At 73.7% G+C, this 57,010-nt stretch carries 47 protein-coding genes, 1 tRNA gene and 1 pseudogene (2 of these 49 running past the window's edge); 20 read left to right on the forward strand and 29 right to left on the reverse strand.

The genetic code is table 11. The features are described 5' to 3' along the window. The 4 genes from ABEE00_RS04795 to ABEE00_RS04810 form a co-directional block, all read right to left on the reverse strand. A protein-coding gene (locus tag ABEE00_RS04795; protein ID WP_345743954.1) for a glycosyltransferase family 2 protein crosses the window boundary here: on the reverse strand, window positions 1-659 show its 5' portion. The gene continues 223 nt to the left of window position 1, outside the view; the window shows 659 of its 882 coding nt (coding positions 1-659); its start codon is at window positions 657-659; its stop codon lies off the left edge, out of view. Window positions 660-823: 164 nt separating this feature from the next. Then, window positions 824-1,702 (reverse strand): HTD2 family dehydratase, encoded by an 879-nt coding sequence (locus ABEE00_RS04800; RefSeq protein WP_345743955.1) that lies wholly within the window; start codon window positions 1,700-1,702, stop codon window positions 824-826. A 54-nt stretch (window positions 1,703-1,756) separates the two neighbouring features. Then, window positions 1,757-2,560, reverse strand: a complete 804-nt coding sequence (locus ABEE00_RS04805; RefSeq protein WP_345743956.1) for an alpha/beta fold hydrolase — start codon at window positions 2,558-2,560, stop codon at window positions 1,757-1,759. Window positions 2,561-2,669: 109 nt separating this feature from the next. Further along, a complete protein-coding gene (locus tag ABEE00_RS04810; RefSeq protein WP_345743957.1) occupies window positions 2,670-3,692 on the reverse strand; it encodes a LysR family transcriptional regulator in 1,023 nt (340 codons plus the stop codon). Window positions 3,693-3,912: 220 nt separating this feature from the next. Between ABEE00_RS04810 and ABEE00_RS04815 the strand changes: the two genes are divergently transcribed. Together ABEE00_RS04815 and ABEE00_RS04820 are read left to right on the forward strand one after the other, a co-directional pair. Beyond that, window positions 3,913-5,109, forward strand: a complete 1,197-nt coding sequence (locus ABEE00_RS04815) for a CaiB/BaiF CoA transferase family protein (RefSeq protein WP_345743958.1) — start codon at window positions 3,913-3,915, stop codon at window positions 5,107-5,109. Further along, entirely contained in the window at window positions 5,106-6,272 is a 1,167-nt protein-coding gene (locus ABEE00_RS04820) for an acyl-CoA dehydrogenase family protein (RefSeq protein WP_345743959.1), read from the forward strand. The genes ABEE00_RS04815 and ABEE00_RS04820 overlap by 4 nt, the downstream gene beginning before the upstream one ends. 78 nt (window positions 6,273-6,350) lie before the next feature. On the opposite strand, the gene ABEE00_RS04825 is transcribed toward ABEE00_RS04820, so the two are convergent. The 4 genes from ABEE00_RS04825 to ABEE00_RS04840 all read right to left on the reverse strand — a co-directional run bounded on the left by ABEE00_RS04825 (window position 6,351) and on the right by ABEE00_RS04840 (window position 11,324). Then, a complete protein-coding gene (locus ABEE00_RS04825; RefSeq protein ID WP_345743960.1) occupies window positions 6,351-7,883 on the reverse strand; it encodes an AMP-binding protein in 1,533 nt (510 codons plus the stop codon). Window positions 7,884-8,212: 329 nt separating this feature from the next. Continuing rightward, window positions 8,213-9,187, reverse strand: a complete 975-nt coding sequence (locus ABEE00_RS04830; RefSeq protein ID WP_345743961.1) for an SDR family NAD(P)-dependent oxidoreductase — start codon at window positions 9,185-9,187, stop codon at window positions 8,213-8,215. A 147-nt stretch (window positions 9,188-9,334) separates the two neighbouring features. Further along, window positions 9,335-9,955 carry a LysE family translocator gene (locus ABEE00_RS04835; protein ID WP_345743962.1) on the reverse strand — a complete coding sequence of 207 codons (621 nt, stop codon included), beginning with the start codon at window positions 9,953-9,955 and terminating at the stop codon, window positions 9,335-9,337. A gap of 151 nt (window positions 9,956-10,106) precedes the next feature. Beyond that, window positions 10,107-11,324: a pyridoxal-phosphate dependent enzyme gene (locus ABEE00_RS04840; protein ID WP_345743963.1), complete on the reverse strand. Its 1,218-nt coding sequence runs from the start codon at window positions 11,322-11,324 to the stop codon at window positions 10,107-10,109. A gap of 154 nt (window positions 11,325-11,478) precedes the next feature. On the opposite strand from ABEE00_RS04840, the gene ABEE00_RS04845 reads away from it, so the two are divergent. Continuing rightward, complete coding sequence (locus ABEE00_RS04845) at window positions 11,479-12,399, forward strand: LysR family transcriptional regulator (RefSeq protein ID WP_345743964.1); 921 nt, start codon at window positions 11,479-11,481, stop codon at window positions 12,397-12,399. Between the two features lie 75 nt (window positions 12,400-12,474). Then, window positions 12,475-13,419, forward strand: coding sequence for a quinone oxidoreductase family protein (locus tag ABEE00_RS04850; RefSeq protein ID WP_345743965.1), 945 nt, complete (start codon window positions 12,475-12,477; stop codon window positions 13,417-13,419). Between the two features lie 6 nt (window positions 13,420-13,425). Here the strand turns inward: ABEE00_RS04850 and ABEE00_RS04855 are convergent, their stop codons facing one another. After that, a complete protein-coding gene (locus tag ABEE00_RS04855) occupies window positions 13,426-14,400 on the reverse strand; it encodes a LysR family transcriptional regulator (RefSeq protein WP_345743966.1) in 975 nt (324 codons plus the stop codon). A gap of 71 nt (window positions 14,401-14,471) precedes the next feature. Here ABEE00_RS04855 and ABEE00_RS04860 point away from each other — a divergent pair, with 71 nt between their 5' ends. Then, window positions 14,472-15,368: a dihydrodipicolinate synthase family protein gene (locus ABEE00_RS04860; protein WP_345743967.1), complete on the forward strand. Its 897-nt coding sequence runs from the start codon at window positions 14,472-14,474 to the stop codon at window positions 15,366-15,368. Between the two features lie 120 nt (window positions 15,369-15,488). On the opposite strand, the gene ABEE00_RS04865 is transcribed toward ABEE00_RS04860, so the two are convergent. The 3 genes from ABEE00_RS04865 to ABEE00_RS04875 all read right to left on the reverse strand — a co-directional run bounded on the left by ABEE00_RS04865 (window position 15,489) and on the right by ABEE00_RS04875 (window position 19,282). Then, entirely contained in the window at window positions 15,489-16,757 is a 1,269-nt protein-coding gene (locus ABEE00_RS04865; protein ID WP_345743968.1) for an NAD(P)/FAD-dependent oxidoreductase, read from the reverse strand. Beyond that, window positions 16,754-18,340 carry an NAD(P)/FAD-dependent oxidoreductase gene (locus tag ABEE00_RS04870; RefSeq protein WP_345743969.1) on the reverse strand — a complete coding sequence of 529 codons (1,587 nt, stop codon included), beginning with the start codon at window positions 18,338-18,340 and terminating at the stop codon, window positions 16,754-16,756. Before ABEE00_RS04870 ends, ABEE00_RS04865 begins: the two co-directional genes overlap by 4 nt. Before the next feature lie 180 nt (window positions 18,341-18,520). Beyond that, window positions 18,521-19,282, reverse strand: coding sequence for a DeoR/GlpR family DNA-binding transcription regulator (locus tag ABEE00_RS04875; protein ID WP_345743970.1), 762 nt, complete (start codon window positions 19,280-19,282; stop codon window positions 18,521-18,523). 230 nt (window positions 19,283-19,512) lie between these two features. Here ABEE00_RS04875 and ABEE00_RS04880 point away from each other — a divergent pair, with 230 nt between their 5' ends. Continuing rightward, window positions 19,513-20,091: a cupin domain-containing protein gene (locus ABEE00_RS04880; RefSeq protein WP_345743971.1), complete on the forward strand. Its 579-nt coding sequence runs from the start codon at window positions 19,513-19,515 to the stop codon at window positions 20,089-20,091. 28 nt (window positions 20,092-20,119) lie between these two features. On the opposite strand, the gene ABEE00_RS04885 is transcribed toward ABEE00_RS04880, so the two are convergent. After that, a complete protein-coding gene (locus tag ABEE00_RS04885) occupies window positions 20,120-20,500 on the reverse strand; it encodes a 5-carboxymethyl-2-hydroxymuconate Delta-isomerase (RefSeq protein ID WP_345743972.1) in 381 nt (126 codons plus the stop codon). 233 nt (window positions 20,501-20,733) lie between these two features. Here ABEE00_RS04885 and ABEE00_RS04895 point away from each other — a divergent pair, with 233 nt between their 5' ends. Further along, on the forward strand, window positions 20,734-22,044 hold the full coding sequence (locus tag ABEE00_RS04895; protein ID WP_345743973.1) for a hypothetical protein: 1,311 nt from the start codon (window positions 20,734-20,736) through the stop codon (window positions 22,042-22,044). Window positions 22,045-22,151: 107 nt separating this feature from the next. Here ABEE00_RS04895 and ABEE00_RS04900 read toward each other — a convergent pair whose 3' ends face one another. The 4 genes from ABEE00_RS04900 to ABEE00_RS04915 all read right to left on the reverse strand — a co-directional run bounded on the left by ABEE00_RS04900 (window position 22,152) and on the right by ABEE00_RS04915 (window position 27,478). Next, entirely contained in the window at window positions 22,152-23,678 is a 1,527-nt protein-coding gene (locus ABEE00_RS04900) for an amidohydrolase family protein (RefSeq protein WP_345743974.1), read from the reverse strand. 82 nt (window positions 23,679-23,760) lie between these two features. Next, entirely contained in the window at window positions 23,761-24,708 is a 948-nt protein-coding gene (locus tag ABEE00_RS04905) for an Lrp/AsnC family transcriptional regulator (protein WP_345743975.1), read from the reverse strand. A gap of 143 nt (window positions 24,709-24,851) precedes the next feature. Continuing rightward, on the reverse strand, window positions 24,852-26,120 hold the full coding sequence (locus ABEE00_RS04910; protein WP_345743976.1) for an amidohydrolase: 1,269 nt from the start codon (window positions 26,118-26,120) through the stop codon (window positions 24,852-24,854). 56 nt (window positions 26,121-26,176) lie between these two features. After that, complete coding sequence (locus tag ABEE00_RS04915) at window positions 26,177-27,478, reverse strand: MFS transporter (protein WP_345743977.1); 1,302 nt, start codon at window positions 27,476-27,478, stop codon at window positions 26,177-26,179. Between the two features lie 195 nt (window positions 27,479-27,673). Here ABEE00_RS04915 and ABEE00_RS35755 point away from each other — a divergent pair. Then, a pseudogene (locus tag ABEE00_RS35755) lies at window positions 27,674-28,546 on the forward strand (AsnC family transcriptional regulator); the annotation flags it as partial. A gap of 163 nt (window positions 28,547-28,709) precedes the next feature. Here the strand turns inward: ABEE00_RS35755 and ABEE00_RS35760 are convergent. The 4 genes from ABEE00_RS35760 to ppk2 all read right to left on the reverse strand — a co-directional run bounded on the left by ABEE00_RS35760 (window position 28,710) and on the right by ppk2 (window position 33,673). Further along, on the reverse strand, window positions 28,710-29,963 hold the full coding sequence (locus tag ABEE00_RS35760) for a PAS domain-containing protein (RefSeq protein ID WP_451918492.1): 1,254 nt from the start codon (window positions 29,961-29,963) through the stop codon (window positions 28,710-28,712). Between the two features lie 112 nt (window positions 29,964-30,075). Then, a complete protein-coding gene (locus tag ABEE00_RS04930; protein ID WP_345744066.1) occupies window positions 30,076-31,008 on the reverse strand; it encodes a DMT family transporter in 933 nt (310 codons plus the stop codon). A 241-nt stretch (window positions 31,009-31,249) separates the two neighbouring features. Continuing rightward, window positions 31,250-32,680 carry an MFS transporter gene (locus ABEE00_RS04935; RefSeq protein ID WP_345743979.1) on the reverse strand — a complete coding sequence of 477 codons (1,431 nt, stop codon included), beginning with the start codon at window positions 32,678-32,680 and terminating at the stop codon, window positions 31,250-31,252. Window positions 32,681-32,812: 132 nt separating this feature from the next. Further along, window positions 32,813-33,673 (reverse strand): polyphosphate kinase 2, encoded by an 861-nt coding sequence (gene ppk2, locus ABEE00_RS04940; protein ID WP_345744067.1) that lies wholly within the window; start codon window positions 33,671-33,673, stop codon window positions 32,813-32,815. Window positions 33,674-33,852: 179 nt separating this feature from the next. Here ppk2 and tuf point away from each other — a divergent pair, with 179 nt between their 5' ends. From tuf to ABEE00_RS04955, 3 genes are all read left to right on the forward strand, one after another. Further along, window positions 33,853-35,046, forward strand: coding sequence for an elongation factor Tu (tuf, locus tag ABEE00_RS04945; RefSeq protein WP_345743980.1), 1,194 nt, complete (start codon window positions 33,853-33,855; stop codon window positions 35,044-35,046). Between the two features lie 136 nt (window positions 35,047-35,182). After that, window positions 35,183-36,091, forward strand: coding sequence for an RNA polymerase sigma-70 factor (locus ABEE00_RS04950; RefSeq protein ID WP_345743981.1), 909 nt, complete (start codon window positions 35,183-35,185; stop codon window positions 36,089-36,091). Beyond that, on the forward strand, window positions 36,079-36,549 hold the full coding sequence (locus tag ABEE00_RS04955) for an SRPBCC family protein (protein ID WP_345743982.1): 471 nt from the start codon (window positions 36,079-36,081) through the stop codon (window positions 36,547-36,549). The genes ABEE00_RS04950 and ABEE00_RS04955 overlap by 13 nt, the downstream gene beginning before the upstream one ends. Window positions 36,550-36,629: 80 nt before the next feature. On the opposite strand, the gene ABEE00_RS04960 is transcribed toward ABEE00_RS04955, so the two are convergent. Further along, complete coding sequence (locus tag ABEE00_RS04960; protein WP_345743983.1) at window positions 36,630-37,625, reverse strand: alpha/beta hydrolase; 996 nt, start codon at window positions 37,623-37,625, stop codon at window positions 36,630-36,632. Window positions 37,626-37,801: 176 nt separating this feature from the next. Here ABEE00_RS04960 and ABEE00_RS04965 point away from each other — a divergent pair, with 176 nt between their 5' ends. After that, a complete protein-coding gene (locus ABEE00_RS04965; RefSeq protein WP_345743984.1) occupies window positions 37,802-40,738 on the forward strand; it encodes an AfsR/SARP family transcriptional regulator in 2,937 nt (978 codons plus the stop codon). Between the two features lie 25 nt (window positions 40,739-40,763). On the opposite strand, the gene ABEE00_RS04970 is transcribed toward ABEE00_RS04965, so the two are convergent. Then, window positions 40,764-42,791: a mannosyltransferase YkcB-related protein gene (locus ABEE00_RS04970; protein WP_345743985.1), complete on the reverse strand. Its 2,028-nt coding sequence runs from the start codon at window positions 42,789-42,791 to the stop codon at window positions 40,764-40,766. 195 nt (window positions 42,792-42,986) lie between these two features. Here ABEE00_RS04970 and ABEE00_RS04975 point away from each other — a divergent pair. After that, a tRNA-Pro gene (locus ABEE00_RS04975) sits at window positions 42,987-43,060 on the forward strand. 34 nt (window positions 43,061-43,094) lie between these two features. On the opposite strand, the gene ABEE00_RS04980 is transcribed toward ABEE00_RS04975, so the two are convergent. After that, a complete protein-coding gene (locus tag ABEE00_RS04980; RefSeq protein ID WP_345743986.1) occupies window positions 43,095-43,985 on the reverse strand; it encodes an alpha/beta fold hydrolase in 891 nt (296 codons plus the stop codon). Between the two features lie 132 nt (window positions 43,986-44,117). On the opposite strand from ABEE00_RS04980, the gene ABEE00_RS04985 reads away from it, so the two are divergent. Beyond that, window positions 44,118-45,002: an AraC family transcriptional regulator gene (locus tag ABEE00_RS04985; protein ID WP_345743987.1), complete on the forward strand. Its 885-nt coding sequence runs from the start codon at window positions 44,118-44,120 to the stop codon at window positions 45,000-45,002. 191 nt (window positions 45,003-45,193) lie between these two features. On the opposite strand, the gene ABEE00_RS04990 is transcribed toward ABEE00_RS04985, so the two are convergent. From ABEE00_RS04990 to ABEE00_RS05010, 5 genes are all read right to left on the reverse strand, one after another. Further along, entirely contained in the window at window positions 45,194-46,033 is an 840-nt protein-coding gene (locus ABEE00_RS04990) for a peptidoglycan recognition protein family protein (RefSeq protein ID WP_345743988.1), read from the reverse strand. Window positions 46,034-46,169: 136 nt separating this feature from the next. Next, window positions 46,170-47,078 (reverse strand): dioxygenase family protein, encoded by a 909-nt coding sequence (locus ABEE00_RS04995; protein ID WP_345743989.1) that lies wholly within the window; start codon window positions 47,076-47,078, stop codon window positions 46,170-46,172. A 98-nt stretch (window positions 47,079-47,176) separates the two neighbouring features. Beyond that, complete coding sequence (locus ABEE00_RS05000; RefSeq protein WP_345743990.1) at window positions 47,177-47,704, reverse strand: GNAT family N-acetyltransferase; 528 nt, start codon at window positions 47,702-47,704, stop codon at window positions 47,177-47,179. 65 nt (window positions 47,705-47,769) lie between these two features. Beyond that, window positions 47,770-48,906, reverse strand: coding sequence for an NAD(P)/FAD-dependent oxidoreductase (locus ABEE00_RS05005; protein ID WP_345743991.1), 1,137 nt, complete (start codon window positions 48,904-48,906; stop codon window positions 47,770-47,772). 143 nt (window positions 48,907-49,049) lie between these two features. Then, a complete protein-coding gene (locus tag ABEE00_RS05010) occupies window positions 49,050-50,015 on the reverse strand; it encodes a TauD/TfdA dioxygenase family protein (protein WP_345743992.1) in 966 nt (321 codons plus the stop codon). A gap of 405 nt (window positions 50,016-50,420) precedes the next feature. Between ABEE00_RS05010 and ABEE00_RS05015 the strand changes: the two genes are divergently transcribed. The 6 genes from ABEE00_RS05015 to ABEE00_RS05040 all read left to right on the forward strand — a co-directional run. Further along, on the forward strand, window positions 50,421-51,695 hold the full coding sequence (locus ABEE00_RS05015; protein WP_345743993.1) for an ROK family transcriptional regulator: 1,275 nt from the start codon (window positions 50,421-50,423) through the stop codon (window positions 51,693-51,695). A 60-nt stretch (window positions 51,696-51,755) separates the two neighbouring features. Beyond that, window positions 51,756-51,842, forward strand: a complete 87-nt coding sequence (locus tag ABEE00_RS05020) for a putative leader peptide (RefSeq protein ID WP_345744068.1) — start codon at window positions 51,756-51,758, stop codon at window positions 51,840-51,842. Window positions 51,843-52,025: 183 nt separating this feature from the next. Beyond that, a complete protein-coding gene (locus ABEE00_RS05025) occupies window positions 52,026-53,627 on the forward strand; it encodes an ABC transporter substrate-binding protein (RefSeq protein WP_345743994.1) in 1,602 nt (533 codons plus the stop codon). A gap of 1 nt (window position 53,628) precedes the next feature. Then, window positions 53,629-54,573, forward strand: a complete 945-nt coding sequence (locus ABEE00_RS05030) for an ABC transporter permease (RefSeq protein WP_345743995.1) — start codon at window positions 53,629-53,631, stop codon at window positions 54,571-54,573. Between the two features lie 6 nt (window positions 54,574-54,579). After that, window positions 54,580-55,476 carry an ABC transporter permease gene (locus ABEE00_RS05035; protein WP_451918493.1) on the forward strand — a complete coding sequence of 299 codons (897 nt, stop codon included), beginning with the start codon at window positions 54,580-54,582 and terminating at the stop codon, window positions 55,474-55,476. Then, window positions 55,473-57,010, forward strand: the 5' portion of a protein-coding gene (locus tag ABEE00_RS05040) for an ABC transporter ATP-binding protein (protein ID WP_345743996.1). It continues 412 nt past the right edge of the window; the window shows 1,538 of its 1,950 coding nt (coding positions 1-1,538); it begins with the start codon at window positions 55,473-55,475; its stop codon lies off the right edge, out of view. Before ABEE00_RS05035 ends, ABEE00_RS05040 begins: the two co-directional genes overlap by 4 nt.

The following is a 57,010-nucleotide window of genomic DNA, read 5'->3' on the forward strand; positions in this document are numbered from 1 at the left end:
TTGCGGGCGGTGAAGCGGTAGTAGACCGCGTGCCGTGCGGGCGACGTCCTGGGGTGCTGGAGCACGAGCTCGGGCTCATACAGGATCTTCCAGCCGCCGTCGAGCGCACGCCAGGCGAGGTCGGACTCCTCGTGCCCGAAGAAGAACTCCCCGGCCCACAGCCCGGTCTCCCGCAGCATCGGCATCGAGAACGCGTGCCCGCCCCCGAGGAAGGCGGTCACCGGCCCGCGGCGCATCGGGTCGTCGGCGCGCAGCCGCGGCACCCAGCGCCGCTCGGTGTGCCCGTGCTCGTCGGCGACGCGGAAGCCGACGATCCCCAGCCGCGGGTCGGCCGCGAACAGCGCCCGCACCCTGCGGAACACGTCGTCGGCGATCAGCAGCCCGTCGTCGTCCAGCTCGACGACGACGTCGACCTCGCCGGACTCGCGCAGCATCTCCAGGCCCACGTTCCGGCCGCCCGGGCAGCCGAGGTTGTCCTCCAGCGGCACCTTGGTCACGTGCTCGGGGACCTCCGCCTCGGTGAGCGGCGTCCCGTTCCCGACCAGCACCACTCTCGTCGGGGGCACGTCCTGCTTCTCGATCGAGGCGAGCAGGGCCTCCAGCTCTCTCGGACGGTTGCCCATCGTCACCAGGACGACTCCGAGACGCGGCAAGGGCATGACGGCGAACTCCACGGGTCGGTCGGCGGAGGGGCCGATGCTATCTGCGAAGGACATAAAGGGGCGCTAATGATCCGCCCGGCCCATGCCGGCGGCGGCGTGTCCCGCGGCATGGGGTGGGTGTCAGGCAGGCATCGAGGCGGCGTCGGGTCGGCGTCCCGGCGTCAGGCGAAGGCGACCTCCGCCGTGGCGTGTCGGGGATCGCGGTGGCCGGCGACGTGGAGCCCGGCCGTCTCGCCGTCGGCGGAGGGCGTGCCGCAGGCCAGCAGGTGCTCGCCGGTGAAGAGCGGCGCGCGCAGCCGGTAGGAGAGGGAACGGACGCGGCGCCCGGGCGTGTTGCGGCGCGGCAGCTCCAGCATCAGGAGCGCCAGCAGCGGGCCGTGGACGACGAGGCCGGGGTAGCCCTCCTCGTTCCGCACATAGGGGTCGTCGTAATGGATGCGGTGGGCGTTCGCGGTGAGGGCGCTGAAGCGGAACAGCAGCGTCGGGTCCGGCCGGAGCGGGAGCTGCCACGGGGCGTCGGAGCGCGGTACGGCGTCCGCTTCCGGGGTGAGGTCGCCGTGCCGCGCCCCGGACCGGCCCGAGCGGTACACGTTGTCCTGCTCCTCGACCACACAGGTGCGCCCGCGCTGGCTGAACTCCCGCCGCACGGTGACGAACAGCATCTCCCCCGACCGGCCCCGCTTCGCGCGTACAGGACCGAGGCTGCTCACGCACTCCGCCGGCTCGCCGAGCACCAGCGGTTCGGCGATCTCGCAGCGGCCGCCGGCCCACATGCGCTGCCGGTCAGGGACGGGCGGCAGGAAGCGGCCGCCCGACGGGTGCCCGTCGGGGCCGAGTTCGCTCTGTGCGGGCCAGGAGAGGAAGTAGAGCCACTGCCACAGCGGAGGCAGCGGGTCGCCGGAAGCGGCGGCGGGTTCCGGCAGGTCCAGGCCGGCGGACAGGGCCGCGACCGGGGCGGGGGAGAGGTCGTCCGCGTCCCGGAGCGGCTCGGGATTCCAGGACTCCACGTACGAGGAGAGCGAGTCGGAGGTGGGATGCATGGCGCCTCCAAGGGGATGCGGGCTGCGCTGGCGGATCAGTGGGCCTCGGCAGGGTTACGGGGCCTCGTCGAGGAACGTGGTGACCAGGGCGCTCGCCTCCTCCCTGCACTCGTGGAAGTACGCGTGCCGCGCGCCGGGGAAGAGGTGGACCCGGGCGTCCGGGATGCGCGCGGCCAGCAGCTCCGCGTTGTCGCTCGGGTTGAGCCTGTCCTGGTCGCCGTGCAGGACCAGCGTCGGCGCCGCGATGGTGGGCAGCGCCTCCCACGCGTCGTGCCCGGCGCTCGCGCGCAGGTGGCCGCGGCGCGCGTGCGGCGGCATGTCCGGATCACCCAGGGTCGGATAGGGGCCGCGGTGCGCGGCGCGCCAGGCGGGCGTGTACATCAGGTCCGTCAGCGCCTCCCGGGCGGCCAGGGCGTCGGGTTGAGCCAGGGCCCGGCGTACGGAGGCGTCGCGCTCGACCGCGTACGGGCCGCCGGGCGAGGTGCAGCCCAGCACCAGGCGGCGCACCCTCCCGGGGTGCAGCGCCGCGAGCCACTGCGCGACGCGGCCGCCCATCGAGGTGCCGTACACATCGGCCCGCTCGATCCCGAGATGGTCGAGCACATCGACCACGTCCTGCGCGAACTCCCGCGTGGAGTAGCCCTCCTGGGGCTTGCCGCTCGCCCCCGTACCGCGGGCGTCGAGGGTGAGGGTGGAGCGGGCGGCGTGGAAGTCCTCGCGCACGGGGTCCCACCAGTGGTGGTCGTTGGCCTGCCCGGCGAGGAGGACGAGGGGCGGTCCCGAGCCCGCGTGCTGGTAGGCGAGGGCCGTGCCGTCCTGGGCGTGGGCGAGGGTGTGCGGTCCGGCGGCGTACGTCATCGGGTCCTCTCCGGTGCTGGGCTGTTCGGGGTGCGGGGCCGGTGCGGGGCCGGTGCGGGTCCGGTGTCGGCCGTGCCGGTCTCACGGAGCCGGTCTCACGGAGCCGGGCTCACGGGGCCGGATTCACGCTGCTCGGCTCCGGCGCTGGCTGCGGCTGCGGCCCAGGCTTCGGCTCCGGGTGCTGCTCCGGCGTCGTCGGCTCCTGGTCCGGCTGCTGGGCCGAGGGCCATCTGCCGTCCGCTATGGCCGCGTTGACCTGCCGGATCACCTCGTGGGCCACCACCTCCACCGCGGGCGGTGTGCGCGCGGCGCGCGGCGTGGCGAGGACGACCGAGCGCCACACCTCGGGCTCGCACAGCGGGGCCGCGCTGAGCGTGCCGTCGGTGAGGTCCTCGGTGATGCCGAGCCCCGGCAGGACCGTCCAGCCGTGCCCGGCGGCGACGAGCTGCTTCTGCAGGTGCAGCGCGTTGGTCTGCACGCTCACCCGCAGCCGCGCCCCGGCCCGTACGGCGGTGGAGTCGATCAGCGCGCGCAGCCCGTGTCCTGACGAGGGCATCACCAGCGGATGCGCTGCCGTCTCGGCGAAGGTGACGGGGCGTTCGGGCCGCAGCCCGGCCGCGGCGGGAGCGACCGCCCACAGGTGCTCGCGGGCGAGCGGGCGCGCGTTGAGCGAGGGCGTGCTGTCCAGGTCGTACAGCAGCGAGAGGTCCAGGTCGCCGTCGTCCAGCCACTTCTGGAGGTGTCCCGAATAGGCGGTCATGAGCCGCAGGTCGATGTCCGGGTGGTCGCGCGCGAGGGCCGAGACCAGGGGCTCGGCGAGCAGGTCCGTCGCGCTCTCCAGGAGTCCGATGGTGACGATGCCGCCGACCGTGCCCGGCGCCGGCTGCACCTCGGCGCGTGCGCGCTCCAGCTCGTTGAGCGCTCGCCTGGCGCGGTCGACCAGCACCGTTCCGGCCTCGGTGAGCTGCATGCCGTGCCGGGTGCGGTCGAAGAGCACGGCGCCCAGCTCCTGTTCGAGGGTGCGGATCTGCCGGGTGACGGCGGGCTGCACCACGTGCAGTACGGCGGCCGCGCGGGTGACGCTGCCGACCTCCGCGACCGTCACCAGGGCCTTGAGCTGCTTGACGTCCAACAGGGTCCCCTTTCCCCGTCGTCTTCCCGTTCCCCCGCGGCGGTCACTCGCGGGCACCCGGCGCGATCGGTCGTCCGCGCCCGGGCGTTCCTGGGCCGCTCCCACGTGATCACGCATCCACGCCGCGCATGGAGAAATCACGGATTGCTATTTCCCGCACGCGGTCATGAATGTTCATGATGCTACTCCCGCCGATCAGGCTCCTCACGGAGGTCGTCGCATGACCGAATCCGCCCGAGAACTGCCGCTTTCCGGCATCACCGTCGTCAGCGTCGAGCAGGCCGTCGCCGCCCCGTACGCCACCCGCCAGCTCGCCGATCTGGGCGCGCGCGTCATCAAGGTCGAGCGCCCGGGGGCCGGTGACTTCGCCCGCCGCTACGACACCACCGTGCACGGCGAGTCCAGCTATTTCGTATGGCTCAACCGCTCCAAGGAATCCCTCACCCTGGACCTCAAGGACGCGCGTGGCCGGGATGTGCTGGAGCAACTGCTGGGCCGCGCAGACGTGTTCGTGCAGAACCTCGCGCCGGGTGCCGCCGACCGCCTCGGCCTCGGCGCCGCTGCGCTCTCCGCGCGGCACCCGGACCTCATCCCGTGCACCGTCACCGGTTTCGGCTCCAGCGGTCCCTGGGCCCACCGCAAGGCGTACGACCTGCTCGTGCAGTGCCAGACGGGACTGGTCTCGCTGACCGGGAACGAGCACGGGGCCGCGCGCGCCGGGGTCTCGGTCGCCGACATCGCGGCCGGGATGTACGCGTACTCGGGCGTGCTCACGGCGCTGTTCACCCGCGCGACGACCGGGGTGGCGCGCGCGGTCGAGGTCTCGCTGTTCGAGGCGCTGGCCGAGTGGATGGGGCAGCCCGCCTACTACACGGCGCACTCCGGCACCCAGCCGCCGCGCATCGGGACCCAGCACGCCACGATCGCCCCGTACGGCGCGTATACCGCGGCCGACGGCAAGGACATCCTGTTCTCCATCCAGAACGAGCGCGAATGGGCGTCGCTGTGCGCGGAGTTCCTGGGCCGTCCGGAAGTGGCGGACGATCCTCGGTTCGCGACCGGTTCGGACCGGGTGGCGCACAGGGACGAGCTCAACGCGGTGCTCGCCGAACGCTTCGGCGAGCTGGACAGCGAGGAGGCGGCGCGGCTCCTGGGCGCGGCGGGCGTCGCCAACGCCGGGGTGAACGACGTACGGGAATTCCTCGACCACCCCGTGCTGGCCGCGCGCGGCCGCTGGCGCGACGTGGACATCCCCGGCGCCCGCGTCCCCGCGCTGCTGCCCCCGGTCGACCTGGCCGGAACGAGCCCGCGCATGGACCCCGTACCGGCGGTCGGCGAGCACACCGGGCGGATCCTGGCCGAACTGGGGCACGGCGCGGGCGAGATCGAAGAACTGCGGAAGGAGAAGGTCGTATGAGCACGCTGGACGCGCTGAGCGAGGAGGAGCGGTTCGCCGTCCGTACGGTGCGCGAGTTCGTCGACCGCGACGTGCGGCCCGTCGTGCGGGAACTGGAGCACGCCGACGCCTACCCCGAGGCGCAGATCGAGCAGATGAAGCGGCTCGGGATCTTCGGGCTCGCGGTGCCGGAGGAGTACGGCGGCACCCCGGTCTCCACGCCTTGCTACGTCCTGATCACCGAGGAGCTCGCGCGCGGCTGGATGAGCCTGGCCGGGGCGATGGGCGGGCACACCGTCGTGGCCAAGCTGCTGGTCCACTTCGGTACCGAGGAGCAGAGGCGCCACTACCTTCCCCGGATGGCCTCCGGCGCACTCCGCGCCACCATGGCCCTCACCGAGCCGGAAGGCGGCTCCGACCTGCAGGCCCTGCGTACGACGGCACGCCGCGAGGGCGAGGAGTACGTGGTCGACGGCGCGAAGACGTGGATCACCAACTCCCGGCGCTCCGGCCTGATCGCGCTGCTCTGCAAGACCGACCCGGACGCGGAGCCCGCGCACCGGGGCATCTCCGTCCTGCTGGTCGAGCACGGCCCCGGGCTGACCGTCTCCCGCGATCTGTCCAAGCTCGGCTACAAGGGCGTGGAGAGCTGCGAGCTGGCCTTCGAGGGGTACCGGGCGCCGGCCGAAGCGCTGCTCGGCGGTGCGGAGGGCAGGGGCTTCGGCCAGATGATGAAGGGGCTGGAGACCGGCCGGCTCCAGGTCGCGGCGCGCGCGTTGGGGGTCGGGCGCGCGGCGCTGGAGGACGCGCTCGCCTACGCCCAGGAGCGCGAGTCCTTCGGCAAGCCCATCTGGAAACACCAGTCGATCGGCAACTACCTCGCCGACATGGCCACCTCGCTCACCGCCGCGCGCCAGCTCACCCTGCACGCCGCGCGCGAGGCCGAGGCGGGCCGCCGGGTGGACATGGAGGCGGGAATGGCCAAGCTCTTCGCCTCCGAGACCGCGATGGAGATCGCCATGAACGCGGTCCGCATCCACGGGGGTTACGGCTACTCCACGGAGTACGACGTGGAGCGCTACTTCCGGGACGCGCCCCTGATGATCGTCGGCGAGGGCACGAACGAGATCCAGCGCAACGTGATCGCGCAGCAGCTCGTGAAGCGGGGAGGGCTGGAGGCGTGAACGGGCCGGGGCCGCGGGTTGCCCACACGGCGCCGCTCCGCCCGGGAACGGGCCCCGTGCTGATCCGCGAGGCGGGCCCTAGCCCAGCCTCGTACGCAGCAGCTCGGTATCCGGCTTGCCCGCTGATGTCAGGGGCAGTTCGGGGAGTACGTGGAGGGCGGTGGGGGCGTAGAGGGCGCCCTTGGTTTCGGTGACGAAGGCGCGCAGGTCGTCGAGGGCGGGGGTGTGGCCGGCGCGGGGGACGACGGCCGCGTGGACGTGTTCGGTCTCGTCGGCGTCGCGCACGCCGAAGACGGCGGCCTGGGCCACGGCGGGATGAGACAGCAGCAGTTCCTCCACCTCGGTGGGGTGCACGTGTCCGCCGACCACGATGATGACGTCGCTGCGGCGTCCGACGACGAACAGATAGCCGTCCGCGTCGAGATGGCCGAGGTCCCCGGTGTGCAGCCAGCCGTCGCGCAGCACCTCGGCGGTGAGGTCGGGCCGCTTCCAGTAGCCGGACATCACGAACGGCGCGCGCACCTGGATCTCGCCCTCCTCGCCGGGCGGCAGCGTCCTGCCCCGCGCGTCGCGGATGGCGACCTCGACCCCGGGGATGGGGCGCCCGACGGTCACGCGGCCGCCGTGCCCGGTGATGTGGTGCTCGTGCGGTGCGGCCTCGGCGATCGCGGGGACCTCGCTCTGCGCGTACCACCCGTACAGGATCGGCCCGAACACCTCGGCGGCCTGGCGCAGCCGCGCGGCCGAGGCCGGTGCGCCGCCGTACGTGATCCGGCCGAGGCTCGAGAAGTCGGTCGTGGACACCTCGGGATGGTCGAGGAGCCGGTGCAGGAGCGGCGGCAGCACCCACAGGTGCGTGATGCGCTCGCGCGCGAGGGCCGCGAGTACGGCGCCCGGATCGAAGGAGCGCTGGAGTACCACCGAACCGCCCCTGATCAGGGCCTTGTCCGTGAGGAAGCCGGAGAGGCGGGCGAGCGGGGTGCAGGCGAGGTAGCGCGGCGGGTCGCCGGTGTCGGCGATGGGGTAGTGCACGCCGCGGAGGTAGTTGCCGTGCGCGCTGGGGATTCCCTTCGGAATGCCGGTGGTTCCGCCCGTGTGCTGGATGGTGAGGGGGCTGTCCGGGCCGGCGGGTGAGGCGAAGGGGCGGGGCTCGCGCTGCTCGGAGGCGGTCAGCACGTCCTCGCCGTACGCGCCGGGGTCCAGCCCGAGGACGGCCGGGTCGCCGGGCAGCGGGAGCAGCTTTCCGGCCTCCGCGTACCGCGTCGCGTCGGTCAGTACGAGCGCGGTCTCCACGCTCTCCGCGATCCGCGCGAGCACGGAGGGCGCCATGCCCTCGTAGAGGTGGACGATCCGGGCGCCCGCGTGGTGCGCGGCGTAGCGGGCGACGAGGGCTTCGGGCGTGTTGCCGGTCAGCAGGGAGACGGTCGTGCCGGGACCGAAGCCGCGTTCGGCCAGCTCGGCCGCCAACCGGTAGATGGCGTCGCGCAGTTGACCCGCGTCGAGCCGCCGCCCGTCCTCGTCCGTGACGACCGGCCTGCCGGGATCGGCCGACAGCGCGTCGAGCAGCGCCGTGGTGTAGCTGACGAACGCGGGGGAGTGGCCGTCGGTCATGCGGTGCTCTCCAACTGTCCGGCGCGGGCGGGGCGTTGTGCGATGGTTCCCCGCCCGGGAGGTTTCCAGGACTCTCCAGGATGCCGGGTGGGGAGGCCCTGCGGGGCGCGCGTACGGGGGTTTCGGGCCGGCGGCCGTTGTTGGCGAGGTACGGCCTGTCGCCGGTGACCAGCCGGCCGACCCGCTCCGCAGGAAGTACGTGGCCGAGGCCGAGGACCCCAGGGCGGTCGCCGACGCGGTGGAGCCGTTGGTGACGTGGTGCGGCGGTCGCGTGGTGAGGCGGTCGGGCGGAGCCGGTGATGTGGTGAGCCGGTCATGTGGTGCGTCGGTTACGTGGGGACGCGCGGGCTCTCCGGTGAGTCCACGACCGCCAGCGCGCAGCTCGCCTCCCACAGCCGCGCAGCGATGCCGGGGTTGTCGCTGCTGCCGGTCCCGGCCCCGGTGAAGGGGGGCCAGGGCGGTTCGAGGCGGGGCTCGCCGCGGAGGCCGAAGACGCGCGGGCCCCACAACTGCCCTCCGCGTACGGCCGGATCGAGCACCGCGCGTACCGCCGGCCACGCGCCCGCGTGCTTGCCCTGGAGGAGAAGGGCGGCGGGCGCCGCTCCCCACCGCGCGCCGGCGGTCCGCACATGGACCGGCGGCCGCGACGGGGTGAGGGAGTCCAGCGCGCCGCCGGGGTGGACCACCACGCTCGACACGGTGCTGCCGGCGGCGCGCAGGCGGCGGTCGAGTTCGAAGCCGAAGTGCATCTGCGCCAGCTTGGAGCGCCCGTAGGCGCGCTTCGGCCGGTAGTCCTCGCGGGACTGGAGGTCGTCCAGGTCGAGCCGTTCCGACTTCGCCGCGAAGCTGCCCACGGTCACGACGCGGGCCGCCGGCGCCGCCGTGAGCAGCGGCATCAGCCACCGGGTCAGCGCGAAGTGCCCGAGGTGGTTCGTGCCGAACATGAGCTCGTGGCCGTCGCGCGTCTCCTCGCGCGGCGGATCGTCCCGCGCGACGCCGGCGTTGTGGACCACCGCGTCGAGGCGTTCCACGCCCATGTCCCGCACCGCGGCGGGGAGCGACGCGAGGTCGGCGAGGTCCAGCCGCACGGACCGTACGCGCGCACCGGCGACGCGCGCCCGTATCGACGCCGTGGCGGCCTCGGCCTTCGCGGGATCACGGCTGCCGAGGACGACGGTCGCCCCGCTCGCCGCAAGCTGCTCGGCGACGAAGTGGCCGATCCCGGCATTGCCGCCGGTGACGAGGAAGATCTGGCCCTCGGCGCGCGGCGGCCGGTGGACGTTCCAGGGTGGGGTGGACGGCATGTGACGGGACTCCCTCGGTGGAGACGGTTGCCGCTGCTCGCCGGGCAACTCCGCGCCCACCGTGCCAGCAGCCACCGACACCTCACCTATGGATCACCGACAGGGCCGGGGGAGCCTTGTGCGGGGTGGTGGCGAGGGACCGGCGCCTCACCCCGACGTCGTGGCCACGACCAGCCCGAAGCCGATCAGTACGACGCCGGTGACCCGCCCCAGCACGCGGCGCACCCCCGGCCTCTCCAGGAACCTCCGCGCCCGCGACAGCAGCAGCACATAACCGCCCAACCAGGCCATCGTCAGGGCGACATGGAGCAGTACCAGCATCGCCATGCCCCAGGCCGCGGGGACTCCGGCGGGAGCGAGCGTGGGCAGCAGGCCGGTGTAGAAGACCGCGATCTTCGGGTTGAGGAGGTTGCTGATCAGGCCCGTGCGCCAGGGGTTCCCGGTGACGGGCGGCTCCTCGGCGGGGGCGTCGGCGGCGCCCGTACGGCGGTTCTGCCAGAGCGCCTGCGCGCCCAGGAAGACCAGATAGGCGGCGCCGAGGTACTTCACCACCAGATGCGCGGCGGGCGAGGCCGCGAGCAGGGCGGCGAGCCCCGCCGCGGTGAGCCCGCCCCACACGAGCAGCCCGGCCGTGATGCCGCCGGCGGTGCGCAGCCCGTCGCCGGGGCCGGCGGCGACGGCACGGCGGGTGACCACGGCCATGTCGGGGCCGGGGATGACGGTGAGCAGACCGAGCACGGCGGTGGCGGCCACGAGAGAGGTCAGCATGCGGCCGCCCCGATCGCCGGGCGCGGGCGGGATATCGACAGGTGCAGCACGAGGATCTTTCGGGTTTCGCGTGGTGGTGGACGTAGGTGGTCGTACGTGGATGTACGTGGTCGGCGCGGGCGTACGAGGGGCGAGGGGTGCCCGTTCCTGGTCAGCGTTCGCCGGCGTGGTGGCCGGAGCCCACGTCGGCTCCGGGGCCGGCGCCCGGGTTGGCGTCCGCGCCCTCGGTGCTGAGGAGGACGGCGACCGACCCGGGGCCCAGGCCCAGTTGGCCGCGGCGTTCCCCGGCGCCGGGCCCGGTGAGCGCGGCGCGCAGTCCGGCCAGCGGCGCGGCGCCGCAGGGTCCCGGGGAGACGCCGAGCGCCGCGAGGTCACCGGCCGCGCGGGCCGCGGCCCCGTCGGTGACCGCGACCGCCGCGTCCAGCCCGCCGCGCAGGTGGGGCCAGGCCGTGGCGGATGGCGTGCCGCAGTTCAGCCCCGCCATGGCGGTCTCGCCCGTGGTGACGCTGACGCGCTCCCCGCGTACCAGGCTCTCCAGCACGCAGGCCGCTGACTCAGGCTCGACGGACAACAGGGCGGGGGCGGAATCCTTCGGCGCGGGCTCCGACGGTTCGCCGGGGTAGTGCGTGTCGCTGCGGTAGCGGGTCTCGCCGCGGTAGCGGGACGCGCTGCGGTAGTGCGTGACGACGGCCTGGGACAGCGAACCCACGCCCACCGGTACGGCCACCAGCCCGGGAGCGGAGGCCCCGGCCGCGGCGAGCTGTTCGTCGAGCTCGGCGCAGAGGGTGGAGTATCCCTCCACGATCCAGCCGGGGACCGTCTCGTACCCCGGCCACCCCGCGTCCTGGATCAGCAGCGCGTCCGGCGCCCCGGCCGCCTCGGCCGCGCGGGCCACCGCCTCGTCGTACGGGCCCGGCACCCTGCTGAGCTCCGCGCCCTCCGCCGCGATGGCCCGCACCGCCTCCTCCGGGACGCCCCGCGGAACGAAGACGTGCGCGCGCTGCCCCAGCAGCCGCGCCATCCGGGCCACCGCCCGCCCGTGGTTCCCGTCGGTGGCGCTGATCAGGGTGCACGGCCCCGTACGAGAGCCACGGTCCCGCTCGTCCAGCGCGCGGTGCACCGCCCAGGAGGCGCCCAGCGCCTTGAAGGCGGGCAGGCCCAGGCGCGCCGACTCGTCCTTCACGAAGACGCGGCCGAGCCCCAACTCCGTGGCCAGCGAGGGCAGTTCGGTGAGCGGGGTCGGCGCGTAGCCGGGCAGGGAGGCGTGGAAGCCGCGCACACCGGAGGAGTGCGGCGGGCAGCGCCAGGACCGCGCGGCGGGGCGCGCGTACCACGGGGGCGCTGCGGTGGAGGGGGCGTCGTCGTGCACCCCTCCAGACTGCTGTCACCACCTCCGATCGGTCCAGCGAATCTTTTCGACCTATATTCATCAGCGGAACCGAAGGATGCACTGACGCGATCCACCCGCCGCGATCCGTGACCCGTGACCCGTGACCCGTGGCCGACCGAAGCGAGCCCGCCCGATGTACGACCTGCACCGCCTCCGCCTCCTGCGCGAGCTCAAGCACCGCGGCACCCTCGCCGCCGTCGCCTCCGCGCTCTCCTACAGCCCCTCGTCCGTCTCCCAGCAGCTCTCCCAACTGGAGTCCGAGGCCGGGGTGCCGCTGCTGGAACCGGTCGGCCGCCGCGTACGGCTCACCACCCAGGCGGAGATCCTGGTCGCGCACACCGAGGCGGTGCTGGAGCGCCTGGAACAGGCCGAGGCCGACATCGCCACCTCCCTCACCGAACTGACGGGAACGCTGCGCCTCGCCTCCTTCCAGACGGCCGCGCTGACCCTGGTGCCCCCGGCGCTGACGCTGCTCCGCGAGCTGCACCCGGGCCTGCGCGTCCACATGACGCAGCTCCCTCCCGAGACCGCGCTGCCCGCGCTCCAGGCGCGCGACTTCGACCTCGTACTGGCCGAGGAGTATCCGGACAACCCCAACCCGCGCCCCTCAGGCACCGAGCAGGAAGACCTCCTCGACGACCCGCTCCACCTCGCGGTGCCCGATACCGCCGCCGCGCGCCGGGGCGGCCCGACGGCCGTGCTGCGCGGGCTCGCCGAGCACCCCTGGGCGCTGGAGCCCGAGGGGACGGCCGCCCGGCACTGGGCCATGACGCTGTGCCGCACGGCGGGGTTCGAGCCGGACGTACGGTTCGAGACCACCGACCTGCTGCTCCAGCTCCGGCTGGTCGAACAGGGCCACGCCGCCGCCCTCCTCCCCGACCTCGTATGGAACGGCCGGCCTCCCGCCGTGACCCTCCACCCCCTGCCCCGGGGCCACCGCGCCCGCCGCATCTTCACCGCCGTACGCCGGGGCCACGGCGACCACGCGGCGATCAGGGCGATGCGGGCGGCGCTCGCGCAGGTGGTGGGGGAGGGGCTGGGGCGTGCGGGCTGAGCGGCTCGTGTGGCCTGGGCGTACGGTGGCGGCGGTTCATGGTGCAGAAGGTGCTCGTGAGGAGAGGGTTGTGCGATGAAGAGTGCTCGGGTTCGGGCCTGGGACGGCGGCGTCGAGGTCGAGGACGTGGCGGAGCCCGTCGCGGGGGACGGCGAGGCCGTGGTGCGGGTGGAGGCCGCTGCGGTGAGCCACCTCGATCTGACGGTGATGACGGGGGAGTTCGCGTACAAGCCGAGCCTCCCGTTCACTCCGGGGACCTCCGGCGTGGGCACCGTCGTCGCGGGCGATGACGCGTGGCGCGGGCGGCGGGTGCTGGTCCGCGGGGGAGGGGCCGGTCTCGAAAGGGACGGTACGTGGGCCGAGCAGGTCGCCGTTCCCGTCGACGCTCTGCGCGAGATCCCGGCCGAGCTGGAGCCCGCCCTGGCCGCCACCTGCTCTTCGGCGCTGACCACCGGGTGGGCGTCGGTCGAGGTGGTGGGGCAGGTGCGGAGCGGCGAACGCGTCGTGGTGACCGGTGCGTCGGGGGCCGTCGGCTCGCTGTGCGTACAGCTCGCCGCGCGTGCGGGGGCGCGGGTCACGGCCGTGGTGAGCCGCGAGGAGCGGGTGGCCGCCGTGCCGGAGGGCGCCGACGAGGTCCTGGCCGGGTGGGGCGAGGAGACCGTGCGCCGGATCGCCGATTCGGGCGGCGCCGACGTGCTGCTGGACCCGGTCGGAGGGGACACCGTCCCGGTGTTCCTGCCCGCGCTCAACCCGGGCGCGCGCGCCGTGCTGATCGGCTACACGCGCGGCACCGAGCTCACCCTCGACCTGCCCAACCTCTTCGCGGCCGACGTGAGCCTGCTCCCGGTCAACATGATCCGACGGCACGTACCCGACGACGTCTTCACCGGCCTCCTCGACGACCTGACCACGGGCCGCCTGACCCTCGCCGCACACGCCTGGCCGCTGAGCGGCATCGCGGAGGCGGTCGAGGCGCGGCGGAAGGGGGCCGTGACAGGGACCGCGGCGGTGCTGCCGTAGGGCGTTTCAGGCCGACGGCCTGCCCGCGCCATCGGTCCCGTCGGGCGGTTCGGGCGCGTCCGCACCGCGCTGATCGGCCGAGCACAGGGTGCCGGGGACCGTGGCCCGCAGCGCCGCGGCGGCCGCGGCCACGGCCGGGTGCGTTCCCGCCCCGCTGCGGACGGCGATTCTGGTGTGCCGGTGGATCGGTACGCGGGTGAGCCGCACCGCACCCGGCGGGTCGGCCGCACCGAGCTGCGGCACCAGGGCGACCCCTTGGCCGGACGCCACGAGGTCGAGCACCGTGGCGAAGTCGTCGACCTGGTGGCGGATCCGGGGCCTGAACCCGGCGGCGTGGCAGGCTCGCACGGTCATCGTGTGGCACAGCGTTCCCGGTGTCGCGGTGATCCAGGAGGCGTCCTCGCACCCGCTGATCGTCGGCCCCTCCCGCTCCTCCGCCGGGAGCGCCAGCGCGGCGGTCGCGAGGTACAGCGCCTCCACGCACAGCGGTTCGGTCGTCAGTCCGGGTTCGGCAAGGTACGGCACGAAGTCGTAGTCGTGGATGAGGGCGACGTCCAGTTCGCTCGCGCGCAGCGCGTCGCCCACGGCCGCCGGGTCGACCTCGCGGACCATGGGCTCCAGCTTCGGATGCTCGCGGGCGAGTTCGGCCAGCGCGGCGGGGACGAGGGCGCGGGCCGCGGTGGGGAAGACGCCGATGCGCACCGGGCCGGCGGGGCCTTCGCGGGAGGCGGCGAGGTCGGCAGCGGCCTGTTCCAGGCGTTCGAGCACAGCGGCGGCGTGGTCCACGAGCTGGTGCCCGGCCGGGGTCAGCACCACGCGGCGCCCTGTGCGCTCCAACAGGGGTACTCCCGCTTCGCGTTCGAGGGCGCTGAGCTGTTGGGAGACCGCCGAGGGACTGAAGGCGAGCGCGTCGGCGACGGCGGCGATGGTGCCGCGCAGGGCCAGTTCCCGCAGTAAGCGCAGGCGACGGACATCGAGCATCGGATGAGCTTACGCTCGACGTCGGAAAAGCGAACTGGACCTGCACGATCGTGGCGGCCAGGCTCGTCCGCATGAGGCGAAACAGTTCCCTGGACGGGATACACGTACCGCTCATCACGCCCTTCACCGCCGACGGAACGGTTGCCGGGACAGCGTTGGAGCAGCTCGCGCACTCCATGGTCGACGCGGGCGCCGCGGGTCTGGTGGCGCTCGGCACGACCGGTGAGCCCGCGACGCTGACACCCGAGGAGAAGACCGCGGTCGTCGACGTGTGCGCCCGGGTCTGCCGGGAGCGTGGGGTGGCGCTCACCGTCGGGGCCGGAGGCAATGCCACCTCGCACAGCGTGACCGCCCTGGCGGAGCTGGCACGGTGGCCCGAGGCGGCCTACGCGCTGGTGCCTGTCCCGTACTTCAGCCGGCCGACGCCGGACGGTGTGCTGGCGCACTTCGCCGAGCTGGCGGCCGGCAGCCCGGCCCCGGTGATCGTGTATCACGTTCCGCAGCGCACCGCGCGGCCGCTCGACGCGCTGATCCTGCGGGAGTTGGCGCGAGTGCCCGGGGTGGCCGGAATCAAGTACGCGGTCGGCGGGGTCGATCAGGCGGCGGTGGAACTGCTCGGTGATCTGCCCCCGGACTGCGCGTTGCTGGCGGGGGACGACACGTTCCTCTCGCCGCTGCTGGCCCTCGGGGCGGCAGGGGGCATCACCGCGTCGGCGCACCTGGCTCCGGAGCGATTCGCGGAGCTGGTCACCGCATGGCGCGGTGGGAGCCTGCTCCGGGCGCGGGACCTGGGGCATGCCCTGGCGGCACTGTCGACGGCCGTGTTCGCCGAACCCAACCCCACGGTGATCAAGGGAGTGCTGCACGCCCGGGGCCGCATCCCCACACCGGATGTGCGGCTGCCGCTGCTGCCAGCGGACCGCGCCGCGGTGAACACGGCACTCAAGCGGCTCTCCGACCTGGGCTGAGGGACCGTGGGCCTTTCGCTGAGGCGTTGTTCAGCCCGTTCGCCGAGGTATCGGGAGCTGTGTGGCCCGATCGCTTCCCCAAGCCGTTGTCGGCTGTCGCCCGAGTCGCCGTCCGGCCTCTCAGCCCAAACCGACCCGCACCGGACCGCCCCCCGGCGCAACCTCCTCCAGCACCCGCGCCGGCACCCGGAACACGCGCCCCGGTGCCGCCGGCCACGGCAGGGTCGTACGGGTCAGGAGCCGGCCGTCCTGACGCACCGTCACCCGTGGAAGGCGCACGTACTCGTCCGTCCACAGCAGCAGTCGGTCCCGTGCGGGTGCCGGGTCACGGGGGCGCAGCACCTGGGGTGCGACCCAGCGGAACGGCGGGTCGGCGACGAGGCGTACCCCCTCGGCGGCGGCGCGGTCCGTGCCGCGCAGGTGGGCGAGCACGTGGGCGGCCGCGTGCCTGCCGTCCAGCGCCGCGACGTCCGCGGTGTCCACGGGGTGCAGCAGGTTGCCGACGGCGAAGACGCCGGGGCGGCTGGTGCGCAGCGCCGTGTCGGTGACCGGGCCCAAGGTGCCCTCGTCCAGGGCGATTCCGCCGGTGCGTACGAGTTCGTGGTCGGGAATCCAGTCGCCGGTGAACACCACCGTGTCGCAGGCGAACGTCGCGCGCCTCCCGGTGTCGAGGTGTTCGAGCTCGACGGCCTCGCAGCGGCCGCCCCCGCCGATGATCCGGCTCACCCTGCTGCGCGTGGCGACCGGCACCCGCAGCAGCGTCCGCCCCGCCGCGGTGAAGGCGCCGAAGGACTCGGCGCGGGCGTACCCGCTGACCATGAGCGCGGGCGTGCACCCCGCCTCGCGGAGCGTCAGCGCGGCCGACCAGCTCACCGCCTCCGCGCCGACGACCACCGCGCGCTCGCCCACTGCGCGGCGGTGTACGTGGACGAGGTTCTGCAACTGGCCCGTCGTGTAGACGCCTTGGGGGCGGTCGCCCGGCACGCGCCGTGCCGCGCGCGGACGTTCGCGCGCGCCGGTGGCCAGGACGGTGGCCCCCGGCCTGATCAGATAGCGCCCGTCGGGCCCCGTGACCTCCAGCGTCCGGTCGTCGGCCCAGCCGGTGACCATCGTGCGGGTACGGATCTCCGCCCCGGCCTCGGCTGCGCGGCGTACCAACCGGCGCGCATAGGCGGGCCCGGTCAGCACGCGGCGCAGATCCCGCAGACCGTAACCGGTGTGATGGCTGTGCCGGGGGATGCCGCCCGCCGCGCCCTCGCGGTCCACGACGAGCACGTGCCCGGCGCGGTGCCGGGCAGCCAGCTCGGCCGCCGCGGTCAGCCCCGCCGGGCCCGCGCCGACGACCAGCACGTCGGGGGTCTGGATCGGGAGGGTGGGCTGCGCGCTCATGAACGGTCCTCGGAGGAAGGGGCATCGCGGGATGGGGCTGCGCAGGATGGGGCCTCGCGCCGCGCCGCATCGCCGCAGCCGTCGTACGGGCGGTGCAGGTCGTGGAGTGCCGCGACGGCGGCGCCGCAGTAGAAGCCCTGGCAGCGGCCGTTCATCGCGCGGGTGCGGCGGCGCAGCCCCTCCAGGTTCCGCGCGGGCAGCGGGGCGTGGCAGGCGTCGCGGATCTCGCCCTCGGTGACCCGCTCGCAGAAGCAGACCACGGTGCCGTACGCGGGGTCCTCCGCGATCAACCCGGCGTCCTCGTACGGGCGTCGCGCCGCCTCGCCGAGGTTGGGCATCCGCGGGGGAGGGGCGGTGTCCGGTGCCGGCCGCAGGGGGAGGCCCGCCTCCTCCAGCAGCTCCCGTACGTACTCGGCGACCGCCATCCCCGAGCTGAGCCCCGTGGAGCGGATGCCCGCCGCCAGCACGTAGCGCTGCCCGGGCGTGGCCTCGATGAGGTAGTCGTCGTGTTCGGTGGCCGCGCGCAGACCCGCGTACGAGGCGGTGACCTCCTCCGACAGGAGCCGGGGCATGAGGCGTTCGCCCTTGTCGAGGAGGAAGTCGAAGCCCTCTTCCGAGGTGCCGGTCGCGGTGCGGTCGGTGAGGTTCTCGGCGGTGGGGCCGAGCATGACGTTGCCGTAGATGGTGGGCGAGACGAGCACGCCCTTGCCGCGCGAGGACGGCACGGGCAGCACGATCGTGTCCACCAGCGGGCGTGCCAGCTTGTCGAACACGAACAGTTCGCCCCGGCGCGGGGTGACGGTGAAGCGGTCGTGCCCGAAGAGGCGGTCGATGTGGTCGGCGCCGAGGCCCGCCGCGTTCACGACCCAGCGGGCGCGGACCGCGCCGGCGGTGGTGTGCAGCGTGGTGAGCCCGTCATCCTCGCTGGTGGAGGCTGCCCCGTACGCCTCCCTGCCCTGCGCGACGCCTGTGACCGCGTGGCCCAACAGGATGTCGGCGCCGCGCTGTTGGGCATCGGTGGCCAGGGCCAGATTGGTGGTCCAGGTGCAGATGACGGACTCGTCCGGCACGGTCAGGCCGCCGAGCGCGCCGTCGCCGAGGTCGGGTACGGCGCGGTAGACCTCGGCGGCGTCCACCAGGCGGCAGTGCGGGTACCCGTTCCGCTCGGCCTTCTCCTTGAGCCCCGGCAGCGCGTCCAGCTGCTCCCGGTCCCAGGCGACGAGCAGCGCGCCGGTGCGCTCGACCGGGATGCCGGTCTGCTCCGCGTACGAGGACAGCAGCTCGTAGCCGCGCGCGACCAGCCGGGACTCCAGCGTGCCCGGCTTGGCGTCGAAACCGGTGTGCAGGATCGCGGTGTTGGCCTTGCTGGTGCCGTCGCCCACGTCGTCGCGGGCCTCGAGGAGCGCCACGGAGACCGGGCGGCCGTCCAGCGCCTGGCCCGACAGCTCGCGGGCGATGGCCGCGCCGACGATGCCGCCGCCGATCACGGCGAGGTCGTACGAGGTGACGTCGTACGAGGCGATGTCACGGCCGCCTGCGGGGGCGTGGCCGCCGTCGCGGGCGTGCGGCGCGGAGGCGGGCATGCTGTTCTCCCTCGCGGGGACGGGCCGTCGGCACCGTGTCGGTGACCGAAACTGTGGAAAGCTGACCGTGGATGACTGCTGGCCCCTGGATTGTGGTCGGCGGCCCGCGAGGCGTCAACCGGAGAGAGGGGCGGCGCGGCCCCTCAAGTCCCGTACGGGGATGGCCGCTTGTCAGGCTGATCAGGCCACCACGACCCGGCCGCCGGCCCGCCTGATGGCCTCGCGCAGTCCCCGGTCGCACGGCCGGTCGGCGATCAGCGCGTCGAAGCCGTCCAGCGGGCACACGCGGTGCGCCGCCGTCCGCCCGAACTTGCCCGAATCGGCGAGGACATAGCGCTGCGAGGCGTTGCCCAGCATGACGCGCTTGAGCGCGACCTCGTCCAGGTAGTAGTCCGTCAGCCCGTACGGGGCGATCCCGCCGGAGCCGAGGAAGGCGGCGTCGGCGCGCAGGTCCGCGAAGAACTCCAGCGCGTGCGCGTTGGAGCAGGCCAGATCGCCCGCGCGCAGCCGGCCGCCGCTGACCAGCACCTCCACCCTCGGCCTCGTGCTGACCTCGGCGGCCACCAGCAGCGAGGGGGTGGCGACGACACCGGCGTGGTCGGCCGGCAGGGCGCGTGCCACCTCCAGCGCTGTCGTGCCCACGTCGATGACGACGGTCTGGTGCGGTTCGATGAGGGCGGCCGCGGCGCGCCCGATCGCCTGCTTCTCCGCGGTCCTCGCGCCGCTCCGCTCGGCGAACGGGGCCTCCTCGCCCACCGGGGGCTGCGGGGTGGTGGCGCCGCCGTGCACGCGGGTCAGTTCGCCGCGCCGCTCCAGGAGGGCCAGGTCGCGGCGTACGGTCTCGCGCGAGACGGCCAGCAGCGCGGTCAGCTCGTCGGTGGTGACGAAGCGCTGCCGGGAGAGTTCGGCGACGATCCTGCGGTGCCGTTCGGCGGCCAGCACGTGCGGCCTCCCTGTGCGGTTTCGGCGGCTGTGGTTCCGGCGACTGCGTTTCCGGTGGCTGTGTCGCTGGTGAACTGCGTCTCCGGCGACCGGTGGCTGTTCCCGGTGATCCCGGTGACTGTTTCTGTGGACGAGTGACCGTACCTCAGGGGTGGTGCCCGGCGGCATGGCGCGGACGGCACGGGGCCCGGGCCTGATCGGTCCGTCCGCGCCGGGATACCGTCGGCGCCATGACGACGACCGGCCCGCACGACCAGCACGGCCCGCATGATCCGCACACCTCGCACGAGGGGCACGGCCCGCACGAGGGACAGCACGACGCGTTCCATCCCGATCTGCCGGACCGCCCGGCGCCCGGGGACGGCAGCACGCTGCGGCAGCGGCTGCACCACATCCGGGCCGGCGAACTCGACGGCGACACCTCGCAGACCGGCGGCATGCGGCGATTCGCCGCGATCAGCGGCGCGGCCGTGGGCTCCGAGCGCATCTGGATGGGGCAGACCCATGTCGCGCCCGACACCGCCTCGGCCAACCACCACCATGGCGAGTCCGAGACGGCGATCCATGTGGTGCGCGGGCACCCGGAGTTCGTGTTCCTCGACGACGGCGGCGACGGCCCAGCGGAGGAGGTGCGGCTGCGCACCGGGCCGGGCGACTACATCTTCGTCCCGCCCTACGTCCCGCACCGCGAGGAGAACCCCGACCCCGAGGAGGAGGCCGTGGTCGTGATCGCCCGCAGCACCCAGGAGGCGATCGTGGTCAACCTTCCCGACCTGTACGTGCTGGGGCGCGAGCCGGGAGAGGGGTAGCGCGCTCCGGCCCCGTACGGGCCGGACCTCACGCCCGTACGGGCTGTCGTGCCGCCGCCGTGGGGGAGAGGCGGTAGGAGGGGGCCAGCTCGCGCACCTCGGCCGAGAGGAAGGCGCGCGCCGCGATCTCCGGAGGGAGATGCCGCGCGAGCAGGGCCAGGATGCTTTCGGAGAGCTGCGCCTTGAGTGCTTCGTGGCGCCCCGGTACGAGGCCGACCTCAGCGTGGACGAAGATCTCCGCCGCGTTCGCGTCGTCGCCCACGTACGCCTCGGACGCGCGGAGGAAGGTCTTGCACACACCCGTCGACCCCGTCTCCTCGAGGATCAGCGGATGCAGCTCCCCGAGCAGCGCCTCCCGGTCGAGTACACCGGAGAGCTGCGAGGAGTAGTCGATGGTGAGGTGCGGCATGAAAACCCTTCGGCCGTTCTAGTTTCTCGGGGCAACTATATTTGCCCGGGAAAACGCGGGAACTGCCGCACCCCGGATTCCGTGTCCGGTCCGGAGCCAGCCGCGGTGGTGGAGCTGGGCGATCACGCGGGGGAGCTCGTGCGGGCCGTCGGCGAGGGGGGCGAGCTGGGTTGCCACCTCCTCGCTTCGGCTGCCAACCGGCCCTCGTGCGGCGGTTGTTAGCGTGTTCGGTCATGTCCTCCTCAAGCCTTCCCGGCGAGCTCCCTCGCCCGCGTCCGCGTCGTCGTGCCCTCAGGGCGCTGCTGGTGCTCGCCGTGCTGGGCGGGGTCGGCTTCGCCGGGTGGCAGGGGTGGCAGGCGTACGGCGCGTACGAGAGTCGTCAGAAGATCGACGCGGCGTGTGCGGGGCTGGTCGATCCGGGCCGGGTGATGGACCTGCGCGGCGGGGGCTTCGTACACGTGACGGCGGCCGACAAGGGCATTCCGACCATGGGCGGGCCCGACGACCAGAGCTTTCCCGAGGCCCCGAACTTCCCCGACGGGTTCCCGGTGGGATCGTGCGCGATCTACCGGGGGAGTGAGGGAGACAACGACTCCCACTTCACGCTGCGGGTCAGCTGGGAGCCCGACGGCCCGTTCGGCAATGTCGTCAGCGGCAGGTCGCTCACCACCGACCCGCTCTTCCACGAATCCGAGGGCCGCCCCGACCGCGACCCCACGCGCCGCCTGGACGCCGCGCTCCCGCAGCCGCTCGGCAACGGCGCGCACGGCACCTACACCGAGGACGGTGCCACCCTGACCACCCCCTGCCCGGGGCGGGTGAAGGACGAGCGGGCGCTGCGGGTGGAGACGACGGCCCCGCCGAGGGACGAGCGGCCGCACGGCGCGGGAGTGACCGACGCCGACCGGGGCGAACTCGCCGCCCTCGCCCGGCAGGCCACACAGCGCGTCGCGGCCGAGCTCGGCTGCCACATCCCGGCGCTGCCCAAGACGCCGCGCCGCCTGGACGCCCCGCGCATGACGCTCGGCGACGCGCGCAAGGAGAAGGGCACGTGTGCCTGGTACGGGCGGTTCGCGCACGAGAAGGGGCGGAGCGAGCTGCCCGACCGCGCGATCGGCAGCACGCCCGACGACGCGGCGCCGGAGGAGAGCTGCGTACTGGGCGTCGGTCCCTCGCGGATGGCCGGGGTCTCCGCGCGGCACGGGGAGGACGTCGACCGGGACTCGCGCCGGGACGCATGGGGTGTGCGGTTCGACACCTTCCGCGGTGACGAGGCGCGCGACGTCACCATCGAGGATTACGGGGAGGACCAGAGGAAGCTGAAGCCGGGCGACGCGGGGAAGATCCCCGGCGGCTCGGTGCGGTGGGCCTCCTCGACCTGCCACGGCGACGTGGCCGTGCACACGATGTCCGCTGACATGGTCTACGCCGGGTACGTGGAGGACCGCCTGGACCAGCTCTTCGCCGCGTACGTACAGGACGCGGCGAAGAAGCGCGGCTGCACCGAGGTGACCCTGCCGGGGAAGGGCGACGGCGGCCGCTGACCCCGGGGCCCGGCCACGGCGTGGCGGCGGGCCCGCCCGGTGCCGGACCGTCAGTGGAGCGTGGCGCGCCGAACACCCCGCCTCCTGACCAGCGAGTCTCAAGAAACTCAAGGAGTGTACGGAGCGGGCACGCCGAGCCGTTCGCGCTCGGCGGCCACGGATTCGCGCACGTCGGCGCGCAGCTCCGCCGCGTCGAAGACGACGCCGCCCTTGACGGTCTGGGCGACGCCGCCCGCGCGGGTCAGCGTGCCGTCGGGGCGCATGCGCAGGTGGCCGTGGCCGTAGAGGGTCTTGAGGTTGGCGAGCGGGTTCTCCGCGGTGATGAGGAGGTCGGCGCGCTTGCCCGGCTCCACCACGCCGGTGTCCGGAAGGCCGAGCAGCGCGGCCGCGTTGGAGGTCGCGCACTGGAGGATCTCCAGCGGGTGCAGCCCGGCCTCGCGCAGCAGCTCCATCTCCTCGATGAGCCCGAACCCGTACAGGTTGTAGATGAAGCCCGCGTCCGAGCCCAGGGTGAGGCGGCCGCCGCGGTGGTAGAAGTCGCGGACGAAGGTCATCCAGAGCCGGTAGTTCTCCTTCCAGGCGACCTCCTCCTCGGTGCCCCAGTCGTAGAAGAACGAGCCGTGGCTGACCGGGTCCGGCTGGAAGAACGTCCAGGACTGCGGCGAGCTGTAGTCGCGGTGGTATTCGCGGCCCCGCGCCCGCGCCGCGTCGCGCGAGGCCACGTACACCCCGAGCGTCGGGTCCAGGGTCGTGCCGAGCGAGACCAGCTCGTCCAGGGTGTCGTCCCACAGCCCGCTGCCCGGTGCGGCGGCCTCGCGCCACAGGCGGCCCAGATAGGCGAAGCGGTCGTGCTCGTTGTTGTAGTTGTACGAGCCGGGGAAGCGCTGCACCCTGCGGTCGGCGAACATCGCCTCGGGCAGCCCGTAACCGTGCTCGATGCTGGTCAGGCCCCAGCGTGCGGTGGTGAGCGCGTTCACGCGTGCCACGTCGGAGGGCGCGTGGTGGCACGCGCTGCCCAGGCCCAGCCTGTTGGCCTCGGCGATGGCCGCCTGGAAGATCTCCGGCGGCGCGCCGAAGAACTTGATCCCCCGCGCACCGGCCGCCGCCTGCGCCGCCACCCACTCTTCGCCGTCCCTGGGCGTGCGGAAGGGCTCGCCGCGGTCGGCGCCGAAGGCGGAGTACGGGACGATGCGCGGCGCGGTGATCTCGTCAGCCTCGCTGCGCGCGGCCTCGCGGAGGGTGAAGTCCAGCCCGTTGCCGATGCATCCGGGTTCGCGCACGGTCGTGATGCCGTGCCCGAGCCACAGCTTGTAGATGTAGTCGGCGTCAGGACCCTGCTCGGCGCAGCCGATGTGCGCGTGCGCGTCGATCAGGCCGGGGAGCACGTAGTGGCCGCTCAGGTCCCGCACCTCGGCACCGCGTTCGGCCGCGCTCGCGCCCTGCTGGGTCATGTCGGTGTTGCGGCCCGCGGAGAGGATCGCGTGGATGCGGTCGTTCTCGATCACGATGTCGGCCGGGCCGTAGGGCGGGGCCCCTGTGCCGTCCACGACGGTGACGTTCTTGAGGATCAGCCGAGGGTACGGGCCCGAGCCGAGGCTGCCCTCGCGGCCAGGGGCGATCTGGGTGAACTGCATGCTGGTGCCCTTTCGTTCTCGGTGTGTCGCGGGTGTCGGCGAGCGTGCTCCGTACACGGATGGCGCGGGCCGGAAAGGGAGTTCACAGGCGGACGCCCGCGCGCTTGTGCACGCGCAGCACCACCGACAGGTCGACGGACAGCAGTCCGGGCAGGCCGGAGAGCGGCCCTTCGAGGAGGTCCTGCATCCCGGCGACCGAGGGGTGCACGGAGTAGCCCAGTACGGTGGCGGGCCCGGTCACGAAGTACAGGGCGCGCACGGCAGGTTCGGCGGCGAGCGCGCGCCGCACCGCGCGCAGGTCGGAGGGCCGGACGCCGAGGGTGAACCGGGACTCGGCGCGGTAGCCCAGCGCCGCGGGCTCCACGTCGGCGCGCAGTTGCAGGGCCCCGCCCGAGGTCATCCGCTGCACCCGGCGCTGCACGGTCGTCTCGTGGATGCCGAGGGAGCGGGCGATGCGGGAGAGCGGGGCGCGGATGTCCTCGCGCAGCGCGCCGGCGATGGCGAGATCCGTGTCGTCCAGCGGCGATGCGTCGGGCTCGCCGCCGTCCTCGGCGGCCCGGCGCCTGGCCTCGCCGATGCCGCCTTCGGGGTCCCAGTCGACGGCCGTGAACAGCAGGCGCATCACGACGCGGGTGCGCACGGCCAGCACGTCGGGGAGGGCGCCGAGTTCGCCGGTGACGACGGCGTGCAGCGCCTCGGTGTCGGGCGCGGTCAGGTCGGCCACCACGTCGTGGTCGCCGGTGACGACCGCGACGAAGCGGGTGTCCGTACGGGCGGCCAGCGCGCGGGCCACCTCCTCGCCGGTGCCCGGGCGGCACGTGATCTCGACCTGGGCCACGAGGAAGCGGCGCGCGTTCTCGTAGAGCACGGAGGCCGAGAACAGCAGCGTGCCGTCCGCGCGCAGCCGCTCCACGCCGCGGCGCACGGTGCGTTCGTCCGCGCCGGTCTCGGCGGCGAGCGCGGCGAAGGGTGCGCGCGGGGCGCGCCGCAGCGCGAGCACCAGCGCACGGTCGAAGCCCGACAGAGCCATGTGGACCGCGCCTCCCCGCCCGGGAATCACCACCCGGAATGCCTTGATGCCCGCGCCTCTCCCATACAGGATCCTGAAATCCTGCACGGCTAAGGCCAGTTGTGCGGGCATCGTGCATCGCCGTACGAGAAGGCGTCAAGAGGTCAGGTGCCCGGTGCGGCGGAGGTCTCCTGCGGCGCGAGGTACACCGCGCTCGCCGCGAGCAGATCGCGGATGCCCGCCTCCAGCGTCGGTTCCGGATCCGGCGCGAAGTACGGCGAGTGGTTGGAGGGGATCCGCGGGGGCAGCGTGCCGCCGCGCAGCCGGTCCAGATCCTCCGGCGTGTACGTGTCCCAGCCGGCGCCCCCGAAGTGCCAGAACACCGAGGGGCACGCGGCCGCCGCGCCCAGCAGCCCGAAGTCCTCGCTCCCGCCCAGCGGAGCGGCGAGTTCCTGCACGGGCGCGCCGGTGCCCTCCAGCGCGCGCAGGACGAGCGAGGTGGCCTGCGGGCTGTTGAGGGTGAGCGGAAAGCCGTCGTACGCCTCGACCTCGGGAGGCCGCGGCGCCCCCGACGCCTCCGCCTCGCAGCGGATGATCCGCCGCACCTCCTCCAGTGCCTCGGCGCGGGTCTCCTCGTCGTACGTGCGCAGGCTCAGGAGCAGTTCGGCCGTGTGCGGGATGATGTTGGCGGCAGAGCCCGAGTGCAGCGACCCCGGGGTCAGCACGGGGGCGGGGGAGCGCGGGGCCTGGCGCGCCGCGTAGGTCTGGAGCCTGAGCACCACGGCGGAGGCCAGCACGATCGGGTCGACCGCCTGCTGGGGCGTGGAGGCGTGGCCGCCCGCGCCGTACAGCGTCACCCGCAGGCTGTCGGCCGCCGCCATCAGGAGCCCGGGCCTGCTGATGACCACGCCGGCGGGCAGCGGGCCCACGTGCTGGCCCAGGCAGACGTCCGGGTGCGGGAAGCGGTCCAGCAGGCCGTCGTCGAGCATGGCCCGCGCGCCCTGGCCGATCTCCTCGGCGGGCTGGAAGACGGCGACCACCGTGCCGCTCCACGTTCCGGGGCGCTCGGCCAGTTCGCGGCAGGCGGCCAGCAGGCAGGTCACGTGCACGTCATGGCCGCAGGCGTGCATCCGCCCGCTCTCGGCCGAGGAGTACGGCAGATCCGTGCGCTCCTCCACCGGCAGTCCGTCCATGTCGGCGCGGAGCAGCACGACGGGGCCCGGGCCGTTGCGGAGCACGCCGACCACGCCGGTGCCGCCGACGCCCTCGGTGACCTCCCAGCCGGGGGAGGCGGCCAGCTCGCGGGCCACGGCGGCGGCCGTACGCCGTTCCGCGAAGGCGAGTTCGGGATGCGCGTGCAGGTCGCGGTAGACGTCGAGCCAGTGATCGAGGTGGGGGACTGGGGTGGTGGCGTCGGGCGCGGTCGAGGTCAAGGGATCCTCCGGGGTACGGCGTACGGGCTGATGGCTCGTCAGGTGAGGGGTCGGGCTCAGGCGTGGCCCGGTGCCTGGTCCGGAGCAGGGTCCTGGCCCCGGCCCTGTGCGTGGTCCGCCGTCTCCTGCTCCCGCTCGTTCGCCCCTGGCTCGGAGAGCAGGTGGCGGAAGCGGGGCAGGAAGCGTTCCGTGGTCTGGGGGAGGAACAGGACCACGGCGATGGCCAGTGCCGGGCCGACGGCCAGCGAACTGAGCGCCACCGGATAGGAGAAGCGGTCCACGAGCGAGCCGACGGCGGCCGGCGTGACCACGCCCGAGAGCTGGCCGCCGAAGAGGATCACCCCGGACGCGGCGCCGGTGAGCCCCGGCGGCAGGCTGCGCAGCGGTACGGAGAAGCACGGCAGATAGCACAGCCCCGCGAAGAAGCTCAGCACCGCGGCGCACGTCGCGTAGCCACCCACTCCGGAGGTGTGCGGCAGCCACAGGATCAGCACCGCCACCACGCACATCGCGGGCACGACGATGCGGCGCGGCCTCCCCTCGAAGCGGTCGGAGAGCCGGCCGCCGATGACCGCGCCCACCGCGGCCAGCAGCGTCGGCGCCAGCGTGTAGAGCCCGGCCTGGCCGACCTTGAGCCCGCGCTCCTCGATCAGGTACGACGCGCTCCAGGAGTTGAGCCCCCAGATCACGATGTCGTACGCGAAGAACATCGCGGCGAAGCCCCACATCGCGGGCGAGCGCAGCACGGCGCGGGTCGCCCCGCGCGCCCGGCGCAGCACGGGGCCGGTCTCCGACTCCGGCAGCGGCGGCGGCATCCAGCGGCGCACGGCCACCAGCACCAGCAGGCCCAGCACGCTCACCGCGACGAACATGACGCGCCAGTTCCACAGGGACAGCAGCACCGAGGCGAGCAGCGCGGCCACCAGGGCGCCCATCGCGTTGGAGCTCTGCAGCCAGCCGGTCGCGGTCATGCGCTGCTCCGGAACGCTGCGCCGGCTGAGCGTGTGCAGCGCGGCGCCGGGGAACAGGCCCTGGGCGGCGCCGAAGAGGCAGCGCACCGCGAGCAGCGCGGCGAACGACCAGGCCACCGCGGTCAGTCCGGTGAAGACCGACCAGAGCAGCAGCGCCAGACAGGCCATCCGCACGCTGCCGAAGCGGTCGGCCAGGAGCCCGCCGGGAATCTGCACCAGCGCGTAGGTGACGAAGAACGCCGAGACGATCAGGCCCCGTTCGCCGTGCGTGAGGCCGAAGGTCGCGCCGATCGAGGGCAGCGCCAGATTGATCACAAGCCGGTCGACGTAGTCGACGCACCATGCCGCGAAGAGCAGCACCACGGTGATCCGCGTCGTTCTGTGCACGGCGGTCGCCTCCCTGACCCGGTGGCTGCGGACCCGCACACCATGGGGTACGCGCCGCTCGCGGCGACCGCATCGCCGCATTCCGGCGGGCGGCGGGTGCGCGGCGCAGGATTCCGCCGCGGGCCCCGGGGCCCGGCGTCCCGGCCGCGTTCACGACCCTGTCGCGGGCGCTTCCCGGCTGCCACGATGATCCGCATGTCGACCGCACCCGCTCCCGTACCGCTGCCCCGTACGGGCGCCGCGCTCGCGACCGGGCTGAACGGAATCGGGCCGACCGCAGTCGGGCCGACCGGCACCGGACCGACCGGCTCCGGACCGAGCGGCTCCGGACCGAGCGGCTCCGGACCGAGCGGCTCCGGACCGAGCGGCTCCGGACCGAGCGGCTCCGGACCGAGCGGCTCCGGACCAAGTGCGACCGGAGACGCTCCGGGCAGGACCGGACCCGTGCTGAGCGAGACCGACCTGGCGCTGATCGAGGCGCTCCAGGTGCAGCCCCGCGCCTCCTGGGCGCGGGTCGCCGAGGCCACGGGCGTGGACGCCACCACGGCCGCCCGGCGCTGGCGCCGGCTGAGCGGGCAGGGCCTGGCGTGGCTGACCGCCTATCCGCTGCAACGCGACTTCACCGTCGGCTACTTGGACCTGGCCTGCGATCCCGAGCGCCTGGAGGAGATCACCGACACGCTGTGCGGGTGGTCGTACGTCTTCCACCTGGAGCGCATGACGGGGGACCACCAGATCTTCCTGGGCGTCGCCGCCGCCGATCTGGCCGCCCTCGACGCCCTGGTGACCGCGCGGCTGCCGGGGCTTCCCGGCGTGCGCTCGGTGCGCGCCGCCGTGGGGACGCGGATCTACCGCGAGGGCGGCGACTGGCTGCCGCACGCCCTGAGCAGCAGCCAGCGCTCCCGGCTGGTCACGCGGAGCGCGGGAGGCCCGCGCCCGGCCCCGGACGCGCTGCGCGAGGACGACCGCCCGCTGCTGCGCGCGCTGGGCGCCGACGGCCGCCGGAGCTGCGCGGACCTGGCCCGCCTGTGCGGGCTGAGCGAGACGACCGTACGCAGGAGGCTCGGGCGCATGATGCGCAGCAGGCAGCTGCGGTTCCGCTGCGATGTGACGCAGCCGCTCGCGGGGTGGCCGGTGAGCGCCGCGTACCGGATCGGTGTGCCGCCGCAGGAACTGGACGCCGCGGCACGCGCGTTGGCCGCGCTGCCGCACACCCGGCTGTGCGCGGCGGTCACGGGTACGCACAACCTGCTGTTGCTGGTCTGGCTGCGCTCGCCCGGCGAGTGCGCGCCCTTCGAGGAACAGCTCCTGCGGCGCTGCCCCCGCGCGGAGATCGGCCGCCGCGAGCTGACCCTGCGCGCGGCCAAGCGGATGGGCAGGCTCCTGGGCGCGGACGGACGGGCCAACGGGCACGTGCCGCTGGGGCTTTGGGCGCCGGGCTGAGGACCGTCTCAGCGCACACGCTCAGCGTTCCGTCGGCCGGCGGCTCCTGGGGCTGCTGCTCGGCGCTGCGGGCGCGGTAGAGGGTGAGCGTGCCCAGCATGGACGCGGCGGTGCGCAGCGGGAAGGCGAACACCGCCGAGAGCCCGATGCGCTGGGCCGCGTCCGTGAACAGCGGCCAGGCGGCACCGGCCCTGTCCAGGTCGGCGGCCGGAACGGCCTCGCCGGTGTCGAAGGCGGTCAGCGAGGGGCCCTCGCCCACGACCCACTGCAATTCCTCGGCACGCTGCGCGAGCCGGGAACTCGCACCGAGCTGGTGCGGCATCCGGCTGCCGCGGTGCAGCGCGCTGCCGTGCAGGGTGATCGCGGCGCCGTCGACGGGCAGTTCGGCCACCGCGGCGCCGCACACGGCGTCGGCGCACCCCGCGTTCCTGTCCTCGCGCACGGCGTGCACGATGCGGTGCCAGAGCGCGTCACGGCGCGCGTGCGCGGAGGCCGGGGCGTGCACGGGCACGGCGGGGGGAGCGGTTAAGGCGTCGGCGGCGCGCTCGTAGCGCGCGAGGGCCAGCATCGCGTGGTGCACGGCCGCGGGCGGCTGCCCGTCCCCGTCGGTCCCCGCGCCGTGCAGGAGGTCGTGTACGGCGGTGACGTCCTCGACGTGGTGCAGCGCGCCCACGACCCGCCCGTCGCCGTCCAGCAGCGGGGAGTTGAGCGGCGACCACGTCTTGAGCCGGAAGGTCCCGGGGTTTTCGACGTCGGGGATGTCGTAGCGCTGGACCCCCATGTTGTGCGGTGCGCCGTGCCGCAGCACCTGCTCCAGCGAGGCGCCGAGATTGCGTACGCCGTCGGCCTTCTCGTCCTCCGGATTGTCCGGGAAGGCGTCGAACATGAACATCTCGAGCAGCTCGTCGTGCGAGCGCCCCGTGGCCCGCAGATACGCGGGGTTCACCCCCTGGATCCGCAGGTCGGTGTCGAGCACCACGTAGGGGGCAGCCGTCATCTGGAACAGCTGGCTGCCTGACGTGGCCCGCAACACGTCGTGCACAGAGGCTCACCTCACTGGACTGCCGGTGATCACGGTGTTCGGTTCACAGGTTAGAGCAGCGCGCGGGCAGCCTCGACGGCGCGGCCGCGACCCCGGGGAGGGAGACCGTGCGTCAGTGGGTGGAGTCGGCGGACACGGCCGGTTGGTCGGGTGCGGGTGCCGTGGCGGACGGGCGGTCGCCGGGGGACGGTGCGGTACGCGGCCTGCCCCGCATGCGGGAGAGCGCCACCCCGCACAGGCACAGCACTCCGCCGAACAGCGTGAGCCAGCCCGGCACTTCGCCGAGCAGCAGCCACGACATGAGGACGACGAGCACCGGTACCGCGTACGTGGTCGCGCCCATCTTCCCCGCGGTCGTACGGGAGACCGCGTACGCCCAGGTGGTGAAGGCGAGGGCGGTCGGGAACACGCCCAGGTAGACCATCTGCAGGGTCGCGGACGCCGGCGCGCGGCCCACCTCGGAGGTCAGCTGCCCCGCGAACGGCGCGCACACGACCGCCCCGGCCAGCGCGCCGAACGTCGTCGCCTGCATCGGCGTCGCGTGCTTGAGCGTCGGCTTCTGCACCACCACGCCGACCGCGTACACCACAGCGGCGCACAGACACAGGGCGATCCCCAGCAGCGAGGACCCGTCGCCCTCGGACGTGGACAGGCCCACCACGGCGGCGCCCGCGAAGGAGACCCCGACGCCCGCCATCAGCCGCGGAGGGAAGCCCTCCTTGAGCAGCCAGCCGCCCAGGAGCGCCATCAGGATCGGCCCGACGTTGACGAGCAGGGAGGCGGTGCCGGCGTCGACGTGGTGCTCGCCCCAGTTGAGCATGACCGTGTACGCGCCGAACCAGAGGATGCCCGACGCGATGATGCCCGGCCACGCCTCACGGGGCGGGAGCCCGCCGCGCCGCGCCAGCAGCACGGCGCCCAGCACGAGCGAGGCCACCAGGAGCCGGCCGAAGGCGAGCGAGCCCGGCGAGAAGTGCGCGGCCGAACTGCGGATCGCGATGAACGAGGAGGCCCACAGCAGGACCGTCACGGAGGCCGCGGCCACCGCGCGGCCGTCCACTCTCCCCGAGGGGCCCGCTGCCGCAGGGGACTTCCCCTCGCCGTCCGCCGCTTCCGCCGCCGTACGTCCGCTCACGATCGCACCCTCCCAAGGCTCTCCCCGCGCGCGCACTCGCGCACGCGGGGAGCAAGCGTGCATGGGCCAACGGTCCGTCGCAACCGATTAGTTGTGCTGGTGGGACGGTTCAGTTGCGCTGGTGGGGCGGCACTTCCGCGGTGCGGTCCGGTCAGGAAGCGGGGGAGGCGACCGGCTCGGCGGTGCCCTGCTCCGGCTTCTCCGCCGCCGGCGCCTCGCCGTCGTCCAGGGAGACGTTCTTGGTCTCCTTGCCGAGCAGCAGGGAGATCAGGGTGAGGACGGCCATCGAGGAGAGGTACACGCCGACCAGCCACGGCGATCCGTCGCCCGCCTCCCACAGCGCGACCGCGATGAACGGGGCCACCGCCGCGCCGAGGATCGAGCTGACGTTGTAGGCGATGCCCGACCCCGTGTAGCGCACGCTCGTGGGGAACAGCTCGGGCAGCAGCGCGCCCATCGGGCCGAAGGTCATGCCCATCAGCGACATGCCGAGCACCAGCCACAGCACCACGCCGAGCGTGCCCAGGCCGAGCAGCGGCACCCACACCAGGCCGAACACCACGATGCCCGCGGTGATCCAGATCAGGGTGACGCGGCGGCCGTACTTGTCCGCGAGCGGCCCCGAGACCAGCGTGAACGCGGCGAAGAACAGCACGCCGAAGATCATCATCAGCACGAAGGTGGTGTAGCTGTAGCCCAGACCCGGCACCGCGGCGTCCTTCGCGGCGCGGCCGTAGCTGAGCGAGAACGTGGTCATCAGATAGAAGAGCACGTACGTGGCCAGCATGACGAAGGTGCCGAGGATCAGCTGCTTCCAGTGGCTGCGGAACACGGTGGCCAGCGGCAGCTTGCGCACCCCGCCCTTCTCCTGGGTCTTGGTGAAGACCTCGGCCTCCACCAGCCGCATCCGCACCCACAGGCCGATCGCGACCATCACGGCGGAGAACAGGAACGGGATACGCCAGCCCCAGCTCTGGAACGCCTCGGAGGGCTGCGTCGGATCGGCGCCCGCGGCCGACGGCAGCAGCGCCCCGATCAGCAGGAACAGCCCGTTGCCGATGATGAAGCCCAGTGGCGCGCCGAGTTGGGGGAAGGTGCCCCACAGCGCGCGCTTGCCCTTCGGTGCGTTCTCGGTCGCGACCAGCGCCGCGCCGCTCCACTCGCCGCCGAGCGCGAAGCCCTGCGCGAGCCGCATCAGCACGAGCAGCGCGGTCGCGATCCAGCCCGCCTGGGTGTAGGTGGGCAGCACGCCGATGAGGAACGTGGCGATGCCCATGGTCATCAGCGAGACCACCAGCGTGCGCTTGCGCCCGAGCCGGTCGCCGAGGTGCCCGAAGAAGACGGCGCCGATGGGACGGGCGACCATCGCGGCGCCGAACACCGCGAAGGAGGAGAGCAGCGCCGTGGTCGGGTCGCTGCTCGGGAAGAAGAGCGCGGGGAAGACCAGTACGGCGGCGGTCGCGTAGATGTAGAAGTCGTAGAACTCGATCGTCGTGCCGATGAGGCTGGCGATCAGTACGCGGGACCGCGGGTTGACGGGTGCTGCGGGTCTGTCCGCTGTGCCGGTGGCAGGTGTGGGCATCTCTCGGTCTGTCTTTCGCGCGAGGGGTTCGAGCGGTCGCCCTAAACGGGCAGTAAAAACGATCTCACGCATCTCATGTTTCGGTAAGGCCATGACCAGGATATGAGACGGCGTGGCTGGTCGAGAGCCTGGTCAGCCGCTTGCATCCCGCGCCAACGCCCCCGCGTGGTCCGGCACATGGCGCTGCCGCTCCCGCGGCGGCCGCGCGTATCCGGTGGAGGGCGGGCGCGGGGGCAGGTGCAGCACGGGCTGCGCGACCTTCTCGTACGGGACCGTGGACAGCAGGTGGGCGATCACGTTCAGGCGGGAGCTGCGCTTGTCGTCGCTCTCGACCACGTACCAGGGCGCCTCGGCGGTGTCGGTGTGCGCGAACATCGCGTCCTTCGCCCGCGAATAGGACTCCCACCGGGTCTGGGACTCCAGATCTATGGGGGAGAGCTTCCAGCGCCGGGTGGGGTCCGCGAGGCGCGCGCGGAAGCGCTCCTCCTGCACGGCATCGCTGACGGAGAACCAGTACTTGCGCAGCAGGATGCCCTCCTCCGTCAACAGCCGCTCGAAGGCCGGGCACTGGTGCAGGAAGCGGCGGTACTCCGCCTCGGTGCAGAAGCCCATCACGCGCTCGACGCCGGCGCGGTTGTACCAGCTTCGGTCGAAGAGCACGATCTCGCCCGCCGCCGGCAGGTGCGCGATGTAGCGCTGGAAGTACCACTGGCCGCGCTCGCGGTCGGTGGGCTTGGGGAGCGCGACGGTGCGTGCGGTACGGGGGTTGAGGTGCTCGGCGACGCGCTTGATGGCGCCGCCCTTGCCCGCCGCGTCCCGCCCCTCGAACACCACGACCAGCCTCGCGCCCTCGGCCCGCACCCACTCCTGGAGCCTGACCAGCTCGGTCTGGAGGCGGTAGAGCTCGCGCTCGTACGCCTTGCGCGGGAGCCTGCTCCGGGGCTTCGTGCCGCTCGCCGTGCTCCTGCCGCCGTCCCGCGTGCCGCCCTGCACCGTGGCCACCGCAACCGCTCCTCGCCGCTCCGCCGGATCCGGCGCCGACCGCCGGTCCCTCCCGACTAGTCCGCCGCGGGTCCGCGCAACAGGGGCCGTGCGGCCCTGTCGCCGTGACCCGTACGGCGGGACGCTACGGCTGTGCCACTCACCCGTCCCTCACGGCAGGAGTGCTCGCGGTGACGAAGGCGAAATACGAGCGGACCAAGCCCCATGTGAACATCGGCACCATCGGCCACATCGACCACGGCAAGACGATGCTCACGGCGGCGATCACCAAGGTGCTGCACGACAAGTACCCGGAGCTCAACGCCTTTTCGGCGTTCGAGTCGATCGACAAGGCGCCGGAGGAGCGCCAGCGCGGCATCACGATCTCCATCGCGCACGTCGAGTACCAGACGGAGAACCGGCATTACGCGCACGTGGACTGCCCCGGCCACGCGGACTACATCAAGAACATGATCACCGGCGCGGCGCAGATGGACGGCGCGATCCTCGTCGTCGCCGCGACCGACGGGCCGATGCCGCAGACGAAGGAGCACGTCCTGCTGGCCCGCCAGGTCGGCGTGCCGGCCATCGTCGTCGCCCTGAACAAGGCCGACATGGTGGACGACGAGGAGATCATGGAGCTCGTCGAGCTGGAGACCCGCGAGCTGCTCAGCATCTACGAGTTCCCCGGCGACGACATCCCCGTGCTGCGGGTCTCCGCGCTCAAGGCGCTGGAGGGCGACGAGCGGTGGACGAACTCGGTGCTGGAGCTGCTCGCGGCCGTCGACTCCTATGTGCCGGAGCCCAAGCGCGACGTGGACAAGCCGTTCCTGATGCCCATCGAGGACGTCTTCACCATCACCGGGCGCGGCACGGTCGTGACCGGGCGCATCGAGCGCGGGGTGCTCAAGGTCAACCAGCCCGTGGACATCGTCGGCATCCAGGCGGAGAAGACCGGCACGACCGTCACCGGCGTCGAGATGTTCCGCAAGCTGCTCGACGAGGGCCGCGCGGGCGAGAACGTGGGGCTGCTGCTGCGCGGTGTGCGGCGGCACGACGTCGTACGCGGGCAGGTCGTGGCGGCGCCCAACTCGGTCACCCCGCACACCAGGTTCGAGGCGACGGCGTACATCCTCTCCAAGGACGAGGGCGGGCGGCACACGCCGTTCTTCAACAACTACCGGCCGCAGTTCTACTTCCGCACCACCGACGTGACCGGCGTCGTGACGCTCCCCGAGGGCTCCGAGATGGTCATGCCGGGCGACCACTCCGAGCTGATCGCCGAGCTGATCCAGCCGGTCGCCATGGAGGAGGGCCAGAAGTTCGCCATCAGGGAGGGCGGCAGGACGGTGGGCGCGGGGCAGGTGACCCGGATCCTGGAGTAACCGGCCACCGGGTTCCCGCTGTGCTGTGGATCACAGCGCCGTAGTGTCACGTCCTGCCCGTGCGGGGTGTCCCCATGGGCAGCCGACGTGAGGAGCCCCCTGTGCGTAGCAGTCCGCCGAGAGGCCGTCCGCCGGGATGCCCGCTGTGACGGCCGAGGACGCCTTCACCGAGCACCGGCCGCTGCTGTTCACCATCGCGTACGAGATGCTGAGCAGCGCGGCCGACGCCGAGGACGTGCTGCAGGACAGCTACCTGCGGTGGAGCGCGGTCGACCAGGACGCCGTCGACCACCCGCGTGCCTATCTGGTGCGCACCGTGACCCGGCAGTCCCTCAACCACCTGCGCGCCGCGAAGGCACGTCGCGAGGAGTACGTCGGCACCTGGCTGCCCGAGCCGGTGCGCACCGCCCCCGAGGTGGGCGAGGACGTGGTCCTCGCCGAGTCGGTCTCGATGGCCATGCTGCTCGTGCTGGAGACGCTGAATCCGGTCGAGCGCGCGGTGTTCGTGCTGCACGACGTGTTCGGCTACACCCACCGCGAGGTCGCCGAGTCGCTCGGCAGGAACGAGACCGCCGTCCGGCAGACCGCGCACCGCGCCAGGCGCCACGTACAGGCGCGCCGCCGCCGCTTCGCGCCCGACACGGGGGAGGCGAGGCAGATCGTGGAGCGCTTCCTGCGCGCCGCCTCGACCGGCGAAGTGCAGGAGCTCATGGACCTGCTGGCGCCCGACGCCGTGCAGCTCTCGGACGGCGGGGGCAAGGCCGTCGCCGCCCGGCGCCCGATCACGGGGCGCGAGGAGATCGCCCGCTTCGTACACGGCGTACTGCGCACCACCACCGCCGACACCCGCATCGAGCACGCCACCTACAACGGCATGCCGGCCGCCCGCTTCGTCACCCGCGGGGAACTCGACTGGCTCGTCGCCTTCGAGATCCGCGACGGGCGGATCCACGGGCTGTACGGCGTGCGCAACCCCGACAAGCTGCGCCGCGCCGAGCCGGTGCTGCCCCTGGACAGAGGAGGACGGGCGCCATGGAGACCATGACCGTCGAACGCGTCGTGCACGCCCCCATCGAGGACGTGTTCGCGTGGCTGACCACGACGACCAACTACACGCGCTCGCCCCTCGTCGTGCGCTGCCGCCTCACCCGGCACGGCGAGGGCGCCCCGTACGGGGTCGGCGCCGTGCGCAGCCACCTGTGGCTGATCGGCTGGTTCCGCGAGCGGATCACGCGCTACGAGCCGCCGTACGTGACCGAGTACGCGGTCGAGCGCTGCGTGCCGCCCGCGCGGCACGCGCTGGGCCGCATGACCTTCGAGGAGATCGAGGGCGGTACGCGGGTGTGCTGGATCACCCGCGCGGAGATCCCGTTGCCCCTGGTCGGCGGCTTCCTCACCCGGCGCCTCGCGCGCCCGGTGATCACCCGCACCTTCGGCGCGATCCTGGAGGCGGCGGAGGGCGCGCTCGCCGGGCAGCCCGCGGGGAGCGCGAAGGCGGCGTAGGCGGCAGCGCGCACGCGTCCATGGGCCTCCCCTGTGCACCCATGGACGCGTGCGCGCCGCGGTCTCCTCCGTGCCGGGCGCTACGCCGGGCGCAGCCGCTCCACGATCCCGTCGATGTCGCGGCGCACCATCTCGGCGCGTATCACGTGGCCGCCCGGCTCCTCGTGCCACTCGTGCCGGATGCCGGCCTTGTCGAGCGCGGCGCGGAACTCCTGCTGGCCCCTGAGCACTTCGGTCTCGTTCAGCAGGTCGAAGGGGTCGACCGGGTTGGGGCTCGTCCCGGCGACCAGGAACACGCGCTTGTCGCGGTAGCTCTCGACGTGCTCCATCGGGTTGTCCGCGCTCACCTTGCGCTCGTCCCACGGTTCGCCGTAGATCGTGCCGCCGCCCAGGTCCAGGGCACCTGCGGACACGTTCGCCCAGTGCGCGACCGCGCCCAGGTCACGGCGCAGGCTGGGCGGTCCCGAGTGCGCGCTGACCGAGGCGAAGTGGCCCGGGTACTTGGCCGCGTACTTCAGCGCGCCGAAGCCGCCCATGGAGAAGCCGGACACCGCACGGCCCTCCCGCTCGGCATGCGTACGGAAGGTGGCCTCGATCCACGGGAGGAGCTGGTGCAGGTGGAAGGTCTCCCAATTGCGGGGCCCGGTATTGGAGTTGACCGGGTCGGAGTACCAGCCCGCGTGGCCGCCGTCCGGCATCACCACGATCAGCGGCTTGCCCGCGGTGGCCTGCCGGATGCCCGCGCGGTCCCAGGTCGTGAAGTCCTGGTCGGTGCCGCCGCCGTGGAAGAGGTAGAGGACGGGGTAGGCGCGGCCCGGGTCGTAGCCGTCGGGCAGCAGGACGTTCACAGCCGGATTCCAGCCGACCGCCTCGGTCGCGAACCGGTAGAACCGCATGCGGGGGTCGTCCTCGTTTCGCTCCACGATGCGCAGCCCCGAGCCGTCCTCGGCCGCACCGGCCGGCGACGCCGTCGCGAGGGTGCCGGCGCCGCCCAGCGCCGCGGCCGCCGAGATGCCGCCGACGGCCTTGAGGACGCTTCTGCGGGAAGAGCGGTGCTCGCTCAACTTGGCCTCCATGTCGAGTGGTTGACGAGCCGTACGCGCGCTGCCGGACCCGGTCGGAGCGTGGCGTCCGTGCTGCCCGCATTCGTCCGGGGCAGCCGTGCAGCGTGGGCAAGGCGTGTCTTGCCAAGCGTCGCGTGAGGCGCTGCAATGCAGATGAAAAATCGATGATGCGCGGAGCGGAGGCTTCGGTGGACGGGGGAAATCCACAGCGGCTCCGGATCGCGGTGCTCGGCCCCGTGCGGGCCTGGCGCGGCGCGAGGCCGGTGGATCTGGGACCGCTGCGGCGCCAGGCGGTGCTGACGGCGCTCGTGCTGCACCCGGGCACGCTGATGAGCCAGGACCAACTGCTGGACGCGGTGTGGGGCGACCGCCCTCCGGCGACGGGACGGCGGGTGCTGCCGAGTTACGTCTACCCGCTGCGCAAGGCGCTCGACGCGGCCGGCGGCGGCCGGGCCGGATCGGTGATCCGCAGCGGCCGCGGCGGCTACGGCTTCGCCGCCGACGACGCCGAGCTCGACACCGCCGCGCTCGCGGCCCGCACCGAGGAGGGACGGCGGGCGAAGCTCTCCGGCCAACTGGGCGCGGCACTCGGCCACTTCACCGCCGCGCTCGCCCTCTTCACCGGCGAGCCGCTGGCCGGGCTGCCGGGACCGCTCGCCCGGATCGAGCGGCAACGCCTGGCGGAGCGCCGCCGCGCACTCCAACGGGAGCGCATCGGCTGCCTCGTACGCCTCGGCAGGTCGTCCGAGACCCTGGACGAGCTCGCCGCGCTCTCCGCCGCAGAGCCGTACGACGAGGCGCTGCTCGCGCTGCGGATGCGCGCGCTGTACGGCAGCGAGCGCCAGGCCGAGGCGCTGACGGCCTATCAGGAGATGCGCGGGCGGCTGCGCGACGAGCTGGGCGTCGACCCCGGAGAGGAGCTGCGCCGCGTGCACGAGGCGGTCCTGCGCCGCGACGGCGAACGCCTCCTGGGGCCCGCGGCGCGCACCACGACCGCCACCGCCCCGCCCCGTACCCGCCGCGCCGCGAACGACCTGCCGGGCGACGCGGGCCGGATCATCGGCCGCGAGGCGGAGCTGGCGCGGGTCACCGCCGACTGCGCGCCGGGAGCCGTGTCCGTGGTGACGGTCGACGGCACGGCCGGGGTCGGCAAGACGACACTCGCGGTGCGCGCGGCACACGAGCTGCGCGCGCACTATCCGGACGGCGCCCTGTTCGTGGACCTGCGCGCGCACAGCGCCGAACGGAACGGGCCCACGCCCCACCGCGTCCTGCGGCGCCTGCTGCGCTCCATCGGCGCCGCCGACAGCGAGGTGCCGGAGGGGCTGGACGAACTCACCGCCGCCTGGCGCGCGGCGACCAGTTGGCTGCGGCTGCTCCTGGTGCTGGACGACGCGCTGGAGACCGCGCAGATACGACCGCTGCTGCCCGCGGGCCCCGACAGCAGGGTGCTGGTGACCAGCCGCAGACGCCTGGCCGAGCTGGACGCCGACCGGCGCGTGACCCTCGAACCCCTGCCGGACGGCGCCGCGGTCGCGCTGCTCCGGCACATCGTGGGCGAGGAGCGCGCGGACAGGGAGCCCGAGGCGGCGCGCGTGCTCGCCCGGCTCTGCGACCGGCTGCCGCTGGCCCTGCGCCTGGCCGGCACGCGGCTCCAGACGCGGCCCGCCTGGACGCTCGGCCACCTGGCCGGACGCATGGCCCGCGACGAGCACCGGCTCGACGAACTGCGCGCGGGTGACCGCAGCGTGGAGGCCGCCTTCCGCCTCTCCTACGACCAGCTCGCACCGGAACAGCGGCGCGGCTTCCGCACATTGGGGCTCGCGCCGACCGTCGAGTTCGACCTGCGCACCTCGGCCGCCATGCTGGGCCGCGGGCCCCGGGAGGCCGAGGCGGTCCTGGAGCGCCTGGTCGACACGAGCCTGCTGGCCCAGCCCCGGCCCGGCCGCTACCGGCTGCACGATCTCGTACGGGTCCACGCACGGCGACTGGCCGCGGCCCGCCCCGCCGAGGCGGCCGAGGCGCGCACGGCGGGGCTGCTCCTGTACGTGGACGCGGGCCGGACCACCAGCGACTGGGGACCAGGCGGCTTCCCCACGGGACCGCGGCCGGGGGACGCGCCGTTCAGCGGCTGGAAGGACGCGACGGCCTGGCTGGACGCGGCCAACGGCGAGCTCGCCGAGGTCGTCGGCCACGCGGCCGCCGCGGGCGAGGCCGACCTGGCCTGCTGGATCGCCGAGGCCCTCACCGACCACCTGCTCGGGCGCGGCCGCTACCGCGAGTGCTGCGCGGCACTGGAGACCGCGCTCTCCCTCGCCGACCGGGCCACCGACCGGCGGATGACCCTGACCCTGCGGAGCTGCATGGGCCTCGCCGCATTCCACGGCGGCCGCTACGCGGAGGCGTGCACGTGGTTCGCCGAGGCGCTGCGCCGCAGCCGCGCACGCGGCGACCGGCGCGAAGAGGCCCGCGCCCTCACCGGCCTGGGCCTCGCCTCGCTGTCCATGGGCCGCGGCGAGGAGGCGGTGCCCCGGCTCACCACGGCGGTCGCGCTGGCCGAACGGGCCGGGGACGACTGGGTCGTGGGGATGGGATACGGCGCGCTCGGCTACGTACGCCATGCCCAGGGGCGGAACGCGGAGGCCCTGGAGTGCTTCCACGCGGCACACGAACGGGCCCGCGCCATCGACCGCCCCCGCACCACCAGCAGGGCCCTGACCTGCATCGCCGACATCCACCTCGCCATGGGCCGGCACGCCGAGGCCGCGGTGCTGCTGCGCCGCGCGGCCGCCCTGGTGGAGGAGGCGGGGGACGTCCTCCTGCACGCGCTCACCCTCGCCAGGCTGGGTACGGCGGAGCACGCCGAGGGCGACTTCGCCGCCGCCGAGGCCGCCCAGCACCGGGCCCTCACCCAGCACGGCACGCTCTCCCCGCTCACCGAACCGCACTACGACCGGCTGGAGATGGACATCCGCACCCGCCTGGGCCGCACCTACCGCGCGGTCGGCCGCATCGCGGAGGCACGCGAACAGTTCCGCACCGCGCTCGGCGTGCCCGGGGCCGCGGGCCACGCCAAGGAGCACGCGGAGGCGCTTGAGGGGCTGGGGGAGTGCAGGGCGGCGTGAGGGGCCCGGCACGCGCGGTGCGGGGTCAGCTCACGTCGGTGGGGTCGAGCCGGTAGAGCCGGCTGCCGCCGTTCCCACTGGTGGAGCTGCTGGAGCCGTACGTGTCGGCGTCCACCTCCGTCCCGTGCTGCCGCACCCAACTGGTCAGGTCCGCCTTGGAGTTGCCGCCCGGCCCGCCTCCGCTGCTGAGCTGTACGTAGTGCAGCTTGCCCTCCCGGACGAGCCGCTTGAGCTTGGCGAGCGTCATCGCGTCGTCGCTGCCGGTCCAGCCGCCCATGGAGATCACCGGTTCGCCGCCGGCGAGGATCGCGGAGGAAGCGGCCTGGTCGGTGGACACGGCGAGCAGCCAGGTCGCGCCGTCGCGGTGCTTCTTGAGGTACGCGAGCATCGCGGAGTCGACCCCGCCCATTCCGCCGCCGGGACCGCCCTTGCCCGGGGACTCGGAGCCGCCGGGACTGCTCTTGCCGCCGGGGCCGCCCTTGTGTCCCGGCCCGCCACCACCGGGCGGGCCGCCCATCCCGGCGCCCAAGCCGCCGCCGGTCGTGGGCCCCGCCGTCGGGTTGGTGCCGTTCATGCCGCCGCCCTGGCCCGAGGCGGTCGCCGCCGACACCGCGTACGCGCTCGGCCCCGCGAGCATCGCCACCACCGAGGCGAGCGCCGCGACCGTCATGAGCCGCCGCGTACGCAACGGGTGCCGCGCCCCACCTCGTACGCCGGAACGCGCAGCCAGCAGACCCGCGACCGACGCAGCCGCGAGGACGCCGATCACCGGCATGAGCCACGCGTTCCAGCCGTCCGTGCGGGCCAGGAGCGCGATCGCCCACGCCGCCGTACCGGCGACGGACACCGGGAGCAGCCACGTCCACACGCCGCCGCGCTGCCGGAACGCGCGGAAGAGCGCCACGCCGCCCGCCCCGCACAGCGCCGCGACACCGGGCGCCATGGCCGTCACGTAGTACGGGTGGAAGGTGCCCTCGGACAGGCTGAACACGAGGTGGTGCAGCACGAACCAGCCGCCCCACAGCAGGAGTTGGGCGCGCTGCGGGTCGGTCCGCGGTCGCCGGCCGCGCAGCACCAGCCCCGCGACGAGGGCCACCGCGGCGAACGGGATCAGCCACGAGATCTGTCCGCCCACGATCTCGTTGAACATCCGGCCGATCCCGGCCTCGCCCCCGAAGCCGCCGCCCTGCGCCGTGCCGCCTCCGCCGCCCCCGCCGCTCGCGCCGAAGATCCGGCCGAAGCCGTTGTAGCCGACGACCAGGTCCCACACGGTGTTGTCGGTGCTTCCGCCGATGTACGGGCGGCTTTTCGCGGGGACGCTGTCCACGACCGCCATCCACCAGCCGCTGGAGACGAGCAGGGCCACGGCGGCCACGGCCAGGTCGCGGAGGCGCCGGCCGGTCGTCGTACGGGCCGCGACCACGTACGCGAGGAAGAACGCGGGCAGCACGACGTACGCCTGGAGCATCTTCGTGTGGAACCCGAAGCCGACCGCGACGGCAGCCCCCACCAGCGGCAACAGCGCGCCGGTGCGGATCGCCCTGAGCGTGCCCGCGGCGCCGAGCAGGAGCAGCAGGACCAGGACCGGATCCGGGTTGTTGTCCCGCGTGATGGCCACGGTCATCGGGGTCAGCGCGAGCACCAGCGCCGCGAGGGTTGCGGCGGGGTAGCCGAAGGCGCGGCGCACCATGCGGTACAGCAGCGCCACCGAGCCGACGCCCGCCGCGGCCATCGGCAGCATCATCTGCCACGTACCGAAGCCGAGGATCCGGCAGGACAGCCCCATCACCCACAGCGCGAAGGGCGGCTTGTCCACGGTGATGAAGCTGCCCGCGTCCAACGCCCCGTAGAAGAACGCCTTCCAGGAGTGGGTGCCGCTGTAGACGGCGGCGGTGTAGAAGGAGTTCGCCTGGCCGATGGCCGGGAGGTTCCACAGGTACAGCACCGCGGCGAGGGCGAGGACCGCCCACAGCGCGGGCCGCGCCCAGCGCGGGGCGTGCGGCGGGCCCGTGAGGAGCCGCGCCGGAGCGGAGGTCGGTGAGGGATGTGCCATGGCGGCCAGCCTGGGGAGCGCACCTGTGCGCCGGCTGTGCGGAGCCTGTACGCGGCGTACGAGAGGATCCGCGGGGCGACCGGTGGGGCGAGCGGCGGGGCGAGTGGCGGACCGGCCTGCCTTCATGCCCGGATGCTGAGTTGCCTACCGCCCCTGACCTGCTGATATATTCTTCAGGTCCGCGCAGCCGGGCACCGGGACGTAGCGCAGTTTGGTAGCGCACCTGACTGGGGGTCAGGGGGTCGTGGGTTCAAATCCCGCCGTCCCGACAGCAGCGCCGCGAGGCATCCAGGGCCGGTCCCCTCACGCAGAGGGACCGGCCTTCTGCGTGCGCGGGAGCCCGGCGGCGAAGGCCAGCAGCAGGTCGGCGGTGCGGCGCGGCTCCTCCAGCGGGGGCGAGTGGCCGACGCCGGGAAGCATCTCGATCCGCGCCCCGGGCACGGCGGCGTACTCGGCGGCCGAGGAGGAACGCCACCTCCGGTCCTCCGCGCCGAAGACGACCAGCAGCGGCTTCCCGAGGGCGGCCAGCCGGTCCGGGAGCGGGCGTTGGCGGAGATAGCCGACCGCCGCGCGGGCCGTCGCGGTGACGGCGTGATGCGTCATACCGCGCACGTCGTCGACGACCGCCTGCGGGATCTCGACGTCCCGGGTCACGGCGTTGGCCGCGGCCCGCCGGATCATGCCGTCGGTGCGCAGCGCCCACAACAGCCGCCCGAGGAGGGGGACTTCGAGCAGCCGCCCCAGAGGGCCTTGCGGTATCACGGCGTCGAGACGGGGGCCGGTGTTGAGGAGGGCCAGCGCGGAGACCAGGTCCGGACGCCGCTCGGCGAGCGCGGTGGCCACCGAACCGCCGGTGGAGTGCCCGACCACGAGGGCCTGCCGGACGCCGGCGCGGTCCAGCGCCTCGCCGACCCGGCGCGCCTGCGCGGGGATGCCGTAGTCGGCGCGGGAGGGCGCGGGCGAACGGCCGTGCCCGAGCAGGTCGACGCGGATCACGCGGTGGTCGCGGTCCAGTAAGGGGGCCAGCGCGTCCCAGCTCCGGCCCGAGGCGGTGAAGCCGTGGAGGAGCACGAGTGTGGGGGCGTCGGGCGGGCCTTGCCGGGTGAGGTGCAGCTCTTCGCCGGGAGCTTCGGGGCCAGTGGGCTGAGCGAGGTTCGCTGACTTCGGGTTACGCGTACGAAGGTTCTCGTCCATGGGCCCACGGTGGCGGGCGCCGCCGGTGCGCGTCTTGGACGAATGTCGGGGGCTCCGGGGTTCCGGGGGCCGCCCCGAACTCCCGCATCCCGTACGGGTTCAGCTCCGGGCCCCGGCTCGTACCATGCCGCCATGTGCTCCCAGGCCGAGCGGCCCGCGGCGTACGGACACGCCGCGCCGGGCTTCGTGCTGGAGGTCGTGCCGCCCCCGCGCCCCGCCCGGTTGAACGGCGTGAGCATGGCCGGATTCCGGGACCGGGGGCCGGGGACCCTCGACATGCGGGCCGTCCCGCACCCCTCCGTGACCCTGGCGCTCGACTTCGGCCCCGGCGCGCTCCACGTCGAGGACGCGGCGGGCCGCCGCGGGGCGACCGTTGCCGCGGGGCTGGCCTTCGCCGGCCTGCGGGTGAGCGGCCGCGACCTGCTGGCCGTCCAGGTACGCCTGTCTCCGCTGGTGGCGCGCGCCGTGCTGGGCGCGGGTCCTGCGGAACTCGCGGGCTCCGTCGTCGCGTTGGAGGACATCTGGGGCCGGGAGGCCGCGCTGTTGCGGGAGCGGCTGAGCCATGTGCCCACCTGGGCGGGCCGGTTCGCGATGACGGAGGAGCTTCTGGTCCGGCGGTACGAGGCGGGGCGGGTGCGGCACGTGGTGCCAGCCGAAGTGGCCTGGGCGTGGGGGCGTATCGCGCGGAGCCGAGGCGGCGTACGGGTGGAGGCGCTGGCGACGGAGACGGGCTGGAGCCGCCAGCGGCTGTGGTCCCGGTTCCGCGCGCACATCGGCCTCACCCCACAGCGGGCTGCGCACCTGGTGCGCTTCCACCACGCGGCCCACCGGCTGGCCGCGGGCCGGAGCCCCGGCAGCGTGGCGGCCGAGTCCGGCTACTTCGACCAGTCCCATCTGCACCGCCACGTCCGGTCGTTCACCGGGGTCACCCCGGCGGCGCTGGCCCGTGAACCCTTCCTCGCCGTGGACGACGACGCGTGGCCGGGCCACGCGCCGCCGGTGAGCGGCCGGCGGTGAGCGGCACGCCGCCGATGAATTCCGGGGACGACGACCAGGTCGGGGAGCTGTTCGACATCGCCGGCGGCTGGGACGCCAAGCACCCGGCAGGCGCTCCCGCGGTCGTGGTCACCCACCGCCAAGCTGACCCGCGGTCACCTGCTCCTCGACGACCCGGTGGTGGTGCAGGGGCGCCGGGCGCTGCACTTGGGCTACACGGTCCGGCGCTGAGGCCCCGCGGACTGTCGTGATGCGGGCTGCCGCGCTTCGTGTTGGCGTGATGCGGGCTGTCGTGCTGCGTTTTGGCGCGCCGTGTGGTGCTGGTCCGACGCCGCGCGCAGGCGCTCGGTCTGTGCGCGGAGCCAGGGGAGGCGGGCGTACAGGGCCTTGCCGGGGCAGTCGGTCTCGTACGCGTCGCGGTGGCCCGCGATCACCGGAAGGCGCGCCCACGTTCCCTTGCGGAAGCGGCTCTCGGAGTTGGTGGAGCGCAGCTTCACCGTGCCGCGCGGGTCCGCTCCGGGGGACAGGCGCCAGGCCGCGACCGCGGCGATCGCGCGCAGCATGGGCTCGGGCACCGGGCCGGAGTCGAAATTGCCGAGTGCGGCGATGCCCACGGTGTGCCGGTTGAAGCCCCGGGTGTGCGCGCCGGTCGCGGGGCCCGCCAGGCTTCCTTCGCGGCCCTCGTAGACGCGCCCGCACCGGTCCACCACGAAGTTGTAGCCCACGTCGTCCCAGCCGTTGTCGTGGATGTGGTCGCGCTGGAGCGAGCGCAGCATGCGGGGCGCGTCCGCGCAGTCGTAGTCCGGCTCGTCGTTGGTGTGGTGGAGGAAGGCGGCGCGCACCTCGTCCTGGGCCCGCGCGGCGTGATCGCCCGCGGGCCGCGCCGCGTGCCAACCGGCTCTGGGCACGATGTCGGGCCGCGGCGCGGCGGGCCCGCGCTGCGCCCGCTCCGCGTGCCGCTGCCCGGACGGCGCTCCCGGCGCGCCACAGGACAGCACCATCGTCAGCGGCAGGGCCACGGCGGCGAGGTACCTGCCTATGTGGGGCGTCATGCAGCCACGGTGCGCGGGCCCCGCGACCCGGGACACAAGGGCTGGGCCGAACGGGTGAGTCCCGGCCCTGTGACCTGGGGAAACATGTGATCGCGGCGCCGGTCGCGGCTGGCGGTCGCGGCCGGTCGGCCGAAGGTCACGGGCGGTCGTCGAGGGGTACGAGGCGGATGTCGAAGGTGAAGTCGAGATAGGGGCCGTGCAGGGACCAGCGCTCGGCCTCGGCGGGGTTCGTGCCGTTCGCGCCGGCGCGGTGCGGGGCGACGATCAACGCGTCCTTGACCGCGAAGGCCGCGTCCGAGTCGAGGTAGGGGTCGTCGGCGACGAAGACGTGGGTGGTCAGGGGGCGGTAGCCGGGGGCCTCCACGCGGAGGTGGAAGTGGGCCGGGCGCATCGGGTGGCGGCCGAGTGCGGTGAGGAGTTCGCCGACGGGGCCGTCCGTGGGCACGGGATAGCTGGCGGGGAGCACGCTGCGGAACCAGTACAGCCCATCGTCGTCCGTCGTGAGCAACGCCCGCAAGTTTCCCGGCTGTTGGGCCTGATCCTGGGTGTCGTAGTACCCGGCGTCGTCCGCCTGCCACACGTCGACCACGGCCCCGGGCACCGGAGCGCCCGCGCAGTCGGTGACCCGGCCGTGCACGACGGTCTGCTCGCCGCGTTCCCGCTCGGGGCCCTCGGCGATCCACGCGCCGAGCGGGCGCTCGGGCGCGGGGGAGTGGAAGGGGCCCTCGACGGAGGAGGGCGTGGCCTCGGGCGGGCCCGCGTTGTTGACCTCGTCCACCGCCGAGGTCAGGCCGAGCATGTCGGAGAGCAGGATGAACTCGTCGCGCGTGTCGGTGCAGGCCTGCCCCGTACGGGCCAGGAAGCCGAGTCCGGCCAGCCACTCCCGTTCGGTCGGGCGCACCTCCCGTACGAAGGCGTGCAGGTGCCGCACGGCGGAGCGCATGATCTCCGCCAGCCGCGGGTCCTCGGTGCCGATCCGCGCCTCGACCTCGGCGAGCAGCCGGTCGAGCCCGGCGTCCGCCTCGCTGGGTGCGGCCTGGGTCATGGTGCCTCCAATGACGTGCGGGTGCGTCCGATGTGAGGGTGCGTCGGACGGTGTGCCACACCAGCATGCGGGGTGGCCCGCGCGGCGTCACCGGGTGGTCAGACCGTGGGCAGGGCCCTGCGCAGGAGGTGTTCCCTGCGGCCGTCGGGGAGTACGTCGCCGAGTGGCCCGAGGTCGGCGAAACCGTGCCTGCGGTAGAGCGCGAAGGCGTGCGCGTTGCCGGGCATGACGGCGAGCTCGACCGTGTGGGCGTGCCGGGCGGCGGCCCATTCCAGTACGGAGCGCACCAGTCGGTCGCCCACGCCGTGGCCGCGTGCCGCCGCGCTCACCCACATGGAGATCAGCTCGACGACGCCCTCGTGCGGGCCGGGTACGCCGCTGGCCATGCCCACCGGTTGGCTGTGGCCGCCATTGCCGCCGCCGTCGCTGTCCAGCACGGCGAGGAGGTCGAGCGCGCCGGGGATGCTCAGGCGCGCACGCCAGCGCTCCTCGCGGTCGCCCGCGCCCTGCCAGTCGGCCAGCGTGGACCCGAACGCGTACGGCGCCTCGGCCAGCGCGGCGAGCCGCACCTCCCGCCACCTGCGCCAGTCGTCCGAGGTCAGCGGCACGATCCGCGTTTCGATCATGCGCAGAGGCTGTACGGGGCGGTGGCGGACGGCAACCGGTTTTTCGCGGGGCGCGGCGCCGGGGCTCATGGCAGGAGGCGTGAGGGCCGCGGCCGGTACGGCTCCAGCTCGGGTTGTGGGCGTCCCGTGAGGAGTTCCGCGCTCACCAGGTCGGCCAGCCGCGGGGCCAGGGTCACGCCGCTGTGCGTGACGACGACGTACGGCCCCGATGCGCTGGCGCCCGCAGGCCCGGCCAGCGGCAGTCCGTCCAGCGGCAACGGCCGAACGCACACGCGGCGTTCGAGGACGCGGGCCCGCGCCAGGCCGGGCATCACGGCGCGGGCGCGGTCGAGCAAGGTGTCGGCCCAGCGGTCGAGTTCGCGGTCGGGGGTGTGCAGGTCGACGTGCGCGTCCTCGGCCTCCAGGTGGACGGTGCCGCTCGCGTCCGTGTCGTGCGGGCGCAGATGGACGTGCGGTGTGTGCACGATGCGGGTGAGCGGCGTGGCCGCCGGGCCGACCCGCACCACGAGCGCCGGCGCCTCCGAGCCCCGGGCGCCCGGATCCACGATCGGCACCGGCGTCCCTGCGCACCCGCTCACCTCCGGCGTCCACCGCCCCGCACAGCACACCACCGCGTCGGCACGCACGGGTGCGCCCGCCGCCGTACGGATCGTCCAACCGCCGCCTTCTGCCCGTTCCAGCGCGGTGACGCGGCCGGTTTCGCCCGTACGGAGTTCGCCGCCGCCGGCGCGTACGCGGTCGAGCAGCGCGGTGATCAGCGGCTCGGTGAGCACGTAACCCTCCTGCGGATACCAGGCCACCTCCCGTACGCCGTCGGGGAGCCGCAGCGCGGGTTCGAGCGCGGCGACGCGGTCGGGGCCGACGAGGTGGGCGGGGTAGTCCGCGCTGCTGACCGTTTGGGCGGGCGCGGGCCAGTGGATGTTCCCCACCGGCCGATACCACCGCGCCCCCTCGACCTCCCCGGCCAGCCGCGCCCAGGCGCGGAGCGAGGCGGTGCGCAGCGCGTGATACCCGCGGTCGCCGACACCATGGGAGTTGACCCACGCCAGACTCCACCGAGAGGCGCCGCGGCCCGGCACGTCCCGGTCCAGCAAGGTGACCCCAACGCCGGGACCGGCCCCGACCATCCGATACGCGAGCGAGGCTCCGATCACACCGGCGCCGATGACGGCTATGTGGGTGGGAGCGGGAGGTTGGGGCATGGGGGCTCCTCTCGGCGGTGCGGCGTGTGCCTTCCCGACCGAGTAACTGCCCACTTTGCGGCGCTGGGTGCGCGCGGCGGAGACGCACCGGGCCGGGCGATGCGGGAACGCGGGTCGCCCGGACCGGGTTCGTGCGTCGGGGGTCAGCGCTGCTGGGCCACCTCTCCGTCCGTGGATGCGCCGGAGGCGATGCCGTGTTGGGGCTCGGGGACCGACTCGGGGGAGAGGAGGGTGGAGCGGCGGCCGTCTGTGCCCACCGGGACGTCGCCGTCGATCGTGACGCGGCGGAGGGTGCGCTCGTGTGCGTCGGAGTCGTCCAGGCCGTAGTGCTGGGTGGCCCGGTTGTCCCAGATGGCCACGTCGCCGGCCCGCCACTGCCAGCGCACGGTGTTCTCCAGCCGCTCGACGTGGGACTGCAGCACGTCGATGAGCAGCCGCGAGTCGCGGGCCCGGAAACCGGTGAGCTTCTGCAGGAAGTTGCCCAGGATCAGGGTGCGTTCGCCGGTCTCGGGGTGTACCCGCACCACCGGGTGCTCGGTCTGGAAGGTGGTGGACGTGAACACCTTGCGGTGCTGCTCGCGCGCCGCGCTGGGCGCGTCGGGCCGTACGGCCGCGTAGTCGTAGTCGTTCGTGTGCACCCCGCGGATGCGGTCGGCGAGGACTTTCAGCGGCTCGGGCAGCTCCTCGTACGCGGCGGCCGTGTTGGCCCAGACCGTGTTGCCTCCGTAGGGCGGAATGACCTCGGCGCGCAGGATGGAGAAGGCCGGATAGGCGGGTACGAAGGTGACGTCGGTGTGCCACTGGTTGGCCCGGCCGCCGTGCGCGTTGTCGATGCCGAGCGCGTACCGGCCGTCCACCGAGGGCACGGTGGGGTGCGCGACCGGCGTGCCCAGCAGGCGGCCGAACGCCTCGTGGCTCTCGGCGTCCAGGTGGTGCTGGTCCCGGAAGAAGACGACCTTGTGCTCCAGGATCGCGGCGCGCACGGCGGCCACGGTCGCCGGGTGCAGATCGCCGCCGAGCCGCACGCCGGAGACGACGGCGCCGACACGGCCGCCGACCTTCTCGACGGTCACTCCGGTGGAATCCGCCTTCGCGGGCGCAGTGGTCATGGGAAAGCCTCCTGTGGCAATTGAATGTGCTCGGAGCGGAAGTAATTCGGCGCAGGTGATGGCTTTGGTGGAGCCCGCGCTGCTGCGCTGAGTGTGTGGAGGCCCCGTACGCGGAGAACGCTCGGCGCGTACGAAGCAGCGCTCGGAAAAGCGAGGGGAAAGGGAACGGGCGGGAAGGGCCCGTGTCACGCGCCGTGACAACAACGGCAAGTCATGCCCAGGAGCGTGACCGGGCCTCCGAGCGCGGGTCAAGGCCGGTGGCGCGCGGTTCACGACACTGCAACGCCGTGGATACGAGCGGACACGGAAGGCGTGATCCGCGTCGCATCCGCCACGCTCCGTACTCGCCAACGGCCGTACGCCGCATGCATGTTGGAGATCCCACGAGAAAGGACGGCCCCGCCCGTGACGAGCCCCCCGACACACCCGCAGCCGCATTACGCCCTGCCCGCCGTCGGCGACGGCCGCCGCGAGGCCAACGCGGCGCTGGTGCTGCGCACCGTGCTGGACCACGGCCCCGTCTCGCGCAGCGGCATCGCGCGCCGCGCCGGGCTGAGCCCCGCCGCGGTCTCCCGGCAGTGCACGGACCTGCTGCGGCTGGGCCTGGTGCGCGAGGCCGCCGACTTCGGCGCGGGCAACGGCGTGGGCCGCCCGCAGATACCCGTGGAACTCACCCCCGGCGCGGCGGGCGGCCCGCTGACCTGCGGGGTGCACATCGGCGTGCCGCAGTCCACGTTCTGCCTGGTGGACCTGCGCGGGCGGGTCGTGGAGCGGCAGGCGTACGCGCACGACGGCGTCACGGCTGAGAGCATCCCGCACACGGATCTGCCGCACGCGGACCTGCCCGAGCGGATCGGCCGCGCCCTCGCGCGCTTCCTGGCCGAACGCACCGCCACCGGGCCCCTGTTGGGTGTGGGCGCGGCCATCGGCGGCTGGGTCGACCCGGACACCGGCACCGTGGTCCGGCACGACGCGCTGGGCTGGCGGAACGAGGCCCTCGTACGCCGCCTCGAACAGCACACCGGGCTCCCGGTGCGCGCCGACAACCACGCGCGCGCCGTCGCCCAGTCGGAGCTCCTCTTCGGGCACGCCGAGGCGCGCCGCTCCCTCCTGCACCTGTTCGTGGGGAACGTGGTGGACGCCGCCCTCGCCATCGCGGGCACGGTGCACAGCGGACCCGGCGCGGGAGCCGGCGAGGTGGCACACCTGCCGGTGCCGGACAGCACGGTGCGCTGCCCCTGCGGACGTACCGGCTGCCTGGAGGCGACCGTGTCGGACACCGCGCTGATCCGTACGGCACGGGAGCGCGGCATCGACGGGGCCGCCGGCCCCCGAGCGCTGCTGGACGCCGCGGCGGGCGGGGACCGCGGCGCGGACGCGCTGCTGCGGGAGCGGGCGCGCGCGGTCGGCCGGGCCACCGGACTGCTGCTCGACGTGCTCAACCCCGACCTGGTGGTGGTCACCGAGCGGGCGGCGCTGACCGACGACGCCTATCTCGCGGAATTGCGGCATGCGGCGACCGCCTACTCCCACGTGTGCGGCGATCCGGAACGCCTCGTCGTCCCGCATGCCGGACCGGAAACCCTGCCTGTGGCCGCCGCCACAGTGTGGCTGAACGAGCTGTTCAAAAGGCCGCTGCAAAATGCGGGAAACATTCCCTCAATGTTTCCGCAGGAATGACAACCGCCGCGCACGGCACGCGTGTTGACCGCAGTGCGCTGCGCTGACATTGTTCAGCGCGTGACTCCCGACCTGCGCCTCGTCTCCCGCTGGCACGTCGACCTCTGTCGGCAGGCCAGCGCGGTGTGTGCGGTCGCGCGGAGCTGAAGCGGGCCGTTCCGCCCGTTCGTTCCGCCCTTTGAGCGCGCCGTCGCGCGCGCCTTTCCTCACGCGTACGTGACCCGTACGCGATCTCCCGTACGCGAAATCGCCGCCGGGCTCCGGAATCCGTTCCCGGACGTGCCCGGCGCGCTTTCTTTCTGACGCAGCGAAAAGAATGAGGCGTCCCTGATGCACGCGCGCTCTCCCGATCCGGCCCCGCCCTCCCGCTCCCTCCCGCGCCGTGCAGCGCTGCGCGGCGGGGGAGCCGCCGCAGCGCTGCTGGCCTCCGGCGGCGCGCTGGCCGGCTGCCGCTCCGCCGTCTCCGTGGCCGAGGGGCGGGGCGGCGGAGGACCCCGCCGCTCCGGGGACCTGACCGTGGGCACCGCGCTGGAGTTCCAGCCCGCGCTGCTGTTCACCCAGAGCGCCCAGCCGCTCCAGCAGGGGCTCGTCTACAACACGCTGACCCGCTACGACGACAGCCTCACGCCGCAACCCGAACTCGCCCGCTCCTGGAACTACGCCAAGGACGGGCGCAGCATCACCCTGCGGCTGCGCGACGACGTCACGTACCACGACGGTCGGCAATTCACCGCCGACGACGTCATCTTCGCGATACGCAATCTCACGGATCCCCAGCGCTCCGCCCAACTGGCCTCCACCGCTAAGGTCGTGAGCGGATTCGAAAAACGCGGCGACCACGAGCTGACGCTGAAACTGAAACACCCGGTGGGGAACCTCTTCGACCTGTTCGAGTTCATGATCATCACGGACCGGCACAGCATCGAGGACACCCTCAAGGGCCGCCGCCTCAACGGCACGGGCCCCTTCCGCTTCGCGGGGTGGCAGCCCGGCAGCAGGCTGAGCCTCCGCCGCAACGAGCACTACTGGCGCCCTGGCCGCCCCTACCTCGACTCCGTCGAACTGCGCCTCTACAGCCAGCCCGACGCGCTCCTCTCCGCCCTCCGCTCCGGGCAGGCCCAGCTCTCCCTTCAAGTCCCCGGCAACTACGTCGCCACCCTCAAGGGCAACCCCAGCTTCGCCATCAAGCGCTACTCGACCGGCAACGGCGCGGTGTACGTGGGCGCCGACGTGAGCAAGAAGCCCGCCGACTCCAAGCTGTTCCGGCAGGCCATCGCCTGGGCCGTGGACCGCGAACGCGTCGTGGACCAGGCACTCGGCGGCTACGGGCTCGCCTCCGCCGCGCCCTGGCCCCGCTCCTCACCGGTGCACAGCGAGGCGAGCCGCACCCACTACACCCACGACCCCGGCAAGGCGCGGGAGCTGCTGCGCGCCTCGGGCGTCGACCCGCGCGAGCCCGTACCGCTCGGGCACTCCACGCAGCCGCGGATCGCCTCGATCGCGCAGATCGTCCAGTACGACCTGCGGCAGGCGGGCATCCGCACCAGGCTGCGCCCGTACGACGACGCCGAGTTCCAGAACCGGCTGATCTCCGGGACCATGCCCACGCTCTGGATCAACAGCCACGGGTTCGCGCAGGTCCAGCCCTCGACCCTCGCCGTCAGCGCGTACCCCTTCAACGAGGCCAAGAACACCTCGCACTTCGGCTCCCGCGCCTACACCGAGGCCGTCCACGACGCCTGGGAGCACCGGGACAACAAGGGTGCCGCGGCCCATGCCCGCTACCGCCGCGTGTCCGACCTGCTGCTGGACGAGGCGTTCATCATCGACCTCGCCATCGAGGACCAGGTGCAGGTCTCCTCGAAGCGGCTGCGCGGCGTGGGCCTGGGCAAGTTCGGCTACCTCCACCTCGACGACGCCTACCTGGTGTGACATGCGCTCCTACCTTGTGAAGCGGATACCCTCCGCGCTCCTCGTCCTGCTCGCCGCCTCGTTCCTGATCTTCGCGATCCTGCGGCTCGTGCCGGGCGACGCCGCCTCCGTACTGGCGGGGTCCGACGCGGGCCCCGAGTCCGTCGCCGCCATCCGGCATCAACTCGGCCTCGACCAGCCTCTCTTCGTGCAGTACGTGTCCTGGCTCGGCGACCTGCTGCGCGGCGACCTCGGCCCCTCCTACGCGGTCGGCGGCAACGTCGCGGACCTCATCGCCGACGGGCTCGGCGCGACCGCCGAACTCACCGCGGGCGCCCTGCTGTTCAGCCTCGTCATCGGCCTGCTGCTCGGAGTGCTGGGCGCCACCGCGCGCCGCCGCCCCGTACAGGCCCTCGTACGGGCGCTGACCACCGGCGCGCTGGCCGTCCCTCCCTTCGTGACCGGCGTGCTGCTGGTGCTGGTCTTCGCCGTGGCCTGGCGGCTGCTGCCCTCCGGGGGCCGGATCGGCTTCGCCGAGGCGCCCGATCTGGAGTGGCAGTACCTGCTGCTGCCCGCGCTGTGCCTGTCGCTGCCGAGCGCCGCCGTGATCGGCCGCTATCTGCGCGACAGCCTGGAGAACGCCTTCGCCGAGGACTACATCCGCACCGCGACGGCGGCCGGGGTCAACAGGCGGCGCCTGCTGTGGCGGCACGCGCTGCCCAACGCGCTGCCGCCCGTGGTCACCCTGGTCGGGCTCCAGACAGGCCAACTGCTGGGCGGCGCCGTGCTGGTCGAGGCGATCTTCGCCTGGCCCGGGCTCGGCCAGCTCGCCGAACAGGGCCTCAACGGCCGCGACTACCCCCTCGTCCAGGACCTCCTGCTGCTCCTGGTCGGCTTCTTCGTCCTCATCCAGCTGCTCACGGACGTCGTGCACGCCTGGCTCGACCCGCGTATCCGGTGGGAGTGATCACCCTTGTCCGCCTCGCCCACGACGTCCCCGCCGCCCCCGACGGAGACCGATCCGCCGGAGCCCGCGCCCGTACGGGCACGCCGCCCCCGGCACGCCTACCTCGCCGCGCTGGCCACCCCGCGCGGCCGCGCCGGGAGCCTGCTCGTCGGTCTCGTCGTCCTCGCCGGGATCTGCGCGCCGCTGCTCGCCGGGCACGACCCGACCGCGCAGAGCGCGCACGCCCTCGCCGTGCCCGGGACGCCCGGACACCCGCTGGGCACCGACGACCTGGGCCGCGATCTCTTCGCGCGGGTGCTGTACGGCATCCGTACGGACCTCGAGGTGATCGCGGTCGCCGTCCCGGCCGGCGCGCTGCTCGGCTGTGCGCTCGCCCTGCCGGCCGCGGTGCATCCGCTGGTGGACTCCGCGGTGCAGCGCGCCTTCGACCTGGTGCTGTCCTTCCCCGGGCTGATCCTCGCGCTCGCCGTGACCGCCGTGCTGGGCCCGGGGCGCTTCCCCGTGATCCTGGTGATCGCGCTGGCCGAGGCGCCGCTGTTCGGGCGGCAGTTGCGGGGCGGGATCCTCGTGCAGCGCGAGCGCGAGTACGCGGTCGCCGCGCGGGTCGGCGGCACCGGGCGGCTGCGCCTGCTGGTCCGGCACATCCTGCCGAACTGCGCCGACCCGCTCGTCGTGCAGGCCGCCGTCTCGCTGACCGTCGCCGTGTTCCTGGAGGGCGCCATGAGCTTCCTCGGCGTCGGCGTACGGCCGCCCGAACCGTCCCTCGGCGGCGTGCTCAGCCAGGCGCTGCCCTATCTCGCCCAGGCCCCGTTCTACGCGGCGGGCCCGCTGCTGTCCGTCACCGTGCTCGTCCTCGGCCTGTCCCTCCTGTCCGAGGCCCTGAACAGGGAGATCCGCAAATGACCACCACGACCGAACACCTGCTGTCCGTACGGGGTCTGCGCGTCTCCTTCCCGGGGCCCGCTGCCGGGCCCGGTGCCGACGTACCCGCCGTGCGCGATGTCGACTTCACCCTCCGGCGCGGCGAGACCGTCGCGCTCGTCGGCGAGTCCGGCTCGGGGAAGTCCACCACCGCGCTGGCCCTGAACCGGATGCTGCCCGGTGCGGGGCGGATCGCCGGCGGTTCGGTACGGCTGGACGGTGCCGAACTGACCGCGGCGGAGGGCGAGGAGCTGCGCGGCGTGCGCGGCGCCCGGATCGGGATGATCTTCCAGGACCCGATGACGTCGCTGAACCCCGTGCTGTCGGTGGGAGCGCACCTGGACGAGGTGCTGCGCGCACACGGATCCGTGCGCGGCAGGGGGCGCGGCGCCCGCGCCGAGCGCCGGGCCCGCGCCGTCGAGCTCCTGGAGCTGGTCGGCATACCGGAGGCCGGGCGGCGCGTGGACGACCACCCGCACCAGTTCTCGGGCGGTCAGCGGCAGCGGGTGCTCATCGCCATGGCCCTCGCCAACGAGCCGGACCTGCTCATCGCCGACGAGCCCACCACGGCACTCGACGCCACCGTCCAGGAACAGATCCTCGACCTGCTCACCGACCTCAACCGGCGTACGGGTACGGCGCTGCTGCTCATCACCCACAACATGGGCGTGGTCGCCCGCAGTTGCGCGCGGATGATGGTGATGTACGCCGGGGAGATCGTCGAGGACGGCCCCACCGAGCGCGTCCTCACCCGCCCCCGGCACCCCTACACCCGGGGCCTGCTGTCCGCGGTGCCCCGGCTCTCCGCGCCCTCCGGCACCCGGCTCGCCGGCATCCCGGGCAGCCCGCCGGACCTGAGCGCCCTCCCGCCCGGCTGCGCCTTCGCCGCCCGCTGCCCGTCGGCCGACGACCACTGCGGAGAGGAGGCCCCGCCGCTGGTGGCGGAGGGCGCCGGGCGGGCGGCCTGCTGGCATCCGGTCGGTGAGGGGGAGCTGTTGGGGGCTTCGTACGAGGGGGCCGCGTACGAGGGGGCCGCGTACGGGGAGCGCGCGTACGGCGTGGGGCCGGGCGGCGATTCCGTGGCTCGTCCGGTCGCTCCCGCTCCCCTCATCGAAGTGGAGGATCTGCGCAAGGAGTTCCCGCGGCGCGGGAGTGCGGGCCGGCGCGGCCGTGACCGGATCACCGCCGTGGACGGTGTGTCCCTGCGCCTCGCGCCGGGCGAGACCCTGGGCATCGTGGGGGAGTCCGGGTCCGGCAAGTCCACTCTGGCGCGCATCCTCGCGCACGCGCACCCCGCCGACGGCGGCGCCTACCGGCTGCGCGGCGAGGACGTACTGCGCCCTTCGCGCGGTGCGCTGCGCGGGCTGCGGCGCGAGGTGCAGATGGTGTTCCAGGACCCGTACGCGAGCCTGAACCCCCGCATGACGGTGGGCGAAAGCGTCGCCGAACCCCTGCGGGCGCATGGGCTGCACGGCACGCGCCGGGGCCGCGAACAGCGGGTGGCCGAGCTGCTCAC

The sequence above is a fragment of the Streptomyces odontomachicola genome (genome assembly GCF_039605595.1).
In the GTDB taxonomy this organism is placed as follows: domain Bacteria; phylum Actinomycetota; class Actinomycetes; order Streptomycetales; family Streptomycetaceae; genus Streptomyces.

Bases quoted from the DNA above. Each gene is read 5' to 3' on its own strand.
- ABEE00_RS04800 (WP_345743955.1), bottom strand. From the start codon at position 1,702: ATGCATCCCACCTCCGACTCGCTCTCCTCGTACGTGGAGTCCTGGAAT.
- ABEE00_RS04805 (WP_345743956.1), bottom strand. From the start codon at position 2,560: ATGACGTACGCCGCCGGACCGCACACCCTCGCCCACGCCCAGGACGGC.
- ABEE00_RS04815 (WP_345743958.1), top strand. From the start codon at position 3,913: ATGACCGAATCCGCCCGAGAACTGCCGCTTTCCGGCATCACCGTCGTC.
- ABEE00_RS04820 (WP_345743959.1), top strand. From the start codon at position 5,106: ATGAGCACGCTGGACGCGCTGAGCGAGGAGGAGCGGTTCGCCGTCCGT.
- ABEE00_RS04825 (WP_345743960.1), bottom strand. From the start codon at position 7,883: ATGACCGACGGCCACTCCCCCGCGTTCGTCAGCTACACCACGGCGCTG.
- ABEE00_RS04830 (WP_345743961.1), bottom strand. From the start codon at position 9,187: ATGCCGTCCACCCCACCCTGGAACGTCCACCGGCCGCCGCGCGCCGAG.
- ABEE00_RS04835 (WP_345743962.1), bottom strand. From the start codon at position 9,955: ATGCTGACCTCTCTCGTGGCCGCCACCGCCGTGCTCGGTCTGCTCACC.
- ABEE00_RS04845 (WP_345743964.1), top strand. From the start codon at position 11,479: ATGTACGACCTGCACCGCCTCCGCCTCCTGCGCGAGCTCAAGCACCGC.
- ABEE00_RS04850 (WP_345743965.1), top strand. From the start codon at position 12,475: ATGAAGAGTGCTCGGGTTCGGGCCTGGGACGGCGGCGTCGAGGTCGAG.
- ABEE00_RS04855 (WP_345743966.1), bottom strand. From the start codon at position 14,400: ATGCTCGATGTCCGTCGCCTGCGCTTACTGCGGGAACTGGCCCTGCGC.
- ABEE00_RS04860 (WP_345743967.1), top strand. From the start codon at position 14,472: ATGAGGCGAAACAGTTCCCTGGACGGGATACACGTACCGCTCATCACG.
- ABEE00_RS04865 (WP_345743968.1), bottom strand. From the start codon at position 16,757: ATGAGCGCGCAGCCCACCCTCCCGATCCAGACCCCCGACGTGCTGGTC.
- ABEE00_RS04870 (WP_345743969.1), bottom strand. From the start codon at position 18,340: ATGCCCGCCTCCGCGCCGCACGCCCGCGACGGCGGCCACGCCCCCGCA.
- ABEE00_RS04880 (WP_345743971.1), top strand. From the start codon at position 19,513: ATGACGACGACCGGCCCGCACGACCAGCACGGCCCGCATGATCCGCAC.
- ABEE00_RS04885 (WP_345743972.1), bottom strand. From the start codon at position 20,500: ATGCCGCACCTCACCATCGACTACTCCTCGCAGCTCTCCGGTGTACTC.
- ABEE00_RS04895 (WP_345743973.1), top strand. From the start codon at position 20,734: ATGTCCTCCTCAAGCCTTCCCGGCGAGCTCCCTCGCCCGCGTCCGCGT.
- ABEE00_RS04900 (WP_345743974.1), bottom strand. From the start codon at position 23,678: ATGCAGTTCACCCAGATCGCCCCTGGCCGCGAGGGCAGCCTCGGCTCG.
- ABEE00_RS04905 (WP_345743975.1), bottom strand. From the start codon at position 24,708: ATGGCTCTGTCGGGCTTCGACCGTGCGCTGGTGCTCGCGCTGCGGCGC.
- ABEE00_RS04935 (WP_345743979.1), bottom strand. From the start codon at position 32,680: ATGCCCACACCTGCCACCGGCACAGCGGACAGACCCGCAGCACCCGTC.
- ABEE00_RS04950 (WP_345743981.1), top strand. From the start codon at position 35,183: ATGCCCGCTGTGACGGCCGAGGACGCCTTCACCGAGCACCGGCCGCTG.
- ABEE00_RS04955 (WP_345743982.1), top strand. From the start codon at position 36,079: ATGGAGACCATGACCGTCGAACGCGTCGTGCACGCCCCCATCGAGGAC.
- ABEE00_RS04960 (WP_345743983.1), bottom strand. From the start codon at position 37,625: ATGGAGGCCAAGTTGAGCGAGCACCGCTCTTCCCGCAGAAGCGTCCTC.
- ABEE00_RS04970 (WP_345743985.1), bottom strand. From the start codon at position 42,791: ATGGCACATCCCTCACCGACCTCCGCTCCGGCGCGGCTCCTCACGGGC.
- ABEE00_RS04980 (WP_345743986.1), bottom strand. From the start codon at position 43,985: ATGGACGAGAACCTTCGTACGCGTAACCCGAAGTCAGCGAACCTCGCT.
- ABEE00_RS04985 (WP_345743987.1), top strand. From the start codon at position 44,118: ATGTGCTCCCAGGCCGAGCGGCCCGCGGCGTACGGACACGCCGCGCCG.
- ABEE00_RS04990 (WP_345743988.1), bottom strand. From the start codon at position 46,033: ATGACGCCCCACATAGGCAGGTACCTCGCCGCCGTGGCCCTGCCGCTG.
- ABEE00_RS04995 (WP_345743989.1), bottom strand. From the start codon at position 47,078: ATGACCCAGGCCGCACCCAGCGAGGCGGACGCCGGGCTCGACCGGCTG.
- ABEE00_RS05000 (WP_345743990.1), bottom strand. From the start codon at position 47,704: ATGATCGAAACGCGGATCGTGCCGCTGACCTCGGACGACTGGCGCAGG.
- ABEE00_RS05005 (WP_345743991.1), bottom strand. From the start codon at position 48,906: ATGCCCCAACCTCCCGCTCCCACCCACATAGCCGTCATCGGCGCCGGT.
- ABEE00_RS05010 (WP_345743992.1), bottom strand. From the start codon at position 50,015: ATGACCACTGCGCCCGCGAAGGCGGATTCCACCGGAGTGACCGTCGAG.
- ABEE00_RS05025 (WP_345743994.1), top strand. From the start codon at position 52,026: ATGCACGCGCGCTCTCCCGATCCGGCCCCGCCCTCCCGCTCCCTCCCG.
- ABEE00_RS05030 (WP_345743995.1), top strand. From the start codon at position 53,629: ATGCGCTCCTACCTTGTGAAGCGGATACCCTCCGCGCTCCTCGTCCTG.